The sequence below is a fragment of the Clostridium sp. AUH-JLR23 genome (genome assembly GCF_964238065.1).
GTDB classification, from domain to species: domain Bacteria; phylum Bacillota_I; class Bacilli_A; order Erysipelotrichales; family Coprobacillaceae; genus Allocoprobacillus; species Allocoprobacillus merdigallinarum.
In genome coordinates this window covers 1-57671 of sequence record NZ_CAXSKY010000010.1, presented here as the reverse complement: position 1 = coordinate 57671, position 57671 = coordinate 1, and the positions used below count along the sequence as shown (strand labels likewise).

Below are 57671 nucleotides of genomic sequence, written 5' to 3'. Positions count from 1 at the left end.
GAATATGAATATAAGATCAATGCATCAGATGGCTCTATTGTGGCGCATGAAAAAGATTATGATGATTAGAAGAAGTTTTATGACTTCTTCTTTTTTCTTAATAAATTCTTAAAACTTTCACATTTTTTATGTAATATAATGATGAAAGGGGTGGGATTATGAATATTTTGGTCGTAGATGATGAAAAAGAAATTGCCGATTTAGTAGAATTGTATTTAAAAAATGAAGGCTTTCAAGTTTTTAAATTTTATAATGGTTGTGATGCTTTACGTTGTGTGGAAACACAGGATATTGATTTGGCTGTTTTAGATATCATGTTACCAGATATAGATGGCTTAAAAATTTGTTCCAAAATCAGAGAAACAAAAATCTTTCCTATTATTATGCTGACAGCTAAAGAAACTGAAATTGATAAAATAACAGGATTGACTATGGGTGCTGATGATTATGTCACAAAACCATTTCGTCCTTTAGAGCTTATGGCACGTATTAAAGCTCAGTTAAGACGCTATACAATGATGTCACCTAAAAAAGATGAATCCGTTTTGACCATTGGTGCTTTAACAATTGATAAAGATAACCATCGCTGTTTTCTAGATAATCAATTATTGTCTTTAACACCAACTGAATTTTCTATATTATGGTTATTATGTTCAAATCAGGGAAAAGTAGTCAGTGTTGATCAGATTTTTCATGATTTATGGGGAGAAAAATACTATACCAACTCAAGTAGCTCTATTATGGTTCATATTCGTCATTTAAGAGAGAAAATGAATGACTCAGCAGAAAATCCACGTTATATCCAAACGGTATGGGGAGTAGGTTATAAAATTGAATAAAGATTATACGAGAAAGTTTCAACAGGAAATTCTCAAAATACATATACTCATTACAGCTTGTTGCTTTGTTTTTATATTATTTATTTATTTTTATATGGATTATGTTTATAATGGAGCATTTATTAATTTCTTACAGGAATATTTTGGATGGGATTTTGCACACTTTGCCTTGAGAAATCAAAAAACAATTATCTTTATGATTATTATGCTGGTCATTTTATTGAATTCTATCATTGTTGAAATTTATGCTATTCAAAAAATATCACGTGTCTTTTCACAAATTAAGATTCTTTTTCAAAAAGACAATCAGAGAATTGTTTTAGATGATTCATTATATGAATTAGAAAATGACTTAAATGAACTCAAACGAGAAAGTATTGAAAATGAAAAGAAGGCAATTGATGAAGTTCAGCATAAAGTTGATATGATTGCCTATTTGGCTCATGATATTAAAACACCTTTAGCTTCAGTTATTGGTTATCTCTGTTTACTTGATGAAACACCACATTTACCAGAAGATTTACGTCATCAATATACACATATTACTTTAGAAAAAGCATATCGTTTAGAAAGACTAATTAATGAGTTTTTTGATATTGCTAAACTGAATCAGACTTATACACCTTTACATAAAGAAAAGATTCATTTGTTGTATCTTTTAGAACAAATGAAAGAAGAATTTTATCCATTGATTTCACAAAAACAACAACATATTGAAATTGATATAAATGAAGATTTATTAATCAATGTGGATGCTCAAAAAATGGCAAGAGTTTTTAATAATATTTTAAAAAATGCCTTTCATTACAGTTATGAAAAAACAACCATTTTTATTAAAGCTTATCAAGATGAGAGTTATACACATATTCTTTTTGAAAATGAAGGAGAAACAATTCCACCAGATAAAATTCAAAATATCTTTAAACAGTTCTATCGTTTAGATGAATCACGTAACTCATCAACAGGAGGATCGGGACTTGGTTTATCAATTGCTAAAACAATTGTGGAACAGCATCAGGGATTTATTAAAGCCACAAGTGCTAAGCATCATACTGTCTTTGATGTGATGCTACCTCTTCATGAACTTTAGAAAATCTTAATAATTCATTAAAAATTTTAATTATTTTGTCCTCTATAATACAGTTATGGAGGATTTTTTATGAGAAAAAAAGTATTAGTATGTATTGCGGTATTAGTCATACCAGTTATCATTTTATTAGTCGATCATTTTTTATTAAAGGAAGATATACACTTATCTTATGGTTATGATACCTCATCTTCATGGCATGAAATTGTAGAACATCAAAGTGAGTATCCATCATCATTAATTGATTTAGCTTTAAGAAATAAAGAAACCATTCCATTTGTCGCTAATTATCCCACCAAACACACACAAGATATGGTGATGAATATTCAAAATGATTTAAAAGATAATCAAATGCCATTGTTACTACAATGGGATGAACGTTGGGGATATCGTTATTATGGTGATCAGATGATGGCTATTAATGGTTGTGGACCAACGTGTTTATCAATGGTTGTCAGTTATTTGACACAAAATGGAAGATACCATCCTTATTATATGGCACAATATAGTGAACAAAATGGTTATTACAGTCAAGATGGAACATCATGGTCTTTTATGATCAGGGGAGCACAGGCTTGTGGTGTTGATACTAAACAGCTTTCTTTGGATGAAAATCTGATAAAAGAAGAATTAATGCAGGGACATCCTATCATTTGCAGCGTGTCTAAAGGAATCTTTACAAAGACAGGGCATTTTATTGTTTTGTCTGAATATAAAAATGGGAAAATTCGTGTGTTAGATCCTAATAGTCAAAAAAAGAGTCATTATTATTCTTTTGATGAATTTTCTAATCAAATCAGAAATTTATGGGTTTATAGTAGGAATAGTTTTTGACTATTCTGTTTTTGTATTATAAAATAGACAAAAAATGGAGGTGCAAAAGTATGAAAATTTCAGAAATATTAAAAAAGAAAGCGACTATTTCTTTTGAGATTTTTCCGCCTAAAAATAAAGAAGGAGATATTTCTTCTATTTATTATACAATTGAGGAGTTATCTCAATTAAATCCTGATTTTATCAGTGTCACTTATGGTGCAGGAGGATCAACGAAAGGAAAAACAGTAGAGATTGCGTCAACAATTAAAAATCAATATAACATTGAAGCAGTTGCTCATTTAACATGTATATCTTCAACAGAATCAGAAATTTTAGATATCTGTCAACAGTTAAAAGACAATCATATTGAAAATATATTATCTTTACGTGGTGATTATCCTCAGGATGGTTTACAACATGAATTATCTTTTCATTATGCAAAAGAATTAAATACTTTTATTTCACAACATTTTCCTGGTGACTTTTGTTTGTCTGGAGCCTGTTATCCTGAAGTGCATCAGGAAGCCAGTTGTCTGGAAGATGATTTAAAAGCTTTAAAAGAAAAGGTAGATGCTGGAGCACAGTATTTAATTACTCAAATCTTTTTTGACAATCATTATTATTATCGTTTAGTCAAGGAAGCAAGAAAAAGAGGTATCAATGTACCTATTTTAGCTGGAATTATGCCTGTGACACATTCTAAATCATTACTGAGAACGGCAAAACTTTGTGGCTGTTCGATTCCATATGAATTATCAACGATGATTGAATCTTATTATCATTATCCTGAAGCTATGAAAGAAATTGGAATCAACTATGCGACTCATCAGATTATTGATCTGATTACAAATGGCGTGGATGGAATTCATATTTATACAATGAATAAACCAGAAATCGCTAAAGCAATCTTCCAAAGTATTCCAACTGTTTTAAAAGAGTTGAATCATGAATAAAAAAATCATTAGACACTATCTCAATGCGCAAACAATCATGGATGAACAGACTGAAAAACTTATAGATGTATGTATTGAGGAAGTCAAGCAATATGCTCAATTCAAAGCTGTTTACCAGCAGTTTCATCTTTCTCATCAGCCACTTATGATCAAAGAGATTCATTTTCCATTAGAATCACAGGATTTAGAATTTTATTTCAAAGATTGCCAGGAATGCATTGTGATAGCCTGTACATTAGGGCTTTCTATTGATCGTCAGATGAAATATTATGAACATATGGATATGGCAAAAGCAGTTGTGTTTGATGCTGTGAGTAATGCTTATTTAGAAGAGTGCTGTGATCAATATGAACAGTCACTCCATTTACCTCATCATACTTTTCGTTTTGCGCCTGGTTATGGAGATATCCCATTGGATTGGAATCAGATTTTTGCTTCCATTTTGCAGATCAATAAAAAGCTAGGTGTCAGTTTAAATCCATCTGGTTTATTAATTCCCATGAAATCAATGATTGGACTTATTGGAATAGGCAAGGATGTACAAAAAACATGTTTATCATGTATCCGCAAAGATGATTGTGAGTTAAGAAAAGGGGGACAACGATGTTACGTGAAAGATTAAAAAAAGATTTATTGATTTTTGATGGAGCTATGGGGTCAATGCTCCATCAACATGGATTGAAAGTAGGAGAAATTCCTGAAGTTTATAATATAGAACATCCAGATATTATTGTAGATATTCATAAACAATATTTGAAAGCTGGAGCCAATTTTATCACAACGAATACTTTTGGATGTAATCCTATCAAGATGAAAGAGAGTGGATATTGTTATTGTGATTTATTAAAGGCAGCCATCCAAAATGCCAAACAGGCTAGAGATGAAGTCAATCCTGATGCATATATTGCCTTGGATATTGGTCCCATTGGCCAGTTGTTAGAGCCTTCTGGAACATTAACATTTGATGAAGCCTATGAAATCATCGCTTCACAAATCCTAATCGCAAAAGATGATGTTGATGTTGTTTTATTAGAAACAATGACGGATTTATATGAAGTCAAAGCAGGCATTTTAGCTGTCAAAGAAAATAGTGATTTGCCTGTGTTTGTGACAATGACTTTTGAAAGTAATCAGCGTACGTTAACGGGAACAGATCCTTTGACTTTTGTGAATGTTGTGGAAGGATTAAAAGTCGATGCGTTAGGTGTCAATTGCTCATTAGGTCCTGTTGAACTTCAGCCGATAGTCCATACAATATTAAAATATGCTTCTGTTCCTGTCATTGTCCAACCCAATGCGGGATTGCCATGTCTGCATCATGGTGAGACTTGTTATCCAATGAGCAGTAAAGAATTTGTTGAGGCTATGCAATCTTACATCCAGCAAGGTGTCAATATTGTTGGAGGATGTTGTGGCACAACACCAGAGTTTATCGCTGGTTTAAAACAGCAATTACCTGCTCATAGCTATCCTCGTCAAAGAAAAGCTTATACGGCTGTTTCCAGTGCACATCAAACAGTTATTTTTGATGGTGATGTCATTGTTTGTGGCGAAAGATTGAATCCAACAGGAAAGAAAAAATTAAAAGCTGCTCTTCAAGAAGAACGCTATGAAGAATATGTCAAAGAAGCTATTCAACAACAAATAGCAGGTGCTCAGGTTTTAGATGTCAATGTAGGATTACCTGGTATTGATGAAACAAAAGTCATGGTGAATATCATAAAGATGTTACAGGAAGTTGTGAATTTACCTTTACAGATTGATTCATCATCACCGGAAGTCATTGAAAAAGCTTGTCGTTATTACAATGGAAAACCATTGATTAATTCAGTTAATGGAAAAGAAGAAGTCATGGAGGCTATTTTTCCAATTGTAGAAAAATATGGTGGTGTTGTCATAGGACTGACATTAAAAGATGGCATTCCTTTATATGCTCAAGAACGCTATGAATTAGCCAAAGCCATCATTGAAAAAGCAAAAACGTATCATATTGATAAAAAGGATATCATCATAGATTGTTTAACATTAACAGCATCGGCTCAACAAAAAGAAGTTCAAGAAACCCTCAAAGCACTCACAATGGTTAAAAATCAGTTATCAGTTTATACAACATTAGGTGTATCCAATGTATCTTTTGGTTTACCGAATCGTCCTTTATTGAACCGTACCTTTTTAACTTTAGCTTTACAGGCGGGATTAGATTTGCCTATTATCAATCCATTAGATCAACAATTAATGGATACCATTGATGCTTATCGTGTTTTGACTTATCAAGATCAGGATGCAGCACAGTATATTCAACATCAATCCAACCAAGTAGAACAGTCTGCTGTTAAAACATCATCAGCCTTATCTTTGTTTGATATTATTGTTCATGGATTCAAAGATGAAGTCAAAGCCAAAACTGAGGAATTATTACAGACACAAAATGCTATGGAGATTATTAATCAGACGATTATACCTGCTTTAAATCAGGTGGGAAAAGATTATGAAACAAATCGTATTTTTTTACCTCAGCTGATACAATCAGCTGAAACAACAAAATTAGCTTTTGAAGTTGTCAAAGCAACATTTTCAAAACAAGAGTCTTCAAAAGCAACCGTTTTAATGTGTACTGTAGAAGGAGATATCCACGATATAGGAAAAAATATTGTCAAAGTCATTTTAGAAAGTTATGGTTATGAAGTCATTGATTTAGGAAAAGATGTGAAAATGGAAAGAGTGGTAGAAGCCTATCAGCAATATCATCCTCAGGCTATTGGATTAAGTGCTCTTATGACAACAACAGTTGTTAATATGCAAAAGACGATTCAGGCTTTAAAAGCAGTGAACTGTCAATGTCCAATCTGGGTTGGTGGAGCTGTATTGACAAGTGAAATTGCTAGGGAAATTGGAGCTGATTATTATTGCGAAGATGCGATGGCATCAGTTCATTTATTACAGGATATTTTATAGGAGGCATTATATGGCATTAAAAGTGAAAATGAATACAATGGACTTGGATGATCTAGATACAGATATTCCATTGTTTGCGACAATTGAAGATGAGGAAAATGATCTTCAGGTTGATGAAAATACAACAATGAAAATTCAAATTAAAGTCAAAGAAGAACAGTAAATGGCTACTGTTCTTCTTTTTCTAATAATTCTAACCAACGTATACTCTTTGTTTCAATTTCATTTTCTAATGCATTGCGTTGATTGGAAAGTTCTTGAATATCATGAAAGTCTGTAACTTGATTTAATTGTTCATCTAACTGTTGAAGTTTTTGTTCAAGTGCAGGAATATCAGCTTCTAAGCTTTCTAATTCCTTTTTTTCAAGATAAGTCAGTCTGACTTTACGTTCTCTCATGGGTTTTTTAGTACTGGATTTGGGTTTATTTGAAGATGTTTGATTTGAAGTGATGATATAATCACTATAACCTCCATTATGAACTTGGATTTGTTGATGCGAAAATACAAATAGCGTGTCACAAAGACGATCTAGAAAATAGCGATCATGTGAAACTGTGATAATAATTCCCTGAAAGCTATCTAAATAGTCTTCTAAAATCTGTAAAGTTGTAATATCTAAATCATTTGTAGGTTCATCCAATAATAAAACATTAGGAGCACCCATCAAAACTTTTAAAAGATATAAACGTCTTTTTTCACCACCAGACAGTCTTCCAATAGGGGTATATTGAAGCTCTTTATCAAAAAGAAACTTTTCACACATCTGTTTCGCTGAAAATTCTCCTTGACGAGTTTTCAAATAGCGTGCTTCTTCTTGAATATAGTCAATGACTCTTTGATTGTCATCCATATCTTCGTGACCCTGTTTAAAATATCCTATACGAATGGTTTCACCGTATTCTACTTCACCACTTGTGGGTTGAATTTGTCCAGCAATAATGTGAAGTAAAGTCGATTTACCAGAACCATTGATACCGACAATTCCTACACGTTCATTTCTTTGAAAGAGATAATCAAAAGGTTGAAATAAAAGATGATCAAAACGATGAGAAATACCATGTAGTTCAATTGTTTTTTGTCCTAATCTTGAAGCAGTATCAATCATTTCCAGATTTTGTGTGACAGGTAAGTCAGCCTGCTGACTTAAAGCTTCATATCTTTGTAAACGTCCTTTGTTTTTGGTTGTACGAGCCTGGACACCAGCACGGACCCATTCTAATTCTTTTTTAAGAAACTGTTTTCTTTTGTGTTGAGCACTTTGTAGACTTTCTTCACGCTTAGCTTTTTGTTCAAGATAAAGTGAATAATTGGCTTCATAAGTATATAATTGACCATGTTCCAATTCAAGCATACGATGTGTGATACGTTCTAAAAAATAACGATCATGTGTAATCATGACAAGAGCCCTATTGAATTTTGTGAGATATTTTTCAAGATATTCAATCATTTCATGATCTAAATGATTGGTTGGTTCGTCTAACAATAATAAATCACAAGGCTTGATCAGTGCAATAGCCAAAGCGACACGTTTTTTTTGACCACCAGATAACTGACTGATTGGCTGTGAGTGATTGATAATTTGAAAACGATTTAAGATAGATTTGATTTCATATTCTGCCACATCATGACCCACATCTTCATAGACCTGTTCTAAAACGGTATTTTGAGGTTGGAAAGATGGGATTTGAGGTAAATAATTGATACGAATATCTTTCTTTTTGATAATTTCTCCCTTATAATCTTCTTGACCAGCTAATATTTTTAAAAGCGTAGATTTTCCAGTTCCATTTAAACCAATAAGACCAATTTTATCACGTTCATGAATGGAAAAGGAAATATCTTTTGCGATACACTTTAAATTGTTATATTTACTTAGATGTGATACACTCATTAACATATTGAATTTCTCCTTTATTGTTCTATTGTACCATGACTTTTTGTTTTGTAAATACATGTAAGGGAAGTGATAGATTGAAAAGATTATTACTCGTTTTCATTGTTTTTATGATTCTGTTAACGCCAGTGGGCGCACGAGCTGGTGGTGGCAGCAGTAGTGGCGGTGGTGGAGGCAGCAGCCATACGTCGTCGCATCGTTCTAGACGTTCAAGTGGAAATGGATCACCCATAGCAGGTGTGATAGGGATAGGAGCCTGTATGGGAATGATTGTCTACTGGAAAAGAAAAAAAGCCAGACACATGCATCAGGAAATTAAAGATGATTTATCTTTCGCTTATCAGCAGGACGATTTCTGGAATGAAAAAGTCTTAAAGAAGAAAGTTAAAGAAAAATATTTGATTATACAAGAAGCCTGGTCTAAGCAGGATTTAGAAACATTGAAAAAGCATTTAAGTGAATCATTATATGAACAATGGAAACTCAAAATAGAGTGGCAACAATATCAACAACAATATAATCAATTAGATCATATTCAATTATTGAAAGTCATACTGGTTGATTTACATGATGCAATTGATAATCAGCAGGACTTCTTTTGGGTTTATATAGAAGGCAAGATGAATGATTTAATGATAGAAAAACAAGAAGTGATTGCATCGAATCATGAGTGCTTTGTAGAATATTGGAAATTTGTGCGCCATGGAAATGACTTTTTATTAGATGAAATTAAACAACAGGATGAGGTTGAATCATGATCAGGGGTCTTTTTCGATGTCTGTTATGGATATTGCAGAAAGTGGGGCATCTCATTGGTTATATCATCGGTTTTGTTTTTGGCTGGATTCCACGTTTAAAAAAGCATATGAGTGGTGAAGAATTTGAGGAATATGTCTATGAAATACTTAAACGTATTGGATATAAACATATACGATTAACGCAAAAGAGTGGTGATTATGGGGTTGATATTTTAGCAACCTATAAAGGCATTCACTATGCTTTTCAATGTAAATATTATAGTAAACCAGTTGGAGTGAGTGCCGTTCAACAGGCTTATAGTGGTTGTGAATATTATGACTATGATGAAGCTGTTGTTGTTACAAATCAGACTTTTACACGACAGGCGCATGCTCTGGCAATGCGTAATGGCGTCATTTTATGGGATGGTGAAAAACTCAATCAGATGCGTCGTTTAGCCAATCGACATGCATTATTTTATCGTTTTCATCACCAAAAAATGCCACATCCATATGAAGATGTTTTACAAGTTATTTTGGAAGCTGGGTATGCTTCAACAGATTTGCTTTATCAGCATTTAAATATGAATATATCACGTATTGATTATATTTTGGATGATTTAGAGTTTTATGATATTGTTTCGAGTGAAGATGATTATGGAATCAGGGAAGTGTATATATCTTCTTTAGAAGAAGGATTAAAATTACTGGAAAGAAGTCATATTTAAAATAAACTATGTTATAATAAAGAAAATATGGAGGGATAAAATGTATAAAGAAGTTTCAAAACAGTTGATGTCTTTTATTCAACAAAGTCCAACAGCATTTCATGCAGTGGATACAATGAAAAAAATTTTAAATCAAAATGGTTATCAGGAATTATCAGAAAGCCAGAAATGGACAATACAATTAGGTGGAAAATATTATGTAACACGTAATCAGTCAAGTTTGATTGCTTTTCATGTTGGTCAACATTTAGAAAATTATAATTTTCATATTGTGGCTTCACATAGTGATTCACCAACTTTTAAGTTAAAAGAAAATGCTGAAGTGGAAATTAAAAACCATTATGTATCTTTAAATACAGAAGGATATGGTGGGATGATTTGTGCTTCATGGCTTGATAGACCTTTATCAATTGCAGGTCGTGTTATGGTTAAAGACAACAATACATATCAGACACGTTTACTTTGTTTTGATCAGGATCTTGTATTGATTCCAAATGTTGCCATTCATATGAATCGCAGTGTGAATGATGGTTATGCCTATAATAAACAAATTGATATGTTACCATTGATTGGAGGACAGGCATATCAATCTGGTGATTTGAAAAAAATGATAGCCAAAGAATTGCAGGTGGATGTTGAAGATATTTATGGCAGTGATTTATATTTATATAATCGTATGCAACCTACAATCTGGGGAGCTCATGATGAATTTATTTCATCACCGAGATTGGATGATTTACAGTGTGCCTATACATCTTTACAAGGTTTCTTAAAAGGGCATCATTCGCAAACAATTCAAGTCTTTGCCTGCTTCGATAATGAAGAAGTAGGTTCATCTACAAAACAAGGAGCAGCATCTACATTTTTATATGATACTTTATACCGTATTCATTATCATTTATTTCAAAATGATGAAGATTTCTATCGTGCAGTCGCTTCTAGTTTTATGTTGAGTGGGGATAATGCCCATGCGGTTCATCCTAATCACCCAGAAAAAACAGATCAGCAAAATGGTGTTTATATGAACCAGGGGATTGTGGTGAAATCACATGCTGGACAAAAGTATACAAGTGATGCTTTGAGTATAGCTGTATTGAAAGATTTATGTGAAAAAGCTGGCGTTCCACTTCAATTCTTTGCGAATAGATCGGATATGTTAGGTGGAAGCACACTAGGAAATATTGCCATGTCTCAGGTGTCAATGAATTGTGTAGATATTGGCTTAGCCCAGCTTGCCATGCATTCATCTTATGAAACAGCAGGAATCAAAGATTCATATGATATGATTAAAGTTATGGAGGAATTTTATAATAGCCATATTCAAGTCGTTAAGGATGGATATGTCATTGTAGACAAGGAGGGATAAAATGTTAAGTCGTTTATGGAAGTTTGTGATATATTCGATTTTTTCACTTTTTCTTGTAACATGTTTGTCTTCTATATTATCATTAGAAAAACAACAGAAAATCTTGCATATGCCTTTTGATAAAACTAACGAAAATAAAAAAAGTTCATAACGAACTTTTAAGAATTTTGATTGATTATCATGATAGAAATTTGATGAAGATATACGTATATTGTATCGTTTTAAGAATCCTACTTTTTGTAGGATTTTTTATTTGATGTCTATTTTTTGAATGATAATGAGCGAGATTGGAATGAAGATACAAATATAAATAATAATACAACAAATATCAATGATATCAAAAGAAATAGTTGTGTGTGAGAATAGGTGAAATATGATTTGGTCGGCTAGGAAAAAATAAATATATGAAAGAAAAAGAAAGACTATCAGTTGAAAAAATCTTTTAAGAAAATGTTTCATAGAAATCCCTCCTTATAAGTTTATCATAACAGAAGGGAACGAAAAAAGATATGAATTTCTCCATATCTTTAATAATAACATACAACAGGTATGTTGACGCTTAATTGACTATACAATGATGCAGCTACATCAAGTGGAAGATTGATACAACCATGTGAACCATATGTTTTATAACGATCTCCACCAAAGGCAGATTGCCATGTTGCATCATGTAAACCAATACCACCATTAAATGCCATCCAATAAGCAACAGGTGTTTCATATTCTGGTTTACCATCTTCTTGAATTTCACCGATTAATGTACGATTACGTTGCATAAAATAAATGTAATAAGTACCACCAGGTGTTCTCTTATCTGGATCACTTGGTAATCCAGAAACAATGTCTGATTGTAAAACAACATTCCCATTTTTTACAAACCACATATGTTGACCTGTTAAATCAATTTCTACAAAAGTATGGCCTATTCCTCCATTGCTGTAAGATGCCTGTACACCTGTCACAACTGGAGTTCTTGTTTCTTTTTTATGTGCTTTAATATCAGCAAGTAACCCAGTCACTTCTTTACTTTGATTTAATTTATAACCATAATTACCACCAGAAACCGTTCTTGTGCCATTAGCACCAGTAAATGTTTTAGCTTTTCCGATAATATTGATTTGAGGTGCTAAAGTTTCTTTGACAAATTTTGTAGCTTGTTTCTGAAACTCTTCTTCATCGTAATAATAATTTCCTTTTTCATCAATAGATAACCATTGAATCAAATCATTTCCATCTAAAACAACTTGACCAGATGTTGTTTGATAAGTAATTTTAGCATCACAATATTCCTTAGCTAGTTTTTGTAAATTTGTAATTGTTTCATCTTGTGATGTCAATTGTGGTTCTTTATAAATATGTTGCTCTTTTAAGTTAATAGAATCCTGACGTGTTTGAAAAGCTTTTTCTACAGCATTAATCAATTGATCATTTTGAATTGTTGTCCCAAAAACTTCTGGTGTAATCACAAACTCGTCATCTTTATATTCTACCTTGGCATCGACTGGAGCAATTTGTTTATCTTTGACATGCTGTAAAGAATTAACAGCTTCTTCTAATTGCTTTTGATCTGTGATCAATAAATCATTTAATTGAATCTCTGTAGATTGAAAGAAATGTGTAAACCATAGAAAATAATTTTGTTGATCTAATGTCTTTTGAATACTGTTGTTTTGATTAAAAGAAATTCCACTATCAGCTTGTTTTAAGGTTTCTTTTTCTCCATCAACAAATGTCAATGATAAAGTTTGATTTGTTAAAGCTTTTTCAAGTGTTGAACTTGCATCCTCATACGTGAAACCTGAAACATCAATATCGTTAATTGTCGTATGACTCATAAAACGATTGTGATAATAGAAACATCCAAAAAGATAAACAACAATAATCAAAGCACCTAAGATAAGTGCTGCTTTTAATACATGATCCTTTTTTATGCGAATCTTTTTTCTTGGCTCTCTTTCTTGTGTTTTCGTTTCCTCCATATATATACCCCTTATATTTATAGCTTTATTTAGAAGTATAGGTACTTTTCAGATAAAAGTCAAGTTATCCGACATTTTATGTAATTGAAATCAGTATTTTTTATGAATGATGTTGATTGATTTTTCATCTAAGAAAAGATATGAGAAAAAATCGTCATCATTATGATGACACAAATGAAAATATTTGACATTATTGACACTTGTTTGAAAATGAGTTTTTTAACATATGCAATCGTATCAAGGATGGTTATAAATCATAGGGATTGTTTCGATTTCGACAATATATTTATAGAAGATAAAATGATAACATAGAATAGAAAATGATATGAAAGAAGCCAATTTGAATATTTGAAAGTCTATGATCAATGAAATATACAAAAAAGAATCATGGAAATGTTGCATATGATTTGAAAAATTTGTATTTTTGGGTATACTGAAAGTGGAAGGTGATAAATATGGTTAATATGCAAAAAGTTGCAGTGATTGGATGTGGGTTTGTAGGAGCTACATCTGCATTTAGTTTGATTCAGACAGGTTTATTTTCAGAAATGGTATTAATAGATGCAAATGCCAAAAAAGCTGAAGGAGAGGCGATGGATTTAAGTCATGGGAGTGCTTATTTAACACCTATGAATATCTATGCCGGAACTTATGATGATATTGTAGATGCAGGAATTATTGTCATTACAGCAGGTGCGAATCAAAAACCTGATGAAACAAGATTAGACTTAGTTAAGAAAAATGTTCAAATTTTTAAGAGCATTATTCCAGAAATTAAAAAAAGAAATTGTGAAGGTATTTTATTGATTGTTTCTAATCCTGTTGATATTTTGACAGAAGTTGCTTTGAAATTATCAGGATTCCCATCAAATCGAGTTATTGGCTCAGGAACTGTTCTTGATACAGCAAGATTAAAATATGTTTTAGGTAAACATTTACAGGTTGATCCTCGTGATATTCATGCTTATATTATTGGAGAACATGGTGACAGTGAATTGGTTGTATGGTCTGGTGCGCAGGTTGCTGGTATTCATATTAATCATTTCTGTGAATTACGTGGTCACTTTAATCATGAAGAAGCCATGGAAAGATTGGCTCAGGAAGTTCGTGATAGTGCTTATGAAATCATTGAAAGAAAAGGAGCAACTTATTATGGTGTAGCAGTTGCGGTAAAACGTATTGCCACAGCGATTGTAAAAGATGAACATGCAGTATTACCTGTTTCTAGCTTGATGCAGGGAGAATTTGGTTTGAATGATTTATGTTTAAGTATTCCAACTGTTATTGGACAAAATGGTGTTGAAAAAGTTGTTGATATTTATTTGAATAATGATGAAAATGATAAATTACAATCAAGTGCCAGAGCTTTAAAAGAAGTATTGGATGATTTGGATTTATAAGAAGAAAGCATTTATAGAGTGAAGTCTATAAATGCTTTTTTGATATTTTCATAGCAGCAATTTCGTTGGCTTTTTGTAAAGCGTGAAACCAGGAATAGCCTAGCATACGATAAGCCATGATACTACCTATATGGCTATCACCAGCCCCGTTGGTATTATAAACGCTCACTGGAATGGCAGGAATATGAAAGTTTTCCTGTCGATTATAGAAATAACATCCATCTTTTCCAAGGGTAACGATTACAGGTTGATGTGTTTGCTGATATAAATATTGGCAGGCTTGTTCAAGCGTAGTTTGTTGTGTATATGTCAGGATTTCCTGCTTGTTTAAATGAATGATAGGATGGAGTGAAAGGATGTTTTGGAAAGATTGTTTGGGTATGTCCATCAAACGTGGACCAGGTGCAAAATAGATGCTTAAATGATCATGATTTTTTAAAAAATGATAAATCACTTCATGAGTATCTTCTTCGATTTCTAATCCACAAAGATAGACACATTGATATTGTTTCATATCCAATTGTTGAAACCATTCTTTTTGATAAAAATATTCAGCACCATGCTCACAAAGAAAAGTTCTTTCGCCCTGTTGATCTATAATACAATAACAACATCCATTCTTTTGATTGGTTTCAATAAGTATAGGAATCTGATTTTTTTGAAAATGGGTTTTCACAAATTCTCCATAAATACCTTTGCCAATAGGTGAAAAGAGGGTATAAGGAAGTTTGGTCTGTCTGAAAATAGAGGCCACATTCCAGGCACAGCCACCCATGGCCATGTTTTGACTGATTATATTTTCATCACCACATAGTTGAGGGAGCTGTTTAACATAAATATGAACATCACAAACACTTGAACCAATAATTAATGCTGATTTCATGATAAGTATCCTTTCTTTTTGATTTTTTATGAGCACATTATATCAGATAAGTCTATGTTTAGAAATGTTTTAGTGCTATAATGAAACAATGATGGGAGGGGTTATATGGATGATACAAATATGATGAGTGAGGGGTCTATTGCTAAAAAGATTATTTATTTTGCGATTCCTTTGTTTTTAGGTAATTTATTTCAACAATTATATAATACTGCTGATTCTTTGATTGTTGGAAATTTTTTAGGATCAAGTGCTCTTGCTGCTGTAGCGTCTTCAGGTAACTTGATTTTTTTACTGGTTGGTTTCTTTAATGGCATTTCTGTGGGAGCTGGCGTTGTGATTGCACGTTTCTTTGGGGCTCATGATCATAGACGCGTGCATTTATCTATTCATACAACTGTTGCTTTAGGAATTGTATGTGGTATTGTTTTAACGATTTTAGGTGTTGTATTTGCACCTAAGATTTTAATTTTGATGGGAACACCCCAGGATGTTTTACCTAATTCTATTATTTACTTTAGAGTCTATTTTATGGGGTCATTGGCTTTTGTGCTTTACAATGCTTTTACAGGAATCTTACAGGCTTTAGGTGATAGTAAACATCCGTTATATTACTTGATTATATCTTCAGTTATTAATGTTGTTTTAGATGTTGTTTTTATTACTGTCTTTGATATGGGAGTAGGAGGGGCAGCTTTAGCTACGATTATTTCACAAATTGTCAGTGCTGTTTTATGCTTTGTGCATTTAATCAAATTACCTGCATATCCATTAAAAGTCCAACAAATTCGATTTGATTTACCAATGCTGAAACTGGTTATTCAAAATGGATTGCCTGCAGGAATTCAAAATTCAATTATAGCTTTAGCCAATGTTGTTGTCCAAAGCTATATCAATAGTTTTGGACAGATGGCTGTGGCAGGATGTGGGGCTTATTCAAAAATTGAGGGCTTTGGATTTTTACCTATTACATGTTTTGCCTTAGCAATGACAACTTTTGTTTCACAGAATATTGGAGCAAAGAAATATGATCGTGTCAAAAAAGGAACGCGTTTTGGTATTATCTGTTCATTGGTCTTGGCGCAAATTATAGGGATGATCATTTTTATAGGAGCCCCATTTTTGATTGGCTTATTTGATTCAACTCAAGATGTTATAAGCTATGGAACAATGCAAGCTAGAACCGTGACTTTATTTTATTTTTTATTAGCTTTTTCACACTGTATTGCAGGTATTTTAAGAGGAGCAGGAAAATCAATGATTCCCATGATTGTGATGATGATTTTTTGGTGTGTCGTTCGTGTTTTATACATCAGTATTGCTTTGCATCTGGCTCATGATATTCATCTTGTTTTTTGGGCATATCCGATCACTTGGGCATGCAGTTCTATTGTTTTTTTATGGTTTTATCTGTTTTCTTCGTGGTTACCACGATTGGAAAAAGACAGTTTATGAAAATTTGTTAAAATATGGAAAAATAGTGATAAGTGGCGAAAATAAGCCACTTTTTTTGTGCAAAAAATCAAAAAATAAAGCATGTTTTTTCTATACATAAGGGTATAAATAGTATATAATAGTGGTATGAAGTGTTAAAATATGTATAGAAATGTATAAAAGTGGGTGATTTTGAAGTGTTCATTGGGGAATATAGACATAATATTGATACAAAAGGACGATTAAGCATTCCTGCCAAAATGCGTCTTGAATGTGGTGAAAAAGTCTATGTGACTCGTGGGAATGAAGGCTGCCTGGCTATTTATACAGTTGAAGGCTGGGAAAACTATTATCAATCACTCATGACACTTCCTAAAAGAAAAGCCGAAGTGAGAACTTTTATACGTTTGGTGACTTCAAGAGCGACAGATTGTGAATTTGATAAATTGGGTCGTATCAATATTCCACTTGTTTTAAGAAAAGAAGGAAATCTGGAAAAAGAATGTGTCATAGTCGGTGCAGGTGATCATATTGAATTATGGAATAGTGAAACATGGGATCATTTCTATGATGACAATATGGATCATTTCGATGAGATTTCAGAAAATATAGATGATTTAGATTAGGAGGATGTTATGTTTCATCATGTCAGTGTTTTATTAAAGGAAACAATTGATGGTTTAAATATAAAAGAAGATGGCATTTATGTAGATTGTACACTGGGTGGTGGTGGACATAGTCAGGAAATTTTAAAACGTTTAACAACGGGTCATCTCTATTGTTTTGATCAAGATCAACATGCGATAGAAGCAGCCAGACAGCGTCTATCTCAAATCTCTGATCATTTTACAATTATTTATTCTAATTTTAAAAATTTGAAAGCTGAGCTTGCAAAACATGGCGTAGAACATGTGGATGGAATTGTGTTTGATTTAGGTGTTTCTTCACCTCAGTTTGATGATGGTGAACGTGGCTTTAGTTACAATTACGATGCCAAACTGGATATGCGTATGGATCAGAATCAAAAATTAACTGCATACGATATCGTCAATTCTTATAGTTATCAGGATATTGTCACAATTCTGTATAAATTTTCTGAAGAAAAATTTGCCAAACAAATTGCCAGAGCGATTGAACGTCATCGTGAAATCAAGCCTATTGAAACAACATTTGAACTGGTGGATATTATTAAAGAAGCGATTCCAGCTCCGGCCAGAAGAAAAGGTGGACATCCAGCGAAGCGTACATTTCAGGCTTTACGTATTGCGGTTAATGATGAATTGAATGTTTTTGATATCGCTTTAAATGATGCTTTAAAAATATTGAATGTTCATGGCCGTGTTGCAGTCATTACATTTCATTCTTTGGAAGATAAGATATGTAAATATACTTTTCAGGAAGTGACAAAACAACCAGAACTTCCTAGGGGAATGCCAATTGTTCCTGAATATTTGAAACCAAGGTTTCAAAAAATCACAAAAAAACCAATTGTGGCGAGTGATGAAGAATTATTAGAGAATCATCGCTCTCATTCAGCAAAATTAAGAATTATAGAAAGGATATATGAGGATGAAGAATAAGAGAAAAGAAACAAGATTTTTAAGATTTTCAAAACGTTTATTAGTTATGAGTTTTATTGTTTTTGTTGTAGGGATTGTTGCATTAAATTCTTATGAATCAACAATTAATGTAGCATGTAATCAGTTGGAAAAGGATATTAAGACAATTGAATCAGATATTGATGGATTAGATATGAAAAAATTAGAGTTAGCTTCTTTTTCTCGTATTGAGTCTGTTGCTGAAGCGAAGGGATATACATATAAACAAAATACTGCCACAGCTGCTGTTGTAGGAGTTCCTGAAGAATAATGGCTTTGAAGAAAAATAATAATCAAAGCGCTAAAATTATATATTGTATTATTATTGCAGTCATTGTTTGTATGGTACTTAATGTCATTTACTTGGGAGCTACTGGGAAACATTTGATCAGTGGAAATGATATTGAAGGTTATGCTAAAGATCGAGGTGAAAGTAAAACAGAGATTTTGCCTGCTAAACGTGGGACAATCTATTCAAGTGATAATGAAGTTATTGCCAGTGACATGAAAACATATAAGCTTTATGCGATTTTATCTAAGACACATTTAACGCTTGATAAACAGCCAGATTATGTTGTTGATAAAGAAAAAACCGCCAAAGAATTATCACCTATTATTGGAATGGATGAAGAAGATATTTTAAACCGATTGAGTAAAGATACTTATCAGGTAGAGTTTGGAAGTTATGGAAACAATCTGTCATCTCTTGTAAAAGATCAGATTGATGCCCTTAATTTACCTGGTTTGGAATTTGAAGAAATCACAACACGAAATTATCGTTATGGTGATTTTGCATCCTATGAAGTTGGATATGCACAAGCAGTTACAGAAGAAATTAAAGGAAAGACAGTTCAGAATATAGTTGGACAAATGGGGATTGAGAAGGCATTTGATGAAGAATTGTCTGGAGAAGATGGAGAAAGAACTTATTTGGCTGACAATAATAATAATGTCTTGCCAAATGGAATTTTGAGTGAGACTGCACCTGTTGCGGGAAATGATGTTTATTTAACGATTGATAGTGATGTGCAGACGGAATTAGATATGCAGATGGAGAAAATGGTAAAAGAATTAAAGCCAGAAAAAGCAACCTGTGGTATTATGGATGCAAAAACTGGAAAGTTATTGGCTATTTCTAACTATCCATCATTTGATCCAAATGAACGTGATATTGATAATTATGTTGATTTATTTTTTAATGAACCTGTTGAACCTGGTTCAGTCTTTAAATCATTTGTTTATGGAAATGCGATTAATGATCATAAATTGGATGTGAATGATACTTATCAATCAGGAAAGTATTACTATAAAGTCAATGGAAAAACAGTTGCGACAATCAGGGACCATAATAATGGTAAAGGTTGGGGAACAATCAGTTATAAACAAGGATTTTATTATTCAAGTAATACGGGAATCTGTCACATGTTAAGTGAAAAAACAGATAAAGAATCTTTGCTTCAGGATTATGAAGATTTAGGTTTCTTTAAAGAAAGTAATATAGATGGTTTAGAATCTGCCTCAGGTTTTGCTGGATATAAACGTGAAGGAGAAAGAACATTAGAGTATTTGACAACTGGTTTTGGTCAAGGGTCAACATTTACAGGTTTGCAGTTAATACGTGCTTATAGTGCGTTTGCAAATGATGGAAAAATGGTAGAACCTTACATTGTGGAAAAAGTTGTCAACAGTGATACAAAAGAAGCTCTATATCAGGCAAAAACACAGTACTCTAAACAAATATATTCTACTGATACTGTCAAACAGGTCAGAGATTTATTAAAAGGTGTTATTAATATAGAAGGAAGTACAGGATATAATTATCGTATGGATGATGTGAATTTGATTGGGAAAACTGGAACAGGACAGGTAGCATCCAAATCAGGTGGTTATCGTAGTGGTTTCTATACAAACAGTTTTGTCGGTATGGCTCCATATGATGATCCACAGGTCATTATAGTGATGTGGTATCAGGGAAGTTCTGCAAGTACTGTAGAATCTGCCAAAGTTGTTCAGGCTGGTATTCGTGCGGCTTTAAATAAATTAAATGAACAACCATCACAAGTTGTAGAAACATCTACATTTGTTTTAGATAATTATACAAATCAAAGTGTTGATTATGCAAAAGACGTTTTATCTAATCATCAATTATCTTCACTTGTTGTAGGAGATGGAAATGTCATTGTTGATCAATATCCAAAAGCACAGACTGAAGTGTCTTCCAAATCAAGGGTATTCTTACAAACCAATGGAACCAATATTACCATGCCGTCCATGACAGGATGGTCGCGTAAAGAGGCGGAAGCTTTTGGTGCCATGGCTAATGTAGAAATAGAATTCAAAGGTGTAGGTTCGATTTATGAACAAAGTGTATCGAAAGGTACAAAGCTAAAAGCTAATCAAAAAATTACAGTGACGGCAAAATAGGGGCTGAATTCAGTCCCTATTTTCATATTTTCAATATCATAAACATACAATATGTTGGTGATGTGACATGGTTTTTTCTAAAATGATACAAAAGATCAAATGGGTCAATATGGTCATGACCATTATTATTGTTTGTATTGTGATTCGTCTTGGCTATAGTCAGTTTATTGCTTATCAGGAATTGAGTTTAAAAGCAACAGAATCATGGCAACGTAGTTTTCCATTGGAAGCATCACGTGGAAAAATATATGACAGTCAGCATGTGACTTTGGTTGATAATCTCACAACATCTTCGTTGATTGTTGTTCCAAGTCAAATCAAAGATCCTATCCATACTGCCTATCAACTCGCTCAAATTCTAGAATGTGATGAAAAGACATTATTGGATAAAATACAAAAGAAAGTTTCAGTAGAAAGAATTCAACCAGAAGGACGACAACTAGATGAAAATAAAGCGTATAGCATTGATCGTTTAAAATTACCAGGGGTCTATCTTGTTCAAGATACTTTGCGATATTACCCATTTCAAAATTATTTAGCTCAAACTTTAGGATTTGTTGGTATTGATAATCAAGGATTGGTTGGTTTGGAGTTACAATATGATGATTATCTTTCTGGAATGAATGGAAGCATTCATTATTATATGAATGCCAAAGGACAAAATTTAAATATCTATCCAGCTGAATATGTTTATCCAACTTCTGGTATGGATATTGAATTGACGATTGATACACGTGTTCAGGATGTCGTAGAAAGAGAATTAAACAATGCTTATGCGACTTATGATCCAGATTCTATTTTGTGTTTAGCAATGGATCCTCGTAATGGTAAAATTCTAGCAATCTGCAGTAAGCCTGATTTTGATCCGAATGATTATCAAAATGCTGATAGTGAAATTTATAATCGTAATTTACCAATTTGGAAATCCTATGAGCCAGGATCAACATTCAAAATTATTACTTTTAGTAGTGCTTTAAATGAGAATCTTTTTGATATGGACAAAGATACTTATTATGATAAAGGTTATGAAATTGTAGGCGGTGTTCGTATTAAATCATGGAAAAAAGGAGGGCATGGTTTACAGACATTTAGAGAAGTTTTACAAAATTCTTCCAATCCTGGATTTGTTGAAATTGGGCGTAGACTTGGTAAAGAACGTCTTTATCAGTATATTCAAGATTTTGGATTAAAACAAAAAACAGGTGTTGATATGATGGGGGAATCTAGTGGAATTATGTTTGATTATGATAAGTTTAATGAAGTTGAACAGGCAACTGTGGCTTTTGGACAAGGCATTTCTGTGACGCCAATCCAGCTTGTTAGAGCTGTTTGTGCCTGTGTGAATGGTGGAAAACTCTATCAGCCTTATATTGTCAATAAAATCTATAATTCCAAAACACATGAAGTTGTCAGTGAAAAACAACCCAAAATGTTAAAACAGGTCATTCGTGAAGATACGTCAGCTAAAGTCAGAGATGCTTTGGAAGGTGTTGTGACGGATGGAGGTGGAAAGAATGCTTATATAGATGGGTATCGTATTGGGGGAAAAACAGGAACTGCTCAACGTGCTATCAATGGAACATATGCAGGTAATGGCTATATTCTTTCTTTTTTAGGTGTTGCGCCCATTGATGATCCACAGATTGTGCTTTATTTAGCCATGGATAATCCTAAAAAATGTGTTCAGTATGGTGGAACAACAGCAGCTCCTATTGCCAGAAAAATTTTCATGGATGTTTTACCAGCACTGGGAGTTCAAAAAGTGACACAACAACGAGAAAAAGCTTATGTCTGGACGGATACGAGAACTTTTGATGTACAAAATTATATTGGTAAGAAAAAATCAGAAGTGAAAAATGATCAATATGGTTTTGAATTTTTAGGTGAAGGTGACTATGTCATTGATCAATTGCCTCGTGTTGGAGAACAGATAGAAGAAGGTCAGAAAGTGAAAATTATGTTAGGTAATCAACAAGAGATCCGTTAATCAGTGAAAATGCATGTGATTATAGCTTACACTCTGGTCATAATATGATATAATAAAAAATTGATTGGAGGAATCATGATGCTTATACAGGAAAAAGAAATCAGACGTATTGTGCAAAATGAAAAGGAATATCGTTATGGTCGTTTTATGGATATGAAAGAATATTTAGAAAGAATGACGATCTCCTATGATGAAAATAATCACTGTTATAGAATCAATGCAAGAATTTCAATGTCAAATGATAAATTGATTGTATCTATGAAAATCTCACAGGATGGGGAGATTATTCAATCTCATTGTAGCTGTCCTTTAAAAGGACAATGTCGTCATATTGCAGGAATTTTGTTCTTTTTAAAGAAATTAGAAGTGACATCTTTCCCTTATTTTTATGAAAAAGATGATCATTGGAATAAGCAACAGCAACTCTTAAAAATAGAAAAACAACGACAAGAACGCATTCTGCATAAAAAACAGCAGGAATCATTAGATTTGATTCATTTATATAAAGATCAGTTATTAAGAGAATCTTTTGTTCCATTTATTTCACAACAATATCAGCTTAAAGTCTTTGTCCAACAAAAAAAGAATCAATTATGGGTTGCTTTTAAAGTTTTAACATCGACTCAAAGCTATATGATTAAAAATATTGATTCCTTTTTAAAAGCCATTGAACATCATGAACATTTACAATACAGCAAGAATTTTGAATTCATTCATAGTAGGGAAGCTTTTGATGAAGACTCTAGAGAAATCATTGATTTTATGAAAAAAAGCTTTTTAAAAAATCAGTTTATTCAACAGGGTGTTATCAAAGTATTAATGATACAGGATGATATAGATGAATTTTATAATATCATGAGTGCTTTGCCTTCTTCTTATTGTGATATTGCTTTTGATAAGAAGAATTATACGATTCCTTTAGATATTTCCTTGAAAGAAGACAGCTATGTTTTAGATTTAGCTGATTATAATGAATTTGAAGATGTGATGATATCCTCACAATATTTATACAGTTTTCGTAATGATACTTTATATCGCTATATGTTCCATGCGCCTATTCAAGCTATCACATTTATCAAAAAGTGGATGGAAACCAAAGGCGGTTTCTATATTCCTCAAAATGCTTTAATGGATTTTTATAAATATGTTTTATATGATTTAAGTGATGATATTGATTTAAAGACACATCTTTTTGATACCTATCATCAAGAAGATATGATTAATCTTTATGCTGATATGACGCGTGATGATCAGATTTGTGTTCAATTAGAATATATTTATGATGATCATATCTGTTATGGTTTTGATGAAGATAATACGCATAAATCAAAGAAAGCAGATTTAATAGAAGATTATTTGCGTCCTTATATTGAAGATATTGATGATCATATGATTTATCTTCAATATGATCATGATTTTACTTATCAGTTTTTAAAAGAAAGCTTGCCATATCTTTCGCATTATTGTCAGATTTTTGTCAGTGATGCCTTAAATAGTTTTTCTCAGGTTACACCAGTAGATATACAGGTGGGTGTTCATCTGCATCAAGGTTTATTGTCTATTGATATTCATAGTATTCATGTCCAAAAAGAAGAACTCATAGATCTATTAAAAGCTTATAAGAAAAAAAGAAAATTCTATAAGTTAAAAAATGGTCAGATTCTTTCGTTAGAAAATCAGGAACTTCAGGATTTAGATCATCTGACACATTCTTTATCACTGAATATGAAAGATATTGCGGGTGGGGAGATTCAAATTCCAACTTATCGTCTGTTTGAAATTGATCAGATGATGAATCAGGAATCTTCTTTACATTATCAAAGAAGTGCTGAATTAAAGAAATGGACGGAAGACTTTAAACAAAGAGAATATGATTTTGATATTCCTCAACATTATCAAAGTATTTTAAGAGATTATCAGAAGCTTGGTTATCAGTGGTTAAGACTGATGGAACATTATGGTTTTGGTGGTATTCTGGCTGATGATATGGGGCTTGGAAAAACATTACAGATGATTACTTATTTTGATAGTTTAAAAGGACAAGGAACACACATGGTTATTGCCCCTGCAAGTCTGATTTTTAACTGGCAGGATGAATTTCAAAAATTCTCTCAAGATCTAAAGGTTTTATGTGTTTATGGTCATAAAGAAGCCAGAGAAAAGCTTTTGGAACATAAAGAAGATTATGATGTTGTGATCACATCTTATGATTATTTGAGAAGAGATATTGAATTGTATGAAACATATCAGTTCCATACAGTTGTGATTGATGAAGCTCAAAATATCAAGAATCCTAAAACACGAAATGCCATTTGTGTAAAGCGTTTAAAGGCTAAACAGCGCTTTGCCTTAACCGGAACACCGATTGAGAATTCATTAGCTGAATTATGGTCAATCTTTGACTTTTTAATGCCTTATTATCTCTATCATTATCATTACTTTTTAGAACAGTTTGAACGCCCTATTGTAAAAGAACATGATGAACAAAAACAGGAACGTCTCAAACAGATGATTACACCATTTGTTTTAAGAAGAAATAAAAAAGATGTTTTAACAGAATTACCAGAAAAAATTGAACAGACGATCTATATGCGTTTTAATGAAGAAGAAGAGAAACTTTATCTGGCTAATCTTGTCCAGGTTAATAAATCTTTACAGGAAAAACTTCAAGTTCAACAGTTAGGACGTATTGATATTCTAGCAATGTTGACACGTTTAAGACAATTGTGCCAAGATTCACGTTTATTATATCAGGATATACAAGAGCCTTCTTCAAAGTTAAAAGGATGTATGGAACTGATTCATTCTTTAAAAGATAATCATAAGAAAATATTATTATTCTCTTCATTTACTTCATTATTACATTTGATTGAAGAACAATGTCAAAAAGAACATATATCTTATTATCTTTTAGATGGTTCGACTTCAAAAGAAAAACGTAAACAAATGGTTGATGCTTTCCAAAATGATCAAACAACACTATTCCTTATTTCTTTAAAAGCAGGGGGGTCAGGTTTGAATTTAACAAGTGCTCAAGCTGTCATTCATTATGACCCATGGTGGAATATGTCAGCAAAAAATCAGGCAACAGATCGTGCACATCGTATTGGTCAGTTAGATAATGTTCAGGTATTCTCATTGATTATGAAAAATACAATTGAAGAAAAGATAATGGAATTACAAAAACAAAAGAAAAACTTAGCAGATACTTTTGTTGAAGGAAATGAAGGAACGATTAGTACCATGAGTTTAGATGATATGAAATCGTTATTTGAGATCTCGTCATGAGATCTTTTTTTGTGCAAAAAATGCCTGTTTTTGGGTAAAAAACATGTAGAAATATGTCGAATTTTGTAGAAAAATATACAATATTTAGGCAAATGTGCATTTTATTTATTACAGACATAGGTGTTCTATAAACTTCTCTTGTGTTTTGATATAAAAATGCATTTTATATATCTATATGGGGAGGGATGAAAACATGAAGATCATCTATGATGAAAATGAACAAATGAATCATCATGAATTAAAACTTGTTTATCATCCCAAAAACAAAAAATTAGCGCAGCTTTTATTAAAACAATTTACTGAAAATTTAGGTGAAGTTGAACTCTATGATGAATACCATAATAAATATTATGTCCCCCTTTTAGCTATATACTATTTTGAAATGGTAGACCAAAAGTTTTATGCCTATACTGAAAAAGATGTCTATCGCATCTATTGTGTGAAAATGGAACGCTTAAAACAGCGGGTACAGGATTATGGCTTTTATCAGATTAATGTGCGGACACTTGTGAATATCAGACATGTGAAAACTTATAAAATTCAAAGAGGGAGTCGGCGTAGAATTATTCTTGATAACGATGATATTTTAATTTCCAGTCGGCATTATAAGCCGGAGTTTGATCGTTTAGAACATGATCTTAAACATGGCGAAATTGAAATATAAAAAGAACGAAAGAAAAATCTTTCGTTCATGATGCATCACATATAAATAAGGATGTAAGAAGCCAGGTTCATTTAGGCTAAGTCACAATCTTATTTATATCTTCTATATATTGATGCGGTTGCTGATGAGAAAAATCCCTTTCTTTTTTATTTTATAAGTTCATTTTCATACATCAATATACAGGTGTTCTTTAAAGACAAATTTATTATAACGAATAAACAAATAAAAAACGAATTGAAAAGCATAAAAACCATGAAAAGAATAATAAATTTACAGATTCGTCAAAAAAAGAATGTAAAAAAAATTACAGTTTTATCAAACTGTAAGATTTCCTGTTATTATTTATCTAAATCTTTAATTCCATAAAATTCATTTTTCTTTTCCACATTTTCACAAATATAATCTAATGACGCTTTATAAAAACGTGAGAAACGAATAAGTTTAGGAACAGAAGGTGTTCTTTGATCAGATTCATATTGAGAAACAATTGGTTTAGACATTTTTAATGCTTCCGCCACTTGTTTTTGTGATAATCCTGCTTCTTTTCTTAATGCTTTTAATCTTTGACCAATACTCATGTTTTCACCACCTTAAAGCTATTATACACTATGAAGATTTGCTTTAGGTAAATTCATCATAATTTCAACTCTTTTGTCATTCGACAATTTTCGACAAATTTCTACAAATGGGCATAAAAATGACCAAAAATGGGAGAAAAGTGGACTGATTTCTCATTGCAAATTGACTACAATAAAATTATCAAGATAATTAAAGAAGGGGAGAGGGAACAATGAACATTGCTGTATGTGATGATCAGCTGGATTATTTAAACTTGATTAAGAAAAAGCTTATTGAATGTTTTCATGAACCAGAAATGGAATTAAATGTTTATACTTTTTCTACAATTCAAGAGATGCTGTATAGTACAAAATTTCGTTGTTATGAATTTGCATTCATTGAAATGAAAGTCGAAAATGATCGTGGTATTGAAGCAGCTTATCGATTAAGAGAACTGAATCGTGCCTGTCAGGTTGTCTTTATTAGTGATCAATATTATCACATTCATGAAGCATTTGCGGTAAAGGCAAGGGAATATTTACTAAAACCCATTAATACAAAGCAATTTCAAAGTGTTTTTGATTATTTAATGGATTGGTATTTGCATCAAAATGTCAAATTTGTCATACCCATTAGAGAATTAGGACGTAAACGTATTTTTGATGTTGATGAAATCAAGTATTTTGAAACTTATTATAATGATTTAGAAATTGTAACGGTGGATGATCAGCATTTCATGACACATGTTAAAAATCGTTATAAGTTACGTCCAGTATTAAAGTCACGATGGTTTATGCAAGTGAATCAAAGTGTTTTAGTGAATATGAAATGTATTGATTTTTTAACAGATCGTAATGTTATTTTAAAATCAAGGGAAGTCTTTCCGACAAGTCGTAAAACATTGATACAAAATCATCTTTTATTTGAAAAATTTTTAAAGGAAAAAGAAGAAAAAGAAAAATTAAGGAATGGGGAGAAATAAATTGAGAATTGCGGTGATAGATGATGAAACATTTTACATTCAAGATGTTTATTCAAAAATGGAAAATTTTAAACAGTCATTTCATGATATAGATATTGAGGTTGATACATTTACTCAAGGAAAGGAATTTTTAGATAGTTTTGAGGAACATCCATATGATTTGATTTATTTAGATATTGAATTAAATGATATCAATGGTGTTCATTTAGCTCATATGATTCATGAGAAAAAAGCTTCAACAATGATTATTTTTATGACAAGTCATATGAGTTATATACATCAGTCTTATGTTGTTAATGCTTTTCAATATCTGACAAAACCATTAAAAGATCCGCTCTTTACATATGAATTGAAAAGAGCTATCAAACATTATCAATATATGCAAAAAGCTTTTGTATTTCCAACTTCACAAGGACGTATTATTTTTAATCTATCAGAAATTATATATTTAGAAACAGCTTATAAAAATTATAAGATTCATACAACACGTGGTGTATATTATGGTTCTTTAAAAGCTGTCAATAGTATTAGAAAAGCATTGTTAGATTATACGTTTGTTAAAATTCAAAGAAGTTTTATTGTGAATATGGAACATATTGTCAAAGTTGATAACATATTATTATATATGTCGGATGAAAGCATGCTGATGGTTTCAAAGAAACGCTATAAAGAGTTTAAAAGAAGATTCTATCAATTTCTAGCTGATAAAAAATAAGACCATTTTTGAGTCTTATTTTTTATTTTTGTAAGACAACTCTTAAAATAACTTGATCATGCTCCACTTCATATTTGGCTTCACCATGATAGCGTTCTGCCATTTCTTTAATACTGCTCACACCAAATCCATGAGCAATTTTATCTTTTTTACTTGTTTTATGAAAAGTTGGATGACTTCCTTCTGGAATAGAATTTTCAATATAAAGAATCACATGTGTCTGTTTACTTTGAAGCTTTAATGAAATATGTTTTTCATCTTCTATGTTCTCACATGCTTCTTTGGCATTATCTAATGCTAAACTGATAATTAAAGCTAAATCACCAGGAACAATACTTCCTAAATGCAATATTTTAGAAATATCTTCATCATATTGAATATCCTTTTCTTTAATACTTTGAATATGAGCATTCAATGCACCATCAATCGCTGCAATACCAGTATGTGTTAATGCCTGATATGCTTCAACATGTGTTTTTAAATTCTGTTCAATATAATCCTTTGCTTCTTCATATTCTTCTTTTTCCAAATGTGATTGTAAAATAATTAAGATGTTATTGAGATTATGATTAATCTTTCTAATCTCTTTTTGTTGTTGCTCTCTTTGTTGGTTAAATTCTTTTTCTTTCTCCAAGTTCTGTATAATAGATTCTTGTAAATGCTTATCTTTTTCATATTTCGTTTGCATTCTATCAAAACATATCAATGCAATAATACTGATCACGACAGTGAAGATATAAGTACGGCTTATACTCATTATACGAAATAGGGCAGGGTTATCAATAATAAATGTTAGACAAAAATGAATAAATATTAATATACTGAATATTTTAAATCTTTTTAAATTGAGATTAAAATGATTTTTAAAAATTAAAATAAAGATTATATAGGATACATAATTGGTGATACAGCGTACTAAAACTAAATATAGAGTTAAAAGATTCGAAAAATAAAAAGTAATTGTTTTGTTAAATATCCAAGAACAAAATAAATTAGACAAACAATATGCAGTAATTTTAATAATTAAAAATATACTGAAGTTTTTTAGCAAAATTATTAAAGAACTTTTATGATATTTAGATATAATCGTTATTATTAAAAATGTAATAAAATATATGCAAGTATTTAATAAGAAATTTGTAGAAAGTAATAATAGTACGAATGTAAATATATAAATTAATAATAACTTTTTTATTTGTTTACTATATATGTTTGAAAATGATATTTTAATATAAAAGTTTAATAATAAAATATCTAAAAGGACAATAAATGCTTTACATAATAGATTAATTACAATTGTCATAAATTACATCTCCTTATCTATAAAATTAAAATATTTTTCTTTGAATTCTTTACGAATTCGTTTGGTTAATGGAAGAATGTCATCATTAGTCATTGTGATATAGTCAAAACAAAATGATTTGACATGTTTAAAATTAATGATGATACTTCGGTTGAGTTGAAAGAAATGATATTCTAATAATTGTTGTTTAGATTTCGTTATGGTTTTAAGATTACCAAAATAATGATGTTTGGTTGTTTTTAACTTGTATTTACCATAACTTGTTTCTAGATAGAGAATTTGATCAGTTTTAATATAAACCTTTCCTTCAGTTGTCGAAAATAATACTGTACGATTTAAACTCTTATAAACCTGTGTTGCATGATGAAGTTCTCTTTGGAATAATTTCTTATCAATGGGCTTATCAATGAAGAGGTCTGCTCCAATCCACATAGATTCAGGTAAATAATAGTGATAAGCTGTAATGAAAATGAAAATGCAATTTGCTTTGATATCTTTAATTGTTTTAGCCAATTCAATACCATTTTGAGAGTCATCAAGCTCGATGTCTAGAAAAACAAGATCATAGGGTTCGATTCTAAATGCATCAATTAATTCATTACCATTTGTATATCCATCTATGATGGTGGGCTTAGTGTCATGAAACTCATAATTTTTAATCCTTTCCATAATATTTTGTACATAAAATAATTCGTCGTCACATATTGCGATACGCATAATTTCTACCTCCTTTTTGACAACTATCTACATTATATGACAAAGATTTTTATATCAGAAAAATACCCAAAGTGTGCATTTTTATAGTTAAAATATGCACAAATTTTATATATAGAATAACTTTTTTGAGTATTTTGGTAGACTATTGTCGAAAGGAGGTGAGGGTTATGTCAATCCAAAAAAAGGTTATGGCATTAGGTTTAAGTTTTCTTGTTTTAGGAGGAACAATGACCTCAGCATTAGCTTATGTATATGAACAAGGAACAAGATATCAAACAGTGACACACAAAAATATTCCAGCTTGGGGAGCTGCTCACTATGATACAACTTATGGAAGCAAAAAAACCATGACAAGTCAAATTGGGACATTTAAGAAAACAAAAGGAGAGGCAGCATTAGGAAATTTCGCCGAATTAATTACTTCTTCGAAGACAGTTATGACCAGTGCAGAAGGGATTCCATTGAATCGTGCAGTACTTGTGAGCGAACATGGTTGTAAAAAGGGAACGGTGTATTTCACTGGAGTAAGATCGCATGGGTTAGAACCAAGTAATACTTGTGATGTGACATTAAAATTTAGTGCGGATGACCTATTATTGTAAACGAAAAAAAGGACCTAGTTGATTAAATTCGACTAGGCTTTTTTTGTTATGATGACTTCTTTAATACGACGATCTTGAATCTTGGTGATCTGGAAAGTTATGTTATCTATGTGAATTGTTTTGGTTGTACCATCTTTTGGGATAGAACGAAGATGACTGTATATGTAACCACCAATGGTATTGTAGTCTTCATCTTCTGGGAATTGGATACCTGTTGCTTCAACAAGATCTTCAATATTTGTATTTCCATTGACACGCCATTGTGTTTCATTGATTTTTTGAATATCTGGGCGTTCACGTGAGTCATGTTCATCATAGATATTTCCAAAGATTTCTTCAACTAAATCTTCTAATGTAATGATTCCACTGATACCTCCAAATTCGTCAATAGCAATAGCAAAATGAATATTTTTATTTTGCATATCTGCAAATAAATCATCAGCTCTCATGGAATCTGGAATAAAGTATGGTTTTGTAAGAATCTTTTCAAATGGTTTCTTTTTTGTTTGGAGATTCAACAAATAATCTCTGACATGTAAGACACCGATAATGTTATTTTCATCGTTTTGATAAACAGGATAACGTGATAATCCAGTATTTTGAATGATTTTAATAATCTCTTCTTGCGAGGCATCTGCTGAAATATAAACAATATCAACAGAAGGTGTCATAATTTCAGAAATATCTGTATCATTAAAATCAAAGATATTTTGTAGCCATTCACTTTCATCTTCATCTAAAACGCCACGTTTTTCACCGAGTTCGATCATTGTCAAGATTTCTTCTTCGGTGATGCTATCTTCTTCAGCTTCTGTTTTTAAGTGTAATAGTTTTAAAACGGCATTGGTTGAAAAAGATAAGAATTTGACAACGGGGTTCATAATTTTTGCAATCATTAAAACTGTGCCACATGAGATTTTAGATACTTCATATGGTTTTTGCATGGCAATTCTTTTAGGAACCAATTCACCTAGAATTAAAGTAAAATAAGATAAAATAATTGTAATAACAATGACTGATAGTGTATCAAGGACATTTAATGGGATACTTGTGATTCCTAAATCCTGTGATACCCATTGAACAAGATACTCTGAGAAGTTATCAGCCGCAAAAGCACTTCCTAAAAATCCAGCTAACGTAATTCCAATTTGAATTGTTGATAAGAATCCAGAAGGTTCTTGTAGAAGAATTAATAAGCGTTTAGCTGTTTTTTCACCATTTTCAGCTTTTTTCTCTAACTGTGTTTTGTTTAATGATAGTACAGCAATTTCTGTTGCTGCAAAAAAGGCATTTAATAAAATTAAAATAATCTGCAATAATAATTGCGAGGGTATAGAGTCCATAACTTCACTCTCCTTTTATTTTTTGGCTCTATATGTTTGTGATACAAAAAAAAGACAACTACCACAACACTGCAATAAAAGTCTCGTTATTTCATATATAAAACCGGCTAATAAACTTAGCGTGATGTCGATTATATAACATCATGAAATGATGCTAACTACTCCCTTTTATGTGTTCTATTTTATCATATTGCACGTAACTGTCAATATTGTTATGATAAGAGTATGTAAAAAAGAGGTGAAGCATATATGAAACTTGAATTACTGGAATACGTTCATGAGCATTTGCCTATGGGCTTTACGCCTTATTATATTTATGCCATTATGGTTGATTCAATAGAAGTGGGGCGTTTAACTTTTAGAGAAGGAACCATGCAACAACACTATTTTGATGGTCATATTGGTTATCATATTGATGAAGCTTATCGTGGTCATCATTATGCTTATCAGGCTTGTTTGCTTTTACAAAAACAATTACAGTTTCATCAGGTGATTTTAACTTGTGATCCTCATAATCAGGCTTCTTTACGTACTATTCAAAAATTAGGCGCAAGATATATAGAAACAAAGGTTATTCCTGCAAAACAGCGTCGTTTTTTTGCGAGTGATGAAAAGGAAAAAATGGTTTTTATTTGGGAAATATAAAGTGTTTGTTTTATAATAATGGAAAAGGAGGCATAACATGAAGTTTGTACATATTGGGGATTTACATTTAGGGAAAGTCATACATCAATATTCTTTATTAGATATTCAACGTGAATTGTTATTTGAATTATTAACATATATGGATGAACAGGATATTCGTTTATTAGTTATTGCAGGTGATGTTTATGATCGTTTGATACCAAGTCAGGAGGCAGTGAATTTATTAGATGATTTTTTAAGTCAGGCTTTACTAACTTATCATATTCAGGTTTTAATGATTAGTGGTAATCATGACAGTAGGGATCGTTTACATTTTGCAAGTTCTATTTTATCGGAAAATGGTTTACATATTGAAACATATTTAAAAGAGAATATGGCTTTTGTAGAGTATGGAAAGACAAGGTTTTATTTATTGCCTTTTGTCAAGTTATCACAGGTGAAAATGTTATATCCTGATCAGGACATGCATGATTATCAAAGTGCGTTATCTTTTTATCTTTCCAAGCAAAGTCTTGACTATGATTATCAAAATATACTGGTCACACATCAATTTGTTGGACACTCTAGTGTCACAAGTGAATCAGAAGTTCCATTAAGTGTAGGAGGCAGTGAAATCATTGATGCTTCTTTATTTGATGATTTTGATTATGTCGCTTTAGGACATCTTCATGCACCTCAAAAGGTGAAACGTGAAACGATGCGTTATAGTGGATCTTTGATGTGTTATTCTTTTGATGAAGTGAATCAAAAAAAATCTATTGTGATTGTGGATACAGATGATTTGTCTATCACAACCCATGAATTACATCCACGTCAGACCTTAAAAAAATATCAAGGTACATTTGCACAGTTTATGCAAAATGATTTTATTGAGAAAAAAGATGATTTTTTAGCTTTTGAATTATTAGATGAAACCATTGTTCCTCATGCGATTGAACAACTTCGTGTTTTATATCCTCATCTTTTACAGATCACTTATCAATATTTAATGAAACATAATCAGACAAGATCATTTCAACCGATACAATCTATTCAACAGATGGATACTTTGTCATTATTTGAACAATTTTATCAAGATGTCAAAAGTCAAAAATTAAATGATTTACAAAAAGATGTTGTGAGAACATTATTGGAAAAGGCAGGTGAAGAGAGTGAGAATTATTAAATTAACAATGAATGCTTTTATGACCTATAAAGATTTCACTGTTGTTGATTTTGAAAATATGTTAGATCATGGCTTATATTTAATTAGTGGACCAACAGGTTCAGGAAAGACTACTCTCTTTGATGCGATTACGTTTGCTTTGTATGGAGAAGCCAGTGGTTCACATCGTCATGTTTCTTATTTTCGCAGTGACTTTGCGGATGCAAAAGATGAAACATATGTAGAATTGACTTTTGAATTACATCAGCATATCTATACAATCAAGCGTTCACCGACTTATTATCGTGAAGGCTATAAAACACCTAAAAATGCCAATGCTTATTTAGATGATGGAGAAAACATGATTGAAGGAGTTAAAGAAGTCAATGCCAAAATCAAGGAATTGTTGGGTGTTGATGTTCATCAGTTTAAACAGATTGTCATGATTGCACAAGGTGAGTTTACGAAACTGATTTATGCCAGCAGTGAAGAAAGAGAACGTGTTTTACGTCATGTTTTTCATAGTGAATCACTGGTTGTTTTTGAAAATCTATTGAAAGAACAGGTGAAAACTTACAAAGATCAGTTTTTATTATCATCACAAGCTTTATCATCACGTTTTTCCATGTTGCAGCTAGATTCTGCATTTATGGACATGCATCAACAGGAATTCCATCCTTCCTATATTCAGGAAGCCACTTTGGAAAATGAAAAGCTTCATGATCAGTTACAACACTATCAGGCATCGTATCAAAATGCGAAGGCAAGCTATGATCAGTTTGCGAATCTTTATTATCAAAAACAACAACAAAATCTTCAATTATCAGAATTACAACAAATCACACAACAATATCAGACTTTACAAAATCAAGAAAAGATGATGGCTTCATTGAAACATGATTTAGATCAAGTGACAGCCATCAAAGATCATCAATCTTTATTAGACCAGTATCAACAAATCAAACTGTCATATAAACAGTCCTTGAATCAAAAACAAAAAGTTCATAAACAGTTAGAAACTTCTCAAAAACAGTTTGAACAGCTTGAAAGAGAATATCAGCAATTAGAAAAAGAGAAACAACAAAAAGATCAGCTTTTATTAGATATTGATAATACCAAACAATCTTTAGAAAAATATCAACAATATCATCAGCTTCTCCAACAATATCAAAACCAATACAAACAATATCAATCTATGCAAAACGATTATCAAAATTTACAGTCACGCTATGAAAAGTTAGACAATCGCATTCAACGTGATCAGGAAAATGTCAATCGTTTACCTCGTTTAGAATTGGAGTTAGAACAAAATGAGAAAAATGTCAAAGATATTAATAAAAAAAGAGTCATGATTCATGAACTCAGTCAGTTTTATGATGAATGGAAATCTTTAGAAGATCATCACTATGATTTGTCAGTGAATTATCAAAAGAAGCATCAAAAATATGAAGATATATTAGTCAAATATCGCCATGAAGATGAACTTTTCCGTCGTCAACAGGCAGGCATTTTAGCATCTCATTTAAAAGAAAATGAACCTTGTCCAGTCTGTGGCTCAACGCATCATCCTCATTTGGCTCAACTGGAAACATCGGTTTTATCTTCTCATGAATTAGAGAATTTATCTCAACAGGTAGAAGTGCTTAATCAACAACAACAGGAAGCATATCAGGAAGTTTTCCAACAAAATGAACTTGTTCAACAAATGAAAACACGTATTGAGATGTTAAAAAAACAGCTGGATATTCAAGAAGAATTATCAAAAGAAGTTTTTATTCGTTTATTATCTGATATTGTACAGGTTATTGATGAACAGGAAAAAACATATCAGAAAAAATATAATGATGTGATTTATTTAAAGAAGATTCAAAAAAATCTGAAACAGGATCATCTTTTACTTCAACAACAAAATCAATATCTACAGGATATGCAAAATCAGATCATTGATAAAGAAAAACAGTTATCTTTATTACATCAACAATATACACAGCTTCAAGAAGAATATCATTTTTCTAATGAACAAGATATCTCTGTTTTATTGAAACATCAACAAATACAATTTCAACAGCTAGATCAGCATATTCATGATATTGAAAATCAATATCATCAATGCCAAAAAGATATTTCTGTTTATACGCATCAGCTTGAAACATTCTCTAGTCAAATAGATGATTTAGAATCAAAACAGGAAGCATATACACAGCGTTATCAGGCATTTATTGATCAATACTTTGATAGTGAAGAACAGTTTTTAGATTATCAAAAACGTCAACAGTCTATTTTTAATCAGGAAAAAGATTATCAGAATTATATCATTCAAAAAGAAGCATTAGGGAAACAAAAACAGTTTTTAGAAAAGAAAACCAAAGATTATCACATGACTGATTTGTCTTTAGAAAAACAGCAGTTAGATGCATTGGCGCAAAAACGTGATGAAACTTATACACAATATCATGAGACTTTACATGTTTATAAGCAAAATCAGGAAACATTAGATCAGTTAGATAAGGATTATCATAAAAACCAGGATATTTTTGAAAAGTATACACTTTATCAGGATTTATATGATTATACATCAGGAAAGAATCCTTTACGTATGTCTTTTGAAAGATATGTTTTATCAGCCTATTTTGAACAGATTCTTGAATTTGCGAATATTGAGCTATTAAAAATGACACAGGGACGATTTGCATTATATCGTAAAAAAGATGTTAAAGGTGTCAAACAGCAAGGATTGGATTTAAGTGTTCTGGATTATGAAACGGGAATGATGCGAGATATTCAGTCTTTATCAGGTGGAGAATCTTTTAAAGCAGCTTTATCACTGGCTTTAGGTCTATCGTCTATGATCCAAAATTATGCTGGAGGCATTGAATTAAATACGCTATTTATTGATGAAGGTTTTGGGACTTTAGATCATGAATCTATTGATCAGGCTTTATCAGTTTTAATGGATTTAAAGAATGATTATAAGACGATTGGTATTATTTCTCATGTTGATGAATTAAAAGAAAGAATTGATACTCAGATTATTGTAGAAAAAGGACAACAGGGCAGTTCATTACATATTGAAAGGGGATAAGCAAATGAAACTGATTTATAAATATCATCGCATGTCAGCCAAGGTTTCAGGTTTTGGAATCACTGAATATCGTTTTGAAAAGTTGCATGAGATCATTGATGGTTATGCAAGTGAAGGATGGCGTTATGCAGGGTGGATTCCAGTTTTACAAAGAGGCAATGGTTACATAGAAGAAATAGATTAGGTTTTTGAAAAAGAAAAAGTCGAGTCCTAATTGCTTTTTAGTTAAATTCTTGTATAATAGTAAGGTAAATATTAGAGAAGGGGTATAGAAAAAATGGCAAATAAAGTAAAAAATGATGCGATTACATCAAGAGATGAAGACTTTGCGAAATGGTATACAGATGTTTGTCGTAAAGCCGAATTAATGGATTATTCAAGTGTCAAAGGGTTTATTATCTATCGCCCATATGGTTATGCGTTATGGGAAATGATTCAAGCCTATATGGACAAAAAATTTAAAGAAACGGGACATGAAAATGTTTATATGCCGATGTTAATCCCTGAATCATTATTAAAAAAAGAAGCTGATCATGTTGAAGGATTTGCACCTGAATGTGCAGTTGTCACACGTGGTGGATTAGATGAATTGGAAGAACATTTATTGATTCGTCCTACATCTGAAACATTATTTTGTGAACATTATGCAAAGATTGTCAATTCTTATCGTGATTTACCAAAATTATATAATCAATGGTGTTCTGTTGTGCGTTGGGAGAAAACAACAAGACCATTTTTAAGAGGTTCAGAATTTTTATGGCAGGAAGGACATACGATTCATGCAACAGCAAAAGAAGCGAAAGAAGAAACAATGCGTATGTTGGATATCTATGAAACAACTGCCAGAGAATTATTGGCTATTCCAATGGTAACAGGTAGAAAAACAGAAAGAGAAAAATTTGCAGGAGCAGAAGAAACATATACAATTGAAGCTCTAATGCATGATGGAAAAGCATTGCAGTCTGGAACATCACATTATTTTGGTGATGGTTTTGCGAAAGCTTTTGATATGAAATTCTTAGACAAAGATAATCAGCTTAAATATGTTTATCAGACTTCATGGGGTGTTTCAACACGTTTACTTGGAGCGATTATTATGGTTCATGGTGATGATAATGGGTTAGTATTACCGCCAAGAGTCGCACCAACACAAGTGATGATTATTCCAATTCAACAACAAAAAGAAGGAATCTTAGATAAAGCTTATGAACTTCAGGCTCAATTACAGGCTAAAGGTATCCGTGTGAAAGTAGATGCAAGTGACAAATCACCAGGATGGAAGTTCTCAGAAGCTGAAATGCGTGGTATTCCATTACGTTTAGAAGTGGGTCCAAGAGATTTACAGAATGGTCAATGTGTTGTCGCTAAACGTGTAAATGGTGAAAAATTAACTTTAGTTCTTGATGAGACATTACCAGACAAATTAGCTCATTTATTAGATGAAGTTCATGAAGAAATGTATCAGAAAGCTTTAAAATTTAGAGATGAACATATCACTGATGTCACAACTTATGAAGAATTTAAAGACGTTTTAAATAACAAAGGTGGTTACGTTAAAATGCCTTGGTGTGGTGATGAAGCATGTGAAGTGAAGATTAAAGAAGACACAGCTGCAACATCACGTTGTATTGATACAGATGCTCACGCTGATGGGGTTTGTCCAATTTGTGGTAAGAAAGCAAAACATATTGTTTATTTTGCAAGAGCATATTAAAACTATGGAAAAAAGAAATGAACTTCATGATTTGAATTTCCAAATCATGAAGTTCACTTCTAATCACCATAGTTTTTTTATTCCTTGATTTTGACTTTTAATAAATGGATGAGAGCTGGAGCCTGATTATAGGCGATGATAGCCCCAGCAATATCTTGAGAAGATGTCATGATGCCTTCAATCTGACATGAAGATAAATCAATATGAGAAAGTGAAGCATGGAGAAATTCACATTGTCGTAAATCGCATTCATCAAAGCTTGTTTTTGTCATTTTGACTTCTACAAAACTGGCATTTTGTAGACAACAATGTTGAAACTGAACTGTTTTATTATGCATGAATGCAAAATTCGCAAATGAGCATAGACATTCTTGAAAAATAACCTGATCAAAGATGGATTCAGAAAAGTCAGTACCCATCAATTTACAGTTTTCAAAACGGACATGTCTAAAAAGTGTATGATTCAACTTGATATTGGATAAATCACAATGAATAAAAGTGACATTGACAAAATAACTGTTTTCAAAAGAAACATCTTGAAAATCAATATGTTCAAACTGACAATGTTGAAAGTCTTTATGTTTGAAATGACTATCAAAAATAGCTTCATCCTGATAATGTTGATCTATGATTGTGTCTTGAGCTAAATCTGTTTTGAAACAATGCTTATCCATAATGAACTCCTTTTCTGATATTTTTCATTATCATAACATAGAATGATAGAAAATGAAATCATACAGAGTTGTTCCTTTTCAAGATACATTTCTTCTTTTTTAGATGTGTTTGTGATAAAATAGGATAAAAATGAGGTGTAAGTATGCAAAAGAAGATTGCTTTAATTAATGATATGACAGGATTTGGAAGATGTGCGATTGCGGCTATGGCACCTATTGTATCCGCTATGAAGATACAGGCTGTTCCTATTCCTACTGCTATTTTATCAACCCATACCCAATTTCCCGTTTATTATTTTGATGATTATACATCAAGGATGAAAGATTATATCCAGACTTATAAAGATCTGCATTTAGAATTTGATGCCATTGCGACAGGTTTTTTAGGTTCTGAAGAACAGGTTGATATTGTGATTGATTTTATACAGACTTTTAAAAGAAAAGAAACGTTTATTCTTGTGGATCCTGTGATGGGAGATCATGGAAAATTGTATAAGACATATACACCTGCCATGTGTCAGAAGATGAAAGAACTGGTTCAATATGCGGATTTAATGACACCGAATTTAACTGAACTTGTCACTTTAGTTGATCGCCCTTACCCTGAGTCTTTGCCTTCATTTGATGAACTCAAAGAGATGTGTGAACAGTTATCAAGACAAGGACCATCTCATATTGTTGTGACAGGTATACCGTTTAATGATAAACAGATTTTAAATTTTATTTATAATAAACATGAAGATTATCAGATTGTAATGGTGGATCGCATTGGTAAAGATCGTTGTGGAACAGGAGATGTTATTGCGGCTGTCATAGCAGGAAGCTATTTGAATGGATTGAGTTTTTATGAAAGTGTCAAAAAAGCAACAGCCTTTGCTTCAAAATGTATTCGCTTTTGTGAACAGACACATGTCCCTCATCATTATGGTTTGAGCTTTGAAGAATATTTATATGAGTTAGGAGAAGATTTATGATTTTATATACAATACACGGCAATGGTTATCAGGATATCAGTGAATTAGCTTCATTAGAAGATGTTACAGTTTATGTTAATTTAACCAACCGTTGTCCTTGTGCCTGTACATTTTGTTTAAGACAGACAAAGGAAATGGAAGAAGGACATAGTTTATGGCTTGAAGAGGAACCGACTGTTGAAGATGTGATTAAAGAGTTTCAAAAATATGATTTAGATGATTTTCATGAAGTTGTTTTCTGTGGTTTTGGTGAACCCTTAGAAAGAGTAGAAGATGTGATACAGATTGCAGGGATTTTAAAGCATTTTCGAAGAGATTTACCTATTCGTGTTAATACCAATGGTTTAGCTTGTTTGATTCATCAAAGAGATGTAACACCTGAATTCAAGGGAAGAATTGATACAGTTTCGATCAGTTTAAATGCTCCAGATGCTAAGGAATATGATGCATTAACACGCAGTCGTTTTGGGATAAAGTCTTTTCAGGCTATGCTTGATTTTGCAAAGTCTTGTCGCGAGTATGTTCCATTTGTTGTGATGAGTGTTGTGGATATTATTGGTGAAGAGAAAATAAAGAAATGTCAGGCAATTTGTGATGATTTAGGCGTGACTTTACGTGTCCGTCCTTTTGAAGAATAGGAGAGTGAAAATATGCTATATATGACAAGAGAAGAACGTCAGATTCAATTAGAGAAAATGGTTAATACAAGAGATTTAGGTGGTTATGAAACACAGGGTGGAATGTATAGTCGTGCTCATAAGTATATCAGAGCAGCTGCACCTACTTATGCAACTTCAAAAGACATTCAGACTTTAAAGGATTATGGTGTTAAGGTTGTGGTTGATTTAAGAAGTGATTTTGAAAAAGAGTGTCAGCCTAATCCATTTCAAAATGAAAAAGATATTGATTATTATGAAGTGAATTTATTTGATTCTACTAAAGCCGCTATTGTTCCTGAAGAAGTGAAAACTTATAAAGACTTAGGTGGTGTCTATATTTATATGTTAGAAGGGATGAAACATAAATTTAAAGAATTGTTTGATATCTTTGTGAAATATCCTTATGAAGGTGTTATGTTTCATTGTTCTGCTGGTAAAGATCGTACAGGTGTCACTGCAGCTTTATTGTTGGATCTGATTGGATGTCATGAATATGATATTGTGAAAGATTATAGTGAATCTTATGAAAATAATATAGATATTAATGCGTCTTTGGCACAAATGATGGATAATGAAGAAGCGAAACAATATTTAAGATCTTCACCTCGATATATGATGGAGTTATTGGATTATTTAAGAGAACATTATGGTAGTGCTAAAGAGTATTTATTGGAAATTGGGTTAAAAAATGAAGAAATTGAACAATTAATTGAGAATTTTACAATTTAAAAAAGAAAAATGCCCTCTAAAATGCGTATATAAGTATTAGGAGGGATTTTTTATGGAAAAACATTTAACTTTAAAACAGAAGGATCATGTCGCAAGGAAAATTTATAAAACTTATCAAAGAGCGCAGTTAGATATCTTGTATTTGAATCAGCATTATAATTATTATCCACAGGTTGATATGTTTAAAGTGAAAGACACATCATCTTCATATCATAATGGTGATGAGAAAATGATTAAGCAATTAGAGCGTAAACAGAAATTAGAAAGTTTTGTTGGAATTATTCATCAGATACATAATCATTTATCAAAAGACACTTATGAATTTATTGAACATGAGTATATTAATTATTATCAGGCTTCATGGTGGATGAGCTTTTATTCACGTGCCAGTTATTATCGTATGAAACATAGAGCTTTGGATGAATTTATAGAGTGTATTCAGATATTTTGGAGTGAAGAGGAAATTTTATCTTTGTTGGAGTCATAGTTTGAAAAAGAGTAGAAAAATAAACATTTATTTTATACAATAGAAATAAGAAATTAAACATAGACATGGTTTATGGAATGGATATAAGGAGATTTGATTGATGAATGTAGAAATTATGAATGTTGGAACAGAATTATTATTGGGTGAAATTGTGAATACCAATGCCACACTTTTACAAAAGATATGCAAAGATTTAGGATTTAATGTGTATTATCAAAGTGTTGTGGGTGATAATCCTCAAAGATTATATGATTGTTTAAAGATTGCTTTTGAACGTGGGGCTGACTGTGTCATCACAACAGGAGGACTCGGACCTACGACAGACGATTTGACTAAAGAACTGTCAGCCAAGTATTTAGGCTTGGAAATGGTTTATAATGAAGAAGAAGCACGAAAAGTAGATATCAAATGTCGCTATTGTACAGGTGTTGACCAGATTCCTGACAATAATTTTAAGCAGGCTTATTATCCTCGAGACGCTTATATTTTAGAAAATGATATGGGAACAGCTAATGGCTGTGCCATGTCTGATGGACAACGTATGATCATTAATTTACCTGGTCCACCTAAAGAACTGCAATATGTTGTTGAACACTCTTTGATTCCTTATCTTACCAAATGGAAACAAGATACGATTTATACTTATGAATATTTAACAATGTTTATTGGTGAAAGTAAGATTGATGAAATGTTGAGAGATTTGATTGATGGTCAAAAAGATGTTTCTATAGCCTTATATGCTGGAGAAGAAACAGTACGTATTCGTTTGGCTGTTAAAGCATCTTCTCAAGAGGTGGCTGATGCTTTGATGAAAGATGTGAAGATGGAAATAGAACATCGTATGGCTGAATATATCATTCAAGAAAAAGATTTAAAAGCAGCTGTACTCAAAAAACAGCCCAAAATTTCTTTGACATATCATGGTGACTTTCGTTTTTATGATGAATGGTTGAAACCATTGATGCATGAGTCTGCTAATATTCATATCATGGTTGATACAAGACAGGAATCTCTTGGAGAAGTTGTCTGTGTATCTATGAATGATGATTATTTTGAAATTCCAACATTTGTGAAAGCTGAATATTCTTATGCGAAAGTAGAGGCTAGATTTATAGCAAAACTCTATCAATATATAGTGAGACATAATCAGTAAAAATATGGTACTTTTGAAAACTATTCCTATGTTTGTATGGTGAAAGTGTTTACATTTTAATAAAATTAAAAAAATATTGATAAAATCGACATAATTTTAAATTTTTAGTTGCATGAAAACAAACTTTATATATAATAGGAGTTGTCCAAAGGGACAATGTGTATATCATATCATAATATTCCTCGATATACATGGAAAGCAAAGTATTCATATAATTTACTCAAAATGATCCCTGTTAGAGGCAGCAGTCTAACAGCCAAATAGTGAACAGCAGCGCTATGGATCGATATAAGAAAAGAGCGATATTTCAGGGTGTATCGCTCTTTTCTTATGTCATTCATTTTGAAAAACTGGTAAAAGTTCAATGAATTTGGATGTGGCAGGAGTCAATGTCTTGCGTGAAAGATAAGCATATCCAATGCTACGTTTAGGTAAAGCATGCGTGAGATTCACTTCATAAATCTGGTGACTATCCAGTTCATGTTGTGAGAATTCTTTAATCACACAAGCTTTTCCTAAATGATTTTTAGCAGCTTCTAAAAGGAGATTATGAGAACCCAGTTCAATGCTAGGGTTTAATAAGAAACCTTGCATAGCAAAATAGTCATCAACAAACTGTCTGGAATTTGAATTTTTCTCTAACATGATGAGAGGTTCATTCACAAGCTCTTCCATTGTATATGAATGAGAGTCTTGATGTGAGCTGACAAAAATATCATGAATTTGTAAACATTCACGAATGGTAATGGCTTCATCATAAAGAGGCATATTAATAAATCCCAAATCAATATCTCCTGTTTTTAATAAGTCTATGATTTCCAGACTGGTGCGATTGACCATCTTGATTTTGACATGAGGATAATGCTGGTGAAAAAGAACAAGATAAGGCATGATATAGTTTTCGCTTAATGTGTCACCGGCACCTATAAGCAGTTCTCCCTGATTTAATTCATGAAAATGGGCAATTTGATTTTCAGCACTGGTAATTAAGGATAAGGCTTCAGAAATCTTCTGATGGAGGATTTGTCCTTCTTTAGTTAAAATAACCCCTTTAGATTGACGAATAAATAGCTGCGTATGTAATTCTTTTTCTAAAAGGCGAATAGCCTGACTGACAGCGGATTGTGAAATAAAGAGATTTCTGGCAGCGAGAGAAAAAGAAAGCGTTGAGGCTGCCTCATTAAAGATTTTATATTGTTCTAGTTTAATGTTCATATTAGCTCTCCTTATATCAATGTTTTTAAATATTAATTTTACTAATGTTTTGTTTTATTTTATAATAGAAGTGTTGATACGTCAATTATGATAAATTTTGATTGTATATAAGAGTCATATTTTATATAATATTGATGTAAAAAAGAAAGGATGAAGTTTTATGGCTGGTGTGGTTGTAGTAGGAAGCATGTGGGGAGATGAAGGTAAAGGAAAAGTTACTGATTATCTTGCCCAAAAAGCTGATGTTGTAGTACGTTATGCAGGAGGAAACAATGCAGGACATACGATTGTGTATGATGGAAAGAAATTTGCATTGAAATTAATACCTTCTGGAATTTTTAGTGGACATGAAGTCATTATGGGAAATGGGATGGTTGTTAATCCTAAAGCCTTTTTGGAAGAAGTCAAATATTTAAATGATGCGGGTATTGATACAAGTAAGATTCGTGTGAGTGATCGTTGTCATGTGATTTTACCTTATCATCTTGAAATTGATGCGATTCAGGAAGCAAGAAAAGGAGATCATAGCATTGGGACAACAAAACGTGGTATTGGACCATGTTATATTGATAAGTATAGTCGTATTGGTATTCGTATGGGTGAGTTTATTGATGAAGACTTATTTTTAGAAAGATTAAAAGAAACTTTCCCAATGAAAGTGATGGAATATCCTGAATTAGAAGGACAATTCACTGTTGAAAGTATTTTTGAAGAATATAAAGAATATGCAAAAGTGATCAAACCACTTGTTTGTGATACAGGAATGTTGTTAGATCAATATTTACGTGAAGATCGTAAAGTGTTATTTGAAGGTGCGCAAGGCGCTATGTTGGATATTGATTATGGAACTTATCCATATGTAACAAGTTCTCATCCAGGTGCTAATGGAGTGAGTGAAGGGACTGGTATTGGGCCTTTATATATTAAAGAAGCGATTGGGATTATCAAATCATATACAACACGTGTAGGAGCTGGACCTTTCCCAACAGAATTACATGATGAAATTGGAGATTTCATTCGTGAAAGAGGACATGAATATGGAACAGTGACACAACGTGCAAGACGTACAGGATGGTTTGACGCTGTGGTTGTTAATCAATCACGTAGAATGTCTAGTTTAACAGGAATTGCTTTAATGTTATTGGATGTTTTAAGTGGATTAGATACCATTAAAATCTGTAAAGCTTATAAATATAAAGGTGAAGTGATTCATGGTTTACCTTCTACAATTAAGGGTATTGAAGAAGTGGAACCTATTTATGAAGAAATGCCTGGATGGAAAGAAGATATTACACATGTGAAATCTTTTGAAGAATTACCAGTCAATTGTCAAAATTATATCAGACGTATTGAAGAATTAATTCATTGTCCAATTGTCATGTTCTCAGTTGGACCAGATAGAGAACAGACAGTTGTTTTAAAAGATATTCAATTTTAAGGAGGGAAATGAGTGAAGAGAGAATTAGTCATTGTTTTAGACTTTGGTGGTCAGTATAATCAGTTAGTGGCTAGACGTGTTCGAGAATGTAATGTTTATTGTGAAATTTATTCATATAAAACTGATCTTGAAAAGATTAAAGAAATGAATCCTAAGGGAATTATTTTAACAGGTGGACCTAACAGCTGTTATGAAGCAGATTCACCTACATATTCAAAAGAATTGTTTGAACTTGGTATTCCTGTTTTAGGATTATGTTATGGGGCACAATTAATGCAACATGTTTTAGGTGGTAAAGTAGAACGTGCTGATGTCAGAGAATATGGAAAATCTCATTTAATTGTGAGTAAAGAAAATTCAGCTTTATTTACTCATGTGCCTAAAGAATCAACTTGCTGGATGAGTCATTTTGATTATATTTCTGAGATTGCTGATGGATTTGAAATTTCATCTTATACAAAAGATTGTCCAGTGGCTTCATGTGAAAATGAAGCAAAGAAATTGTATGCCATTCAATTCCATCCTGAAGTTTTACATACAGAATATGGAAAAACAATTTTATCTAACTTTGTCTTGAATGTTTGTGGATGTTCAGGAGATTGGCGTATGGATTCATTTGTTGAAGAACAAATCAAAGCGATTAGAGAAAAAGTTGGAGATGGAAAAGTTTTATGTGCCTTATCTGGTGGAGTGGATTCATCAGTAGCAGCAGTTCTTCTTTCTAAAGCGATTGGAAATCAATTGACTTGTGTATTTGTTGATCATGGATTACTTCGTAAAAACGAAGGTGATGAAGTGGAAGCTGTTTTTGGACCTGAAGGACCATATGAATTAAACTTCATTAGAGTGAATGCACAAGAAAGATATTATGAAAAATTAAAAGGTGTGACTGAACCTGAAGCGAAAAGAAAAATTATTGGTGAAGAGTTCATTCGTGTCTTTGAAGAAGAAGCAAAAAAGATTGGTGCTGTTGATTTCTTAGTTCAAGGAACAATTTATCCAGATGTTGTTGAAAGTGGATTAGGTGGAGAATCTGCGGTCATCAAGTCACATCATAACGTTGGTGGACTTCCTGATTATGTAGATTTTAGAGAAATCATTGAACCATTAAGAGATTTATTTAAAGATGAAGTTCGTAAAGTGGGATTGGAATTAGGTATTCCTGAATATTTAGTATTCAGACAACCATTCCCAGGACCAGGACTTGGTATTCGTATTATTGGTGAAGTCACTGCTGAAAAAGTCAGAATTGTACAAGATGCAGACGCTATTTATCGTGAAGAAATTGCCAATGCTGGATTAGATCGTACAATTGGTCAATACTTTGCAGCACTCACAAATATGCGTTCTGTTGGTGTCATGGGTGATGAAAGAACTTATGATTATGCGATAGCTTTACGTGCTGTCAATACAATTGACTTTATGACTGCAGAAGCTGCACAAATTCCTTATGAAGTCTTAAATAAAGTGATGTCAAGAATTATTAATGAGGTTCGTGGTGTGAATAGAGTATTCTATGATATTACATCGAAGCCTCCTGGGACAATAGAGTTTGAATAAAACGAAGTACCGTAAAAACCCAGTATTTATGCGGGTTTGCGGCGTTTACAGAAGTCTTTTGATAACAATTTGATAACAGCCATACAAGATCCATTATTCTTGCAATCCGGTGGTTTATGGGTTACAGAATGATTGACAAGCGGTTGTGTGGCAAAAGAAATCCATATTAGAAAGCCCTTAGCTGTGGGTAGTAACTCATAGCTAAGGGCTTTTTGTCGTTCTTTCAACTTGCTTTAAAGAGAAAGGAAATTATTCAATGATTTTTCGGTTGCCAAAATACTGTGTCAAAATTAAAACTAAAGCGATGCAGGCAAGCAGTCCATCTTGTATGCCAAATGGAAGCATAAACATCATCAATATCATAGTAACAACACAGTTTATTACGGAAAGGGCGAGTCCCCACATTCTATTTTTTAGAAGTCCTATAGCACCGATGATTCGCATAACACCGAAAATCGCACCCATAAATAAAATCATATATAGGTTGTCTTGGAAATATTGGAGCTTAAAAGAAAAATATTGTCCGATGTCAAATTTGCCAGAACCCAAAATTAGCGCAGGAAGGGCACATAAAACACCACCGATTTCCATAAATCCACCGTGAATTATCATTAACCAAGCAGCTATTTTATATCGTTTCATGCTGTAACCTCCTGCTGACTCTATTTTAACTTATCTTTGAATACTTCGACTAATGCGTCGCTTAATTCCTGCGAAGGAACTTTCGCCCAGATTTGTGTGGTATCGTATTTCGGATAGTAGTAACGCCAGCGGTCATAATCATCCTTGCTGATTTCACCGGCAGAGAGCTTGTCCGCCTGCTCTTTCCAAGCATAGAGCATTTGCAGCAGCTCGTAAGCCTCTTTGCCCTTGTCCTTATTGACTTTCAGGCAAACCTCTCCGGCTGTTTCGCTGACGGTCAGCCCATAAACATCTTCAAGGGTAAATAAGGTGTGCATAAGACCGATCTGACTGTCAATGTCAGGAACATCAAGAGCCTGCGGGGAAACATCAAGCGCCTGCGCCAGTGCAGCCGTTAAATCCGCCTTCGGTTTGCGGGAGCCGGTTTCATATTGCGCCAAGCGCACATCGGCGCTCCTTTCGGGAAAGCCGACAGCCGTACCAAGATATTTTTGCGTCATACCACGCAGAAGTCTGAAAAAATGGATTCTCTCACCAATCGCCATAGTGTTTACACTCCTTGCTTATGTATCTGCAACCAGTATAAGAACCTGTCAAGCGCCGGGTAGTATTTTCTGCGAAAATCTCCACCCTCTCCTGCTTGACAGAACCTTGAACTGGTCGTCAATTCATTCTACGACCAGTATAGCAGATATGTTTAGTGAAAGTCAAGAGAAAATAAAACAAAAAAGTTTAATATTTTCTCTAAAACCGCTTGACAAAAGCAAATATGCTTAGTATAATGAAAAAGCATTAAGCAAATAAGCTTAATAAAATATCCGTCGTGTGTCACGGTAATGGCACATCCGCCCGGGCGAATCGGAAGGCGGCAAGAAAGTATTCCGACACGAAATAAATGAATTTGAAAAACAGAAGGGAAGGTGATGTATATGGAAAACCGGTTTATCCGTGCCGATGATGTGGCGCAGGAACTCAATGTATCCAAGCCCTATGCCTATAAGATCATCAGGAAGCTGAACGAGGAGCTGAAAGCAAAGGGATTTATTACGATTGCGGGACGTGTCAACCGCCAGTATTTTTATGAAAGGCTCTACGGAGCCGGAAAGGAGAAGGAATAATGCCGGTATTCAAAAATGAGGACAATGGTACTTGGTATGTGATGGCAAGGTATGTGAACTGGAAAGGAGAGCGCAAACAGAAATGCAAGCGTGGCTTTACCACAAAGAAAGAAGCGCAGGAATGGGAGCGGATGTTCCAGTTGCAGAATTCCTCTGACCTTGATATGAGCTTTGAGGCTTTCACAGAGCTGTATATCCGAGATGTGAAAAATCGCCTGAAGGAAAACACCTGGCTGACGAAGGAGCATATTATCCGCACAAAGATACTGCCCTTTTTCGGTAAGCTGAAAATCAGCGAGATTTCTACAAAAGAAATCATCACTTGGCAGAATGAAATGCTTGCCTATCGTGACGAGAAGAAAAAACCGTACTCACAGACTTATCTGAAGACGCTGCACAATCAGCTTTCCGCTATCTTCAACCATGCTGTGCGTTACTACGAGCTGCGTTCCAATCCCGCCGCAAAGGTGGGAAATATGGGAAGCGAGGAACACAGGGAAATGCTGTTCTGGACGAAAGAGGAATACAAGAAGTTTGCCTTTGAGATGATGGACAAGCCCGTTTCCTTTTACGCCTTTGAAATGCTCTACTGGTGCGGTATCCGTGAGGGCGAGCTGCTGGCGCTGACTCCTTCGGACTTCGACTTTGACAAGGAAACGGTCACGATCAACAAATCCTATCAGCGTTTGCACGGGGAAGATGTGATTACTACGCCGAAAACAAAGAAAAGCAACCGTACCATTAAAATGCCGCATTTTCTCTGTGAGGAAATGCAGGAATATCTCGGTATGCTCTACGGACTCAAAAAGAAAGACCGTATCTTTACAGTAACGAAAAGCTATCTTCATCACGAGATGGACAGAGGTGCAAAAGCCGCAGGCGTGAAGCGTATCCGTATTCATGACCTTCGTCACAGCCATATCAGTTTGCTGATCGATATGGGATTTTCGGCGGTGGCGATTGCCGACCGTGTAGGACACGAAAGCATTGAAATCACTTATCAGTACGCTCATCTGTTCCCGTCCAAACAGACGGAAATGGCGAAGCGATTAGACGATTTAGGGAAAGGAGATTTTGAAAATGTCAGCTAAGAACAGAGACAACAAAAACCGTTGGAGAAATATCACGGTGGGATTTCGGGTATCGCCCGAAGAAAATGAACGCATTAACAAAGCGGTCGCCTTATCGGGACTGCCGAAGCAGGAATACTGCTACCGTCGCTGTCTCAATCAGGATGTGGTGGTGCAGGGCAATCCGAGGGTGTATAAGGCTCTAAAAAAGGAGCTTGCCGCCGTCCTTGCGGAACTGCAAAGGATTGAAGCTGGAAACGGTGTAGACGAAGAGCTGCTCAATGTCATTGAACTGATTTTCGTTATTCTCGGCGGCTTGAAAGGAGAGGTACAGGATGAATAAGCAAAAAGAAATGACCGCCCGAAACACATCTGTTGGCGCAGATGATAGGCAGTCACTCCATGTAACTAATTACAGTATAACCAATCCAAACGGAAATATCAATGCTTTTCTTCTGAAAGGCGGTGGCAGGAATGGCTGAACTTAAAATCATTAGTATGGATGAAGTCCAAAGCAAGGAAGTGAATTGGCTTTGGTATCCATATATCCCATACGGGAAAATCACAATCATTCAGGGCGATCCCGGCGAGGGCAAAACAACTTTGGCATTAAGACTGGCGGCGCTTCTCTCAAAGGGAGAAGCACTGCCCTATGACGATACCGAGCGTGAGCCTGTTAAGATTATCTATCAAACTGCCGAGGACGGACTGGAAGATACCATCAAACCGAGATTGGAAGCGGCTGAGGCAGACTGTACGCAAATCAAAGTCATAGACGAATCAGAAGCCGCACTCAGTATGCTGGATGAGCGCATTGAAAAAGCAATCATAGAAGTCGGCGCAAGGGTGGTAATCCTTGATCCGATTCAGGCGTATGTGGGAGCAAATATCAATATGAACAATGCCAACGAAGTCCGTAATGTGATGGCGCAGCTCGGACGAATCGCAGAAAAATATGACTGCGCTATCCTGTTGGTCGGTCATATGAACAAGGGCAGCGGAAATAAATCTTCTTACCGTGGGCTTGGCTCGATTGACTTTCAGGCTTCGGCAAGGAGCGTCCTGATTGTCGGAAGAATTAAAGACAATCCGCAGGTCAGAGTGATGGTGCAGGACAAGTCCTCCCTTGCTCCAGAGGGCGAAGCGATTGCCTTCGAGCTGGACAAGGAAAACGGATTCAAATGGATCGGTCATTACGATATATCGGTTGACGATCTGTTGAGCGGTATTCCAAAAGAGAAGAAATCCGAACAGGCTGAAAATTTAATCCTTGAGTATCTTTCAAAGGGCAAATATCCGCAGCAGGCATTGCTGAAAAAAGCACGGGCGGCAGGCATTTCCAAGCGTGTGCTGGATGAAGCAAAGAAATCACTGAATGTCCAATCGGTTAAGGAAGGCAGTCAGTGGTACTGGCAGCTTCCCGAAAAAATGGAGTGAGGTTTTTCAAGGTTGCAACATTGCAAAGGCAGGCACATCTGCAACCTTGCAATGTTCCTTTTTCGGGAAGTAATGAAGTTTAGACGGGGTTGCAAGGGTGTCCTTTTCAAAGGACAGCCCTTACGGGGGAGTTGTCCGCAGACAACGGGGCAACGCCCCATAACCCCCTCGGAGAGCGCAATAGCAGCTTTTGATGGCAGTAGGCTGTCAAAAGTGCTTTTGCGTTACTCTTGGCAAGAGTAACAGAACCGAGGAAGAACGATTTTTAAGAGATTGGAGGTGTAATTTATGCAAAGAACGATTAGCGCAATGGTCGGAAAAGGCTCAGTCAACCACAACAGCCGCAAATTCAAAGCGGAGAATGTAGACGGCAACCGCACTCATCTCAATATAGATTACTGCAACGAGCCGATAAGGAAAGTGTATCACGAATTATTCGATGATGCGCTGAAAAGATACAACGACAGGCAGACAAGAGCTGACCGAAAGATAGAAAACTACTATGAAAAAATCCGCAGTTCCAAACAGGAAAAACCGTTTCACGAACTGATTTTGCAGATAGGCGATAAGGAAAATATGAGCGCTGAAAGCGAAAACGGGACGCTTGCCCGACAGATTTTAGATGAATACTATCGTGGGTTTCAGGAGCGAAATCCGCAGTTAAAAGTATTTTCGGCTCATCTGCATATGGATGAGGCAACACCGCATCTGCACATTGATTTTGTTCCCTTTACCACCGGCAGCAAGCGTGGACTGGATACAAGAGTGTCGTTGAAACAGGCGCTTGCAGCACAGGGCTTCAAGGGCGGTACTCGTGGAGATACCGAGTGGAATCAATGGGTAAGCGCAGAAAAATCCGCCTTAGCGTTTGTTATGGAACGCCACGGAATTGAGTGGGAACACAAGGGGACTCATGAAAAACATCTCTCTGTTTTGGATTACAAAAAGCAGGAGCGAGAAAAGGAAATTAACGCTCTTGAAGATAAGCTTGTCGAGAAAAAAGATGAGTTTCGTGTTATGGCTGACCGTATTAAAAACTTTGATAATGGCGAAAGAGCGTTGCAAAATCTTGATGAGAGTATCATGAACGGGCCTGAATATCAGCTCCCTGAGCCTTCTGCGATGATGTCGGCAAGGAGCTACAAGACAAAGTTTGTTGAGCCGCTTGTAGCCCGATTTAAATCTTTAATCAGCACCTTAGTTGCACGATATTTCAAGGCGTTGGACAGTTATCACAGGTTGAACATCACAAACGGAAATCTATATCGTGAAAACGAAAAGCTCTCAAAAATTAACGGTAAGCTTACCGAAGAAAACACAAGGCTGAGGGCTGAAAACAAAGATTATTCGCTGCTTCGCAGAGTATTCGGACACAAACAGATAGACAGCTTGCTTGAACAGGCGAGAAATCTCAAAGGTCAAAAGCGTGATTACACACGTTCAAGATAAATCATTTTTCAGGAGGAAAACAAAATGGCAAAGATGATTTTTGAAGAACTGGGCGGCACTTATATACGGCAGGGAGATTATTTTCTTCCTTGTCTGTCTTTACCCGCCGAAAAAGAAACCAAGCCTATCGGCGTATGGGGGCAGCGGCATTTGCGCTATCTCAAACAGCACCGCAAGGTGCTTTATACCAACCTGCTTACAAGCGGCAAGCTGAACAGCTATCTTGTGGATATTGACGAGCAGGCGGAAGATACGTTTCTTCGGCTGGTAAAACAGATAGCGGAGCGAGAGGGCTTAACCGAACAGCTAAAGGCAGAAAATTCAATGCTGTGGGTACAGACAATGAACAGTATTCGTAATAGAGCAATGGATATTGTAAACGAGGAAATTATCTATAATTAAAGCATTATAACGCATACAACTGTAAAATTGTGGCGGGTAGGGATAAACTCCTTACCCGTCTTTTTTTGCTCTCTTAAACGCTTAAACAGGGCGGTTTGACACCGAAAAGCGTTACATACTTCACTTGTTAGTCACAATCTCTTGACTTTTTGAACTGCGTTCAGCATAATGTATTTGAACAATGTTCAAAAGGAGGTATAGTGTGGATAATAAAGAAGCCATTATACAGGCGATGATTAAACTAATTGAGGAAAAAGGGGAACATTTAGACGAAGTTACAGTCCGTGAGATATGCAAAAGAGCAGGCGTTGGATTAGGCCTTGTAAATTATCATTTTGGAAACAAGGATCAACTCATCGAGCAATGTATTGAGCGTATGATAAACGGAACAGTTGAGCATTTTCAGAATATACGAGAGAAAACAGACGGCTTTACTCCTTTTGAGAAGCTCACTTATCTCGGCAATATAACCCTTGATTTTCTGTTTGAACATTATGCCATTTCCAAAATTTCTGTTCTTACCGATATGCAGTCACCGAAAGAAAATGACAACACTTACAGAACTTATGCGGCATATCTTCCGCTTGTTGCAGCCTGCCGTCCTGACCTTGATGAAGCGGCGATAAGACGAAAAACGCTGTATTTGATTACCGTTATGCAGCAAATGTTCCTACGATACGAAATTATATCGCAAATATTGGGGATTGACCTTAGACAGAAAGAAAACCGCAGGAATTTTCACACACAAGTTTTACACGATATTTTGGAGGTATAAAGAGTGAATATAACAGTGATAAACGGAACGGAAAAACACGGCGTTACCTATCGTCTAAAAGAGATGTTTTTAGCAGACTTTAGTGATAATGCGAATATTACAGAATATTATCTTCCAAAGGATTGCCCCGCTTTCTGCGCTGGCTGCACAAACTGTATCTTAAAGGGCGAACAGAAATGCAAGGATGCTGAATATATCAGGAAAATTGAAAAATCACTTTTGGAAGCGGACTTGATTGTGATGACATCGCCTGCATATGTCTTTCATGCGACCGGTGCAATGAAAGCGTTACTTGACCATTTTGCCTATCGCTGGATACCGCACCGTCCTGCTCCTGAAATGTTTGGAAAACGAGCTGTCATCATAACACAATGCTTGGGCAGCGGAGCAAAATCTGCGGCAAAAGATATGAAGCACAGCTTATTGTGGTGGGGCATTTCCAAAATCGAGATATTTACCGGTGCATTGATGAGCGATATCGTCTGGGAAAAATTGCCGCAAAAGAAACAAGCCGAGCTTGCGGGAAAGCTTCAAAAGCTGTCTCGGAAGTTTGCTCATATAGATTATACAAAGCCCGCACATACAAATTTGATTACGAAATTTAAGTTTTTCTTCTGCCGTATGATGCAGAAATCCATACATAGATCAGATCCCGAATACCTTGACGGAAAGTATTGGGCGGAGCAAGGCTGGCTTGCCGACAGCAGACCGTGGAAATAGTTTGTATTGTATGGAAAAATACTTCTGCAACCGCAGGTTGACACATTTCAAACCGCCGTTTGGTGGTATGCAACCTTTGAAAAGAGTATCCTATACATAGAAATAGGGCGATTGCACTACAGTATCAAACGGAGGTAAATGATTATGATTTTAGCGGATAAGATTATTCGATTGAGAAAAAGAAATGGCTGGTCTCAGGAAGAACTGGCTGCAAAAATGAATGTGTCCCGTCAGGCGGTATCCAAATGGGAGGCTGCACAGACTACACCGGATTTAGAAAAAATTCTTCAGCTTGGAAATTTGTTCGGCGTGACGACCGATTATCTTCTCAAGGACGAAATGGAAGATGAGGAGTTCACAGATGAAACAGATATACCTGTGAAACGGATTACTTTGTCACAGGCAGATCATTTTTTGAAATGGAGAAAGTCTGCGTCCGTAAAAATTGCCGTAGCAACTTTTCTTTGCGTTATTGCGGTAATCCCTCTTTTGCTTTTGGGAGCTGTGTCCGAGGTTGCTCTCTCCATATCTGAAAATGTCGCCGGAGGGATCGGGCTTGTTTCTCTGTTCGTTTTTGTTGCTGTTGCAGTTGCGATCTTTCTGCACTGCGGCTTTAAAAATGCACCCTATGACTTCATTGATAAAGAACCTTTTGAAACAGAATATGGCGTAACGGGAATGGTTAAAGAAAGACAAAAAGAATATAGACCTGTCTATGTAAGGAGCAATATGATTGCAACCGGTATCTGTATTCTATCCCCCGTTCCTCTGCTGGTCGGTGCGTTTACCGAAAACGAATTTTTAATCGTTATCATGCTGGCAATTACTTTGCTGCTCGCCGGAATCGGAGCAGGAATATTTATCATAGCCGGCGTTCGATGGGCGAGTATGCAGAAGTTGCTGAAAGAGGGTGAATATACACCCCAAGAGATAAGGAAAAGCTACATTAAGGAAACGATTGCAACAGCGTACTGGCTGTCAGCAACAGCTATATACCTTGCCTGGAGCTTTTTAACAAACGCATGGGAGACTACCTGGATTGTGTGGCCGGTGGCAGGGGTCTTGTTTGCAGGTGTTATGGCGATCTGCCGTTTATTCACAGACAAGAAAGATTGATAAAATCCTATCGCATTTTAAGGGCAGAAGTGATATTAACACGCTTAAGACGAAGAATGACAACTGCAAATAACGCAATGTAACGCATACAACTGTAAAATTGTGGCGGGTAGGGATAAACTCCTTACCCGTCTTTTTTGCGTGTGCCACGCATGGCATAAAACTTGGTGGTGAAAGTCCACTGTGGAGGTTTCGTACTACCAACCACTAGCCAAAGA

Annotated in this window: 56 protein-coding genes (1 of these 56 running past the window's edge); 45 read left to right on the top strand and 11 right to left on the bottom strand. The window is 33.9% G+C overall.

Annotated features, from left to right (window positions below):
* The 8 genes from ACESR5_RS06525 to ACESR5_RS06490 form a co-directional block, all read left to right on the top strand.
* Nucleotides 1-69 carry the end of a PepSY domain-containing protein gene (locus ACESR5_RS06525; RefSeq protein WP_373154756.1) on the top strand. It extends 1341 nt beyond the left edge of the window, so 69 of the gene's 1410 nt are visible here — the last part of the coding sequence; its start codon lies off the left edge, out of view; it ends in the stop codon at nucleotides 67-69.
* Nucleotides 70-158: 89 nt separating this feature from the next.
* The gene (vanR, locus tag ACESR5_RS06520) at nucleotides 159-839 is read left to right on the top strand and encodes a VanR-ABDEGLN family response regulator transcription factor (protein ID WP_087243937.1); all 681 of its coding nucleotides are present in this window, start codon (nucleotides 159-161) and stop codon (nucleotides 837-839) included.
* Complete coding sequence (locus tag ACESR5_RS06515) at nucleotides 832-1929, top strand: cell wall metabolism sensor histidine kinase WalK (protein ID WP_087243938.1); 1098 nt, start codon at nucleotides 832-834, stop codon at nucleotides 1927-1929. The genes vanR and ACESR5_RS06515 overlap by 8 nt, the downstream gene beginning before the upstream one ends.
* 69 nt (nucleotides 1930-1998) lie before the next feature.
* Nucleotides 1999-2760, top strand: a complete 762-nt coding sequence (locus ACESR5_RS06510; protein ID WP_373154754.1) for a C39 family peptidase — start codon at nucleotides 1999-2001, stop codon at nucleotides 2758-2760.
* 50 nt (nucleotides 2761-2810) lie between these two features.
* On the top strand, nucleotides 2811-3695 hold the full coding sequence (metF, locus tag ACESR5_RS06505) for a methylenetetrahydrofolate reductase [NAD(P)H] (RefSeq protein WP_289528025.1): 885 nt from the start codon (nucleotides 2811-2813) through the stop codon (nucleotides 3693-3695).
* Nucleotides 3688-4317, top strand: coding sequence for a vitamin B12 dependent-methionine synthase activation domain-containing protein (locus ACESR5_RS06500; protein ID WP_087304790.1), 630 nt, complete (start codon nucleotides 3688-3690; stop codon nucleotides 4315-4317). Before metF ends, ACESR5_RS06500 begins: the two co-directional genes overlap by 8 nt.
* On the top strand, nucleotides 4299-6650 hold the full coding sequence (locus ACESR5_RS06495) for a homocysteine S-methyltransferase family protein (RefSeq protein WP_373154751.1): 2352 nt from the start codon (nucleotides 4299-4301) through the stop codon (nucleotides 6648-6650). The genes ACESR5_RS06500 and ACESR5_RS06495 overlap by 19 nt, the downstream gene beginning before the upstream one ends.
* Before the next feature lie 10 nt (nucleotides 6651-6660).
* Nucleotides 6661-6813, top strand: a complete 153-nt coding sequence (locus ACESR5_RS06490) for a hypothetical protein (RefSeq protein WP_158093997.1) — start codon at nucleotides 6661-6663, stop codon at nucleotides 6811-6813.
* 4 nt (nucleotides 6814-6817) lie between these two features.
* On the opposite strand, the gene ACESR5_RS06485 is transcribed toward ACESR5_RS06490, so the two are convergent.
* Nucleotides 6818-8548, bottom strand: coding sequence for an ABC-F family ATP-binding cassette domain-containing protein (locus ACESR5_RS06485; protein ID WP_373154749.1), 1731 nt, complete (start codon nucleotides 8546-8548; stop codon nucleotides 6818-6820).
* 74 nt (nucleotides 8549-8622) lie between these two features.
* Here ACESR5_RS06485 and ACESR5_RS06480 point away from each other — a divergent pair, with 74 nt between their 5' ends.
* Genes ACESR5_RS06480 through ACESR5_RS06470 form a run of 3 tightly spaced genes read left to right on the top strand, consistent with a single transcriptional unit; the run spans nucleotide 8623 to nucleotide 11376 of the window.
* On the top strand, nucleotides 8623-9303 hold the full coding sequence (locus ACESR5_RS06480) for a TIM44-like domain-containing protein (protein WP_373154747.1): 681 nt from the start codon (nucleotides 8623-8625) through the stop codon (nucleotides 9301-9303).
* On the top strand, nucleotides 9300-10010 hold the full coding sequence (locus ACESR5_RS06475) for a restriction endonuclease (protein ID WP_289528021.1): 711 nt from the start codon (nucleotides 9300-9302) through the stop codon (nucleotides 10008-10010). Before ACESR5_RS06480 ends, ACESR5_RS06475 begins: the two co-directional genes overlap by 4 nt.
* A gap of 40 nt (nucleotides 10011-10050) precedes the next feature.
* Complete coding sequence (locus tag ACESR5_RS06470) at nucleotides 10051-11376, top strand: M18 family aminopeptidase (RefSeq protein ID WP_373154745.1); 1326 nt, start codon at nucleotides 10051-10053, stop codon at nucleotides 11374-11376.
* Nucleotides 11377-11903: 527 nt separating this feature from the next.
* Here ACESR5_RS06470 and ACESR5_RS06465 read toward each other — a convergent pair.
* Nucleotides 11904-13355: a L,D-transpeptidase family protein gene (locus ACESR5_RS06465; protein ID WP_373154743.1), complete on the bottom strand. Its 1452-nt coding sequence runs from the start codon at nucleotides 13353-13355 to the stop codon at nucleotides 11904-11906.
* 455 nt (nucleotides 13356-13810) lie between these two features.
* Here ACESR5_RS06465 and ACESR5_RS06460 point away from each other — a divergent pair, with 455 nt between their 5' ends.
* Complete coding sequence (locus tag ACESR5_RS06460) at nucleotides 13811-14755, top strand: L-lactate dehydrogenase (RefSeq protein WP_087243948.1); 945 nt, start codon at nucleotides 13811-13813, stop codon at nucleotides 14753-14755.
* Nucleotides 14756-14780: 25 nt separating this feature from the next.
* Here ACESR5_RS06460 and ACESR5_RS06455 read toward each other — a convergent pair whose 3' ends face one another.
* On the bottom strand, nucleotides 14781-15638 hold the full coding sequence (locus tag ACESR5_RS06455) for a PfkB family carbohydrate kinase (RefSeq protein ID WP_373154741.1): 858 nt from the start codon (nucleotides 15636-15638) through the stop codon (nucleotides 14781-14783).
* Nucleotides 15639-15743: 105 nt separating this feature from the next.
* On the opposite strand from ACESR5_RS06455, the gene ACESR5_RS06450 reads away from it, so the two are divergent.
* The 8 genes from ACESR5_RS06450 to ACESR5_RS06415 all read left to right on the top strand — a co-directional run bounded on the left by ACESR5_RS06450 (nucleotide 15744) and on the right by ACESR5_RS06415 (nucleotide 27030).
* On the top strand, nucleotides 15744-17090 hold the full coding sequence (locus ACESR5_RS06450) for an MATE family efflux transporter (RefSeq protein ID WP_129737702.1): 1347 nt from the start codon (nucleotides 15744-15746) through the stop codon (nucleotides 17088-17090).
* 176 nt (nucleotides 17091-17266) lie between these two features.
* Nucleotides 17267-17695: a division/cell wall cluster transcriptional repressor MraZ gene (mraZ, locus tag ACESR5_RS06445; protein ID WP_087936390.1), complete on the top strand. Its 429-nt coding sequence runs from the start codon at nucleotides 17267-17269 to the stop codon at nucleotides 17693-17695.
* Nucleotides 17696-17704: 9 nt separating this feature from the next.
* Nucleotides 17705-18649, top strand: a complete 945-nt coding sequence (gene rsmH / locus ACESR5_RS06440) for a 16S rRNA (cytosine(1402)-N(4))-methyltransferase RsmH (RefSeq protein WP_087936389.1) — start codon at nucleotides 17705-17707, stop codon at nucleotides 18647-18649.
* Nucleotides 18639-18938 carry a hypothetical protein gene (locus ACESR5_RS06435; protein WP_087243953.1) on the top strand — a complete coding sequence of 100 codons (300 nt, stop codon included), beginning with the start codon at nucleotides 18639-18641 and terminating at the stop codon, nucleotides 18936-18938. Before rsmH ends, ACESR5_RS06435 begins: the two co-directional genes overlap by 11 nt.
* Nucleotides 18938-21091 (top strand): penicillin-binding protein, encoded by a 2154-nt coding sequence (locus ACESR5_RS06430; RefSeq protein WP_373154738.1) that lies wholly within the window; start codon nucleotides 18938-18940, stop codon nucleotides 21089-21091. Before ACESR5_RS06435 ends, ACESR5_RS06430 begins: the two co-directional genes overlap by 1 nt.
* A 67-nt stretch (nucleotides 21092-21158) precedes the next feature.
* Nucleotides 21159-23078 (top strand): penicillin-binding transpeptidase domain-containing protein, encoded by a 1920-nt coding sequence (locus ACESR5_RS06425; RefSeq protein WP_373154736.1) that lies wholly within the window; start codon nucleotides 21159-21161, stop codon nucleotides 23076-23078.
* 78 nt (nucleotides 23079-23156) lie between these two features.
* Complete coding sequence (locus tag ACESR5_RS06420) at nucleotides 23157-26366, top strand: SNF2-related protein (RefSeq protein ID WP_373154735.1); 3210 nt, start codon at nucleotides 23157-23159, stop codon at nucleotides 26364-26366.
* Between the two features lie 193 nt (nucleotides 26367-26559).
* Entirely contained in the window at nucleotides 26560-27030 is a 471-nt protein-coding gene (locus ACESR5_RS06415) for a LytTR family DNA-binding domain-containing protein (protein ID WP_087243957.1), read from the top strand.
* Nucleotides 27031-27368: 338 nt separating this feature from the next.
* Here ACESR5_RS06415 and ACESR5_RS06410 read toward each other — a convergent pair whose 3' ends face one another.
* On the bottom strand, nucleotides 27369-27608 hold the full coding sequence (locus ACESR5_RS06410) for a helix-turn-helix domain-containing protein (RefSeq protein ID WP_087243958.1): 240 nt from the start codon (nucleotides 27606-27608) through the stop codon (nucleotides 27369-27371).
* A gap of 212 nt (nucleotides 27609-27820) precedes the next feature.
* Here ACESR5_RS06410 and ACESR5_RS06405 point away from each other — a divergent pair, with 212 nt between their 5' ends.
* Together ACESR5_RS06405 and ACESR5_RS06400 are read left to right on the top strand one after the other, a co-directional pair.
* A complete protein-coding gene (locus ACESR5_RS06405) occupies nucleotides 27821-28570 on the top strand; it encodes a LytTR family DNA-binding domain-containing protein (RefSeq protein WP_087297652.1) in 750 nt (249 codons plus the stop codon).
* Nucleotide 28571: 1 nt separating this feature from the next.
* Nucleotides 28572-29285: a LytR/AlgR family response regulator transcription factor gene (locus ACESR5_RS06400; RefSeq protein ID WP_373154734.1), complete on the top strand. Its 714-nt coding sequence runs from the start codon at nucleotides 28572-28574 to the stop codon at nucleotides 29283-29285.
* Between the two features lie 22 nt (nucleotides 29286-29307).
* Here ACESR5_RS06400 and ACESR5_RS06395 read toward each other — a convergent pair whose 3' ends face one another.
* Both ACESR5_RS06395 and ACESR5_RS06390 read right to left on the bottom strand, forming a co-directional pair.
* Nucleotides 29308-29973, bottom strand: coding sequence for a sensor histidine kinase (locus ACESR5_RS06395; protein WP_373154733.1), 666 nt, complete (start codon nucleotides 29971-29973; stop codon nucleotides 29308-29310).
* Between the two features lie 618 nt (nucleotides 29974-30591).
* Nucleotides 30592-31305, bottom strand: a complete 714-nt coding sequence (locus ACESR5_RS06390) for a LytR/AlgR family response regulator transcription factor (RefSeq protein ID WP_373154731.1) — start codon at nucleotides 31303-31305, stop codon at nucleotides 30592-30594.
* A gap of 167 nt (nucleotides 31306-31472) precedes the next feature.
* Here ACESR5_RS06390 and ACESR5_RS06385 point away from each other — a divergent pair, with 167 nt between their 5' ends.
* Nucleotides 31473-31907, top strand: a complete 435-nt coding sequence (locus tag ACESR5_RS06385) for a hypothetical protein (RefSeq protein WP_373154729.1) — start codon at nucleotides 31473-31475, stop codon at nucleotides 31905-31907.
* Nucleotides 31908-31939: 32 nt separating this feature from the next.
* Here ACESR5_RS06385 and ACESR5_RS06380 read toward each other — a convergent pair whose 3' ends face one another.
* Nucleotides 31940-33250: a hemolysin family protein gene (locus ACESR5_RS06380; RefSeq protein ID WP_087243964.1), complete on the bottom strand. Its 1311-nt coding sequence runs from the start codon at nucleotides 33248-33250 to the stop codon at nucleotides 31940-31942.
* Nucleotides 33251-33499: 249 nt separating this feature from the next.
* On the opposite strand from ACESR5_RS06380, the gene ACESR5_RS06375 reads away from it, so the two are divergent.
* From ACESR5_RS06375 to proS, 5 genes are all read left to right on the top strand, one after another.
* Nucleotides 33500-33895 carry a GNAT family N-acetyltransferase gene (locus ACESR5_RS06375; protein ID WP_289528093.1) on the top strand — a complete coding sequence of 132 codons (396 nt, stop codon included), beginning with the start codon at nucleotides 33500-33502 and terminating at the stop codon, nucleotides 33893-33895.
* Nucleotides 33896-33932: 37 nt separating this feature from the next.
* Nucleotides 33933-35060, top strand: coding sequence for an exonuclease SbcCD subunit D (locus tag ACESR5_RS06370; RefSeq protein WP_373154728.1), 1128 nt, complete (start codon nucleotides 33933-33935; stop codon nucleotides 35058-35060).
* Nucleotides 35047-38121 carry an AAA family ATPase gene (locus ACESR5_RS06365; protein WP_373154727.1) on the top strand — a complete coding sequence of 1025 codons (3075 nt, stop codon included), beginning with the start codon at nucleotides 35047-35049 and terminating at the stop codon, nucleotides 38119-38121. Before ACESR5_RS06370 ends, ACESR5_RS06365 begins: the two co-directional genes overlap by 14 nt.
* Before the next feature lie 4 nt (nucleotides 38122-38125).
* A complete protein-coding gene (locus tag ACESR5_RS06360) occupies nucleotides 38126-38305 on the top strand; it encodes a DUF4177 domain-containing protein (protein ID WP_373154726.1) in 180 nt (59 codons plus the stop codon).
* Nucleotides 38306-38398: 93 nt separating this feature from the next.
* Nucleotides 38399-39835: a proline--tRNA ligase gene (proS, locus tag ACESR5_RS06355; RefSeq protein WP_373154725.1), complete on the top strand. Its 1437-nt coding sequence runs from the start codon at nucleotides 38399-38401 to the stop codon at nucleotides 39833-39835.
* 77 nt (nucleotides 39836-39912) lie between these two features.
* Here the strand turns inward: proS and ACESR5_RS06350 are convergent, their stop codons facing one another.
* A complete protein-coding gene (locus tag ACESR5_RS06350) occupies nucleotides 39913-40509 on the bottom strand; it encodes a pentapeptide repeat-containing protein (RefSeq protein WP_129739598.1) in 597 nt (198 codons plus the stop codon).
* 143 nt (nucleotides 40510-40652) lie between these two features.
* On the opposite strand from ACESR5_RS06350, the gene ACESR5_RS06345 reads away from it, so the two are divergent.
* The 5 genes from ACESR5_RS06345 (at nucleotide 40653) to ACESR5_RS06325 (ending at nucleotide 44511) form a co-directional block, all read left to right on the top strand.
* The gene (locus ACESR5_RS06345) at nucleotides 40653-41483 is read left to right on the top strand and encodes a pyridoxamine kinase (RefSeq protein ID WP_168081278.1); all 831 of its coding nucleotides are present in this window, start codon (nucleotides 40653-40655) and stop codon (nucleotides 41481-41483) included.
* Nucleotides 41480-42121: a TatD family nuclease-associated radical SAM protein gene (locus ACESR5_RS06340; protein ID WP_373154724.1), complete on the top strand. Its 642-nt coding sequence runs from the start codon at nucleotides 41480-41482 to the stop codon at nucleotides 42119-42121. The genes ACESR5_RS06345 and ACESR5_RS06340 overlap by 4 nt, the downstream gene beginning before the upstream one ends.
* A 12-nt stretch (nucleotides 42122-42133) precedes the next feature.
* Complete coding sequence (locus ACESR5_RS06335; RefSeq protein ID WP_373154723.1) at nucleotides 42134-42871, top strand: tyrosine-protein phosphatase; 738 nt, start codon at nucleotides 42134-42136, stop codon at nucleotides 42869-42871.
* A gap of 52 nt (nucleotides 42872-42923) precedes the next feature.
* Nucleotides 42924-43358, top strand: coding sequence for an MG284/MPN403 family protein (locus ACESR5_RS06330; protein WP_087243974.1), 435 nt, complete (start codon nucleotides 42924-42926; stop codon nucleotides 43356-43358).
* A gap of 100 nt (nucleotides 43359-43458) precedes the next feature.
* The gene (locus tag ACESR5_RS06325) at nucleotides 43459-44511 is read left to right on the top strand and encodes a molybdopterin-binding protein (RefSeq protein ID WP_373154722.1); all 1053 of its coding nucleotides are present in this window, start codon (nucleotides 43459-43461) and stop codon (nucleotides 44509-44511) included.
* A 333-nt stretch (nucleotides 44512-44844) separates the two neighbouring features.
* Here ACESR5_RS06325 and ACESR5_RS06320 read toward each other — a convergent pair whose 3' ends face one another.
* Nucleotides 44845-45726 carry a LysR family transcriptional regulator gene (locus ACESR5_RS06320; protein WP_087297667.1) on the bottom strand — a complete coding sequence of 294 codons (882 nt, stop codon included), beginning with the start codon at nucleotides 45724-45726 and terminating at the stop codon, nucleotides 44845-44847.
* 160 nt (nucleotides 45727-45886) lie between these two features.
* On the opposite strand from ACESR5_RS06320, the gene ACESR5_RS06315 reads away from it, so the two are divergent.
* Together ACESR5_RS06315 and guaA are read left to right on the top strand one after the other, a co-directional pair.
* Nucleotides 45887-47164, top strand: coding sequence for an adenylosuccinate synthase (locus ACESR5_RS06315; protein WP_373154721.1), 1278 nt, complete (start codon nucleotides 45887-45889; stop codon nucleotides 47162-47164).
* A 12-nt stretch (nucleotides 47165-47176) separates the two neighbouring features.
* A complete protein-coding gene (guaA, locus tag ACESR5_RS06310; RefSeq protein ID WP_373154720.1) occupies nucleotides 47177-48724 on the top strand; it encodes a glutamine-hydrolyzing GMP synthase in 1548 nt (515 codons plus the stop codon).
* A 249-nt stretch (nucleotides 48725-48973) separates the two neighbouring features.
* On the opposite strand, the gene ACESR5_RS06305 is transcribed toward guaA, so the two are convergent.
* Nucleotides 48974-49366, bottom strand: a complete 393-nt coding sequence (locus ACESR5_RS06305) for a hypothetical protein (RefSeq protein WP_055273837.1) — start codon at nucleotides 49364-49366, stop codon at nucleotides 48974-48976.
* 20 nt (nucleotides 49367-49386) lie between these two features.
* Nucleotides 49387-49911 carry a helix-turn-helix domain-containing protein gene (locus tag ACESR5_RS06300; RefSeq protein WP_055273835.1) on the bottom strand — a complete coding sequence of 175 codons (525 nt, stop codon included), beginning with the start codon at nucleotides 49909-49911 and terminating at the stop codon, nucleotides 49387-49389.
* Nucleotides 49912-50295: 384 nt separating this feature from the next.
* Here ACESR5_RS06300 and ACESR5_RS06295 point away from each other — a divergent pair, with 384 nt between their 5' ends.
* The 10 genes from ACESR5_RS06295 (at nucleotide 50296) to ACESR5_RS06250 (ending at nucleotide 57453) form a co-directional block, all read left to right on the top strand.
* On the top strand, nucleotides 50296-50484 hold the full coding sequence (locus ACESR5_RS06295; RefSeq protein ID WP_055273915.1) for a hypothetical protein: 189 nt from the start codon (nucleotides 50296-50298) through the stop codon (nucleotides 50482-50484).
* On the top strand, nucleotides 50484-51575 hold the full coding sequence (locus tag ACESR5_RS06290; RefSeq protein WP_087383906.1) for a site-specific integrase: 1092 nt from the start codon (nucleotides 50484-50486) through the stop codon (nucleotides 51573-51575). Before ACESR5_RS06295 ends, ACESR5_RS06290 begins: the two co-directional genes overlap by 1 nt.
* Nucleotides 51565-51897 (top strand): hypothetical protein, encoded by a 333-nt coding sequence (locus ACESR5_RS06285; protein WP_055273831.1) that lies wholly within the window; start codon nucleotides 51565-51567, stop codon nucleotides 51895-51897. Before ACESR5_RS06290 ends, ACESR5_RS06285 begins: the two co-directional genes overlap by 11 nt.
* Entirely contained in the window at nucleotides 51890-52036 is a 147-nt protein-coding gene (locus ACESR5_RS06280) for a hypothetical protein (RefSeq protein ID WP_156337954.1), read from the top strand. Before ACESR5_RS06285 ends, ACESR5_RS06280 begins: the two co-directional genes overlap by 8 nt.
* Nucleotides 52029-52991, top strand: coding sequence for an AAA family ATPase (locus tag ACESR5_RS06275; protein WP_055273829.1), 963 nt, complete (start codon nucleotides 52029-52031; stop codon nucleotides 52989-52991). Before ACESR5_RS06280 ends, ACESR5_RS06275 begins: the two co-directional genes overlap by 8 nt.
* A 288-nt stretch (nucleotides 52992-53279) precedes the next feature.
* Entirely contained in the window at nucleotides 53280-54440 is a 1161-nt protein-coding gene (locus ACESR5_RS06270) for a plasmid recombination protein (protein WP_373154719.1), read from the top strand.
* Nucleotides 54441-54464: 24 nt separating this feature from the next.
* The gene (locus tag ACESR5_RS06265; RefSeq protein WP_055273827.1) at nucleotides 54465-54842 is read left to right on the top strand and encodes a TnpV protein; all 378 of its coding nucleotides are present in this window, start codon (nucleotides 54465-54467) and stop codon (nucleotides 54840-54842) included.
* Nucleotides 54843-55044: 202 nt separating this feature from the next.
* The gene (locus ACESR5_RS06260; protein WP_021949695.1) at nucleotides 55045-55617 is read left to right on the top strand and encodes a TetR/AcrR family transcriptional regulator; all 573 of its coding nucleotides are present in this window, start codon (nucleotides 55045-55047) and stop codon (nucleotides 55615-55617) included.
* 3 nt (nucleotides 55618-55620) lie between these two features.
* Nucleotides 55621-56337, top strand: coding sequence for a flavodoxin family protein (locus tag ACESR5_RS06255; protein WP_373154718.1), 717 nt, complete (start codon nucleotides 55621-55623; stop codon nucleotides 56335-56337).
* A gap of 144 nt (nucleotides 56338-56481) precedes the next feature.
* Nucleotides 56482-57453 carry a helix-turn-helix domain-containing protein gene (locus tag ACESR5_RS06250; protein ID WP_055273822.1) on the top strand — a complete coding sequence of 324 codons (972 nt, stop codon included), beginning with the start codon at nucleotides 56482-56484 and terminating at the stop codon, nucleotides 57451-57453.
* The last annotated feature ends 218 nt before the right edge of the window (nucleotides 57454-57671 follow it).

Coding starts and splice junctions, on each gene's coding strand:
- vanR (WP_087243937.1), top strand. CDS start 159: ATGAATATTTTGGTCGTAGATGATGAAAAAGAAATTGCCGATTTAGTA.
- ACESR5_RS06510 (WP_373154754.1), top strand. CDS start 1,999: ATGAGAAAAAAAGTATTAGTATGTATTGCGGTATTAGTCATACCAGTT.
- metF (WP_289528025.1), top strand. CDS start 2,811: ATGAAAATTTCAGAAATATTAAAAAAGAAAGCGACTATTTCTTTTGAG.
- ACESR5_RS06500 (WP_087304790.1), top strand. CDS start 3,688: ATGAATAAAAAAATCATTAGACACTATCTCAATGCGCAAACAATCATG.
- ACESR5_RS06495 (WP_373154751.1), top strand. CDS start 4,299: ATGTTACGTGAAAGATTAAAAAAAGATTTATTGATTTTTGATGGAGCT.
- ACESR5_RS06490 (WP_158093997.1), top strand. CDS start 6,661: ATGGCATTAAAAGTGAAAATGAATACAATGGACTTGGATGATCTAGAT.
- ACESR5_RS06485 (WP_373154749.1), bottom strand. CDS start 8,548: ATGTTAATGAGTGTATCACATCTAAGTAAATATAACAATTTAAAGTGT.
- ACESR5_RS06475 (WP_289528021.1), top strand. CDS start 9,300: ATGATCAGGGGTCTTTTTCGATGTCTGTTATGGATATTGCAGAAAGTG.
- ACESR5_RS06470 (WP_373154745.1), top strand. CDS start 10,051: ATGTATAAAGAAGTTTCAAAACAGTTGATGTCTTTTATTCAACAAAGT.
- ACESR5_RS06465 (WP_373154743.1), bottom strand. CDS start 13,355: ATGGAGGAAACGAAAACACAAGAAAGAGAGCCAAGAAAAAAGATTCGC.
- ACESR5_RS06460 (WP_087243948.1), top strand. CDS start 13,811: ATGGTTAATATGCAAAAAGTTGCAGTGATTGGATGTGGGTTTGTAGGA.
- ACESR5_RS06455 (WP_373154741.1), bottom strand. CDS start 15,638: ATGAAATCAGCATTAATTATTGGTTCAAGTGTTTGTGATGTTCATATT.
- ACESR5_RS06450 (WP_129737702.1), top strand. CDS start 15,744: ATGGATGATACAAATATGATGAGTGAGGGGTCTATTGCTAAAAAGATT.
- rsmH (WP_087936389.1), top strand. CDS start 17,705: ATGTTTCATCATGTCAGTGTTTTATTAAAGGAAACAATTGATGGTTTA.
- ACESR5_RS06435 (WP_087243953.1), top strand. CDS start 18,639: ATGAAGAATAAGAGAAAAGAAACAAGATTTTTAAGATTTTCAAAACGT.
- ACESR5_RS06430 (WP_373154738.1), top strand. CDS start 18,938: ATGGCTTTGAAGAAAAATAATAATCAAAGCGCTAAAATTATATATTGT.
- ACESR5_RS06425 (WP_373154736.1), top strand. CDS start 21,159: ATGGTTTTTTCTAAAATGATACAAAAGATCAAATGGGTCAATATGGTC.
- ACESR5_RS06420 (WP_373154735.1), top strand. CDS start 23,157: ATGCTTATACAGGAAAAAGAAATCAGACGTATTGTGCAAAATGAAAAG.
- ACESR5_RS06415 (WP_087243957.1), top strand. CDS start 26,560: ATGAAGATCATCTATGATGAAAATGAACAAATGAATCATCATGAATTA.
- ACESR5_RS06410 (WP_087243958.1), bottom strand. CDS start 27,608: ATGAGTATTGGTCAAAGATTAAAAGCATTAAGAAAAGAAGCAGGATTA.
- ACESR5_RS06405 (WP_087297652.1), top strand. CDS start 27,821: ATGAACATTGCTGTATGTGATGATCAGCTGGATTATTTAAACTTGATT.
- ACESR5_RS06395 (WP_373154733.1), bottom strand. CDS start 29,973: ATGCAAACGAAATATGAAAAAGATAAGCATTTACAAGAATCTATTATA.
- ACESR5_RS06390 (WP_373154731.1), bottom strand. CDS start 31,305: ATGCGTATCGCAATATGTGACGACGAATTATTTTATGTACAAAATATT.
- ACESR5_RS06385 (WP_373154729.1), top strand. CDS start 31,473: ATGTCAATCCAAAAAAAGGTTATGGCATTAGGTTTAAGTTTTCTTGTT.
- ACESR5_RS06380 (WP_087243964.1), bottom strand. CDS start 33,250: ATGGACTCTATACCCTCGCAATTATTATTGCAGATTATTTTAATTTTA.
- ACESR5_RS06375 (WP_289528093.1), top strand. CDS start 33,500: ATGAAACTTGAATTACTGGAATACGTTCATGAGCATTTGCCTATGGGC.
- ACESR5_RS06370 (WP_373154728.1), top strand. CDS start 33,933: ATGAAGTTTGTACATATTGGGGATTTACATTTAGGGAAAGTCATACAT.
- ACESR5_RS06360 (WP_373154726.1), top strand. CDS start 38,126: ATGAAACTGATTTATAAATATCATCGCATGTCAGCCAAGGTTTCAGGT.
- proS (WP_373154725.1), top strand. CDS start 38,399: ATGGCAAATAAAGTAAAAAATGATGCGATTACATCAAGAGATGAAGAC.
- ACESR5_RS06350 (WP_129739598.1), bottom strand. CDS start 40,509: ATGGATAAGCATTGTTTCAAAACAGATTTAGCTCAAGACACAATCATA.
- ACESR5_RS06345 (WP_168081278.1), top strand. CDS start 40,653: ATGCAAAAGAAGATTGCTTTAATTAATGATATGACAGGATTTGGAAGA.
- ACESR5_RS06340 (WP_373154724.1), top strand. CDS start 41,480: ATGATTTTATATACAATACACGGCAATGGTTATCAGGATATCAGTGAA.
- ACESR5_RS06335 (WP_373154723.1), top strand. CDS start 42,134: ATGCTATATATGACAAGAGAAGAACGTCAGATTCAATTAGAGAAAATG.
- ACESR5_RS06330 (WP_087243974.1), top strand. CDS start 42,924: ATGGAAAAACATTTAACTTTAAAACAGAAGGATCATGTCGCAAGGAAA.
- ACESR5_RS06325 (WP_373154722.1), top strand. CDS start 43,459: ATGAATGTAGAAATTATGAATGTTGGAACAGAATTATTATTGGGTGAA.
- ACESR5_RS06320 (WP_087297667.1), bottom strand. CDS start 45,726: ATGAACATTAAACTAGAACAATATAAAATCTTTAATGAGGCAGCCTCA.
- ACESR5_RS06315 (WP_373154721.1), top strand. CDS start 45,887: ATGGCTGGTGTGGTTGTAGTAGGAAGCATGTGGGGAGATGAAGGTAAA.
- ACESR5_RS06305 (WP_055273837.1), bottom strand. CDS start 49,366: ATGAAACGATATAAAATAGCTGCTTGGTTAATGATAATTCACGGTGGA.
- ACESR5_RS06300 (WP_055273835.1), bottom strand. CDS start 49,911: ATGGCGATTGGTGAGAGAATCCATTTTTTCAGACTTCTGCGTGGTATG.
- ACESR5_RS06295 (WP_055273915.1), top strand. CDS start 50,296: ATGGAAAACCGGTTTATCCGTGCCGATGATGTGGCGCAGGAACTCAAT.
- ACESR5_RS06290 (WP_087383906.1), top strand. CDS start 50,484: ATGCCGGTATTCAAAAATGAGGACAATGGTACTTGGTATGTGATGGCA.
- ACESR5_RS06285 (WP_055273831.1), top strand. CDS start 51,565: ATGTCAGCTAAGAACAGAGACAACAAAAACCGTTGGAGAAATATCACG.
- ACESR5_RS06280 (WP_156337954.1), top strand. CDS start 51,890: ATGAATAAGCAAAAAGAAATGACCGCCCGAAACACATCTGTTGGCGCA.
- ACESR5_RS06275 (WP_055273829.1), top strand. CDS start 52,029: ATGGCTGAACTTAAAATCATTAGTATGGATGAAGTCCAAAGCAAGGAA.
- ACESR5_RS06270 (WP_373154719.1), top strand. CDS start 53,280: ATGCAAAGAACGATTAGCGCAATGGTCGGAAAAGGCTCAGTCAACCAC.
- ACESR5_RS06265 (WP_055273827.1), top strand. CDS start 54,465: ATGGCAAAGATGATTTTTGAAGAACTGGGCGGCACTTATATACGGCAG.
- ACESR5_RS06250 (WP_055273822.1), top strand. CDS start 56,482: ATGATTTTAGCGGATAAGATTATTCGATTGAGAAAAAGAAATGGCTGG.